At 37.4% G+C, this 47,239-nt stretch carries 45 protein-coding genes, 2 tRNA genes, 1 rRNA gene and 1 riboswitch; of the genes, 43 read left to right on the top strand and 5 right to left on the bottom strand.

Features of this window, described 5'->3' with window-relative positions; translation table 11 throughout:
• The first annotated feature begins 170 nt into the window (after positions 1 to 170).
• The 7 genes from rrf (at position 171) to tsaD (ending at position 3,640) form a co-directional block, all read left to right on the top strand.
• Positions 171 to 287: ribosomal RNA gene (gene rrf / locus PZE06_RS17835) — 5S ribosomal RNA — on the top strand.
• A gap of 124 nt (positions 288 to 411) precedes the next feature.
• Positions 412 to 485, top strand: a tRNA-Met gene (locus PZE06_RS17830).
• 105 nt (positions 486 to 590) lie between these two features.
• Positions 591 to 667: transfer RNA gene (locus PZE06_RS17825), tRNA-Asp, on the top strand.
• A gap of 328 nt (positions 668 to 995) precedes the next feature.
• Complete coding sequence (gene tsaE / locus PZE06_RS17820; protein WP_150917226.1) at positions 996 to 1,451, top strand: tRNA (adenosine(37)-N6)-threonylcarbamoyltransferase complex ATPase subunit type 1 TsaE; 456 nt, start codon at positions 996 to 998, stop codon at positions 1,449 to 1,451.
• Entirely contained in the window at positions 1,448 to 2,155 is a 708-nt protein-coding gene (gene tsaB, locus PZE06_RS17815) for a tRNA (adenosine(37)-N6)-threonylcarbamoyltransferase complex dimerization subunit type 1 TsaB (RefSeq protein WP_150917224.1), read from the top strand. Before tsaE ends, tsaB begins: the two co-directional genes overlap by 4 nt.
• Before the next feature lie 13 nt (positions 2,156 to 2,168).
• Complete coding sequence (gene rimI, locus PZE06_RS17810; RefSeq protein ID WP_150917222.1) at positions 2,169 to 2,618, top strand: ribosomal protein S18-alanine N-acetyltransferase; 450 nt, start codon at positions 2,169 to 2,171, stop codon at positions 2,616 to 2,618.
• Positions 2,618 to 3,640: a tRNA (adenosine(37)-N6)-threonylcarbamoyltransferase complex transferase subunit TsaD gene (tsaD, locus tag PZE06_RS17805; RefSeq protein ID WP_150917220.1), complete on the top strand. Its 1,023-nt coding sequence runs from the start codon at positions 2,618 to 2,620 to the stop codon at positions 3,638 to 3,640. Before rimI ends, tsaD begins: the two co-directional genes overlap by 1 nt.
• A 209-nt stretch (positions 3,641 to 3,849) precedes the next feature.
• Here tsaD and PZE06_RS17800 read toward each other — a convergent pair whose 3' ends face one another.
• Positions 3,850 to 5,772: an ABC-F family ATP-binding cassette domain-containing protein gene (locus PZE06_RS17800; RefSeq protein ID WP_150917218.1), complete on the bottom strand. Its 1,923-nt coding sequence runs from the start codon at positions 5,770 to 5,772 to the stop codon at positions 3,850 to 3,852.
• 197 nt (positions 5,773 to 5,969) lie between these two features.
• On the opposite strand from PZE06_RS17800, the gene moaC reads away from it, so the two are divergent.
• Positions 5,970 to 6,464: a cyclic pyranopterin monophosphate synthase MoaC gene (gene moaC, locus PZE06_RS17795; protein WP_150917216.1), complete on the top strand. Its 495-nt coding sequence runs from the start codon at positions 5,970 to 5,972 to the stop codon at positions 6,462 to 6,464.
• Between the two features lie 46 nt (positions 6,465 to 6,510).
• Positions 6,511 to 7,164 (top strand): redox-sensing transcriptional repressor Rex, encoded by a 654-nt coding sequence (locus tag PZE06_RS17790; protein WP_150917214.1) that lies wholly within the window; start codon positions 6,511 to 6,513, stop codon positions 7,162 to 7,164.
• A gap of 57 nt (positions 7,165 to 7,221) precedes the next feature.
• Here the strand turns inward: PZE06_RS17790 and PZE06_RS17785 are convergent, their stop codons facing one another.
• Together PZE06_RS17785 and PZE06_RS17780 are read right to left on the bottom strand one after the other, a co-directional pair.
• Positions 7,222 to 7,431 (bottom strand): YdiK family protein, encoded by a 210-nt coding sequence (locus tag PZE06_RS17785; protein WP_095312965.1) that lies wholly within the window; start codon positions 7,429 to 7,431, stop codon positions 7,222 to 7,224.
• Positions 7,428 to 8,165, bottom strand: a complete 738-nt coding sequence (locus PZE06_RS17780) for a CPBP family intramembrane glutamic endopeptidase (RefSeq protein ID WP_150917212.1) — start codon at positions 8,163 to 8,165, stop codon at positions 7,428 to 7,430. Before PZE06_RS17780 ends, PZE06_RS17785 begins: the two co-directional genes overlap by 4 nt.
• 339 nt (positions 8,166 to 8,504) lie before the next feature.
• On the opposite strand from PZE06_RS17780, the gene groES reads away from it, so the two are divergent.
• The 20 genes from groES to PZE06_RS17685 all read left to right on the top strand — a co-directional run bounded on the left by groES (position 8,505) and on the right by PZE06_RS17685 (position 28,531).
• Positions 8,505 to 8,792 carry a co-chaperone GroES gene (gene groES / locus PZE06_RS17775; protein ID WP_095312961.1) on the top strand — a complete coding sequence of 96 codons (288 nt, stop codon included), beginning with the start codon at positions 8,505 to 8,507 and terminating at the stop codon, positions 8,790 to 8,792.
• A gap of 55 nt (positions 8,793 to 8,847) precedes the next feature.
• Positions 8,848 to 10,482, top strand: a complete 1,635-nt coding sequence (gene groL / locus PZE06_RS17770; RefSeq protein ID WP_095312959.1) for a chaperonin GroEL — start codon at positions 8,848 to 8,850, stop codon at positions 10,480 to 10,482.
• An 820-nt stretch (positions 10,483 to 11,302) separates the two neighbouring features.
• Positions 11,303 to 12,331: a siderophore ABC transporter substrate-binding protein gene (locus PZE06_RS17765; protein WP_150917210.1), complete on the top strand. Its 1,029-nt coding sequence runs from the start codon at positions 11,303 to 11,305 to the stop codon at positions 12,329 to 12,331.
• 19 nt (positions 12,332 to 12,350) lie between these two features.
• Complete coding sequence (locus PZE06_RS17760) at positions 12,351 to 13,367, top strand: ABC transporter permease (RefSeq protein WP_150917208.1); 1,017 nt, start codon at positions 12,351 to 12,353, stop codon at positions 13,365 to 13,367.
• Positions 13,364 to 14,425, top strand: a complete 1,062-nt coding sequence (locus PZE06_RS17755) for an iron chelate uptake ABC transporter family permease subunit (RefSeq protein ID WP_150917206.1) — start codon at positions 13,364 to 13,366, stop codon at positions 14,423 to 14,425. Before PZE06_RS17760 ends, PZE06_RS17755 begins: the two co-directional genes overlap by 4 nt.
• Entirely contained in the window at positions 14,422 to 15,174 is a 753-nt protein-coding gene (locus tag PZE06_RS17750) for an iron ABC transporter ATP-binding protein (RefSeq protein ID WP_150917204.1), read from the top strand. The genes PZE06_RS17755 and PZE06_RS17750 overlap by 4 nt, the downstream gene beginning before the upstream one ends.
• 207 nt (positions 15,175 to 15,381) lie before the next feature.
• Positions 15,382 to 16,086, top strand: coding sequence for a ferredoxin reductase domain-containing protein (locus tag PZE06_RS17745; RefSeq protein WP_150917202.1), 705 nt, complete (start codon positions 15,382 to 15,384; stop codon positions 16,084 to 16,086).
• A 288-nt stretch (positions 16,087 to 16,374) separates the two neighbouring features.
• Complete coding sequence (locus PZE06_RS17740) at positions 16,375 to 16,515, top strand: hypothetical protein (protein WP_170943635.1); 141 nt, start codon at positions 16,375 to 16,377, stop codon at positions 16,513 to 16,515.
• 13 nt (positions 16,516 to 16,528) lie between these two features.
• Positions 16,529 to 17,869, top strand: a complete 1,341-nt coding sequence (locus tag PZE06_RS17735; RefSeq protein WP_137744718.1) for a cytochrome ubiquinol oxidase subunit I — start codon at positions 16,529 to 16,531, stop codon at positions 17,867 to 17,869.
• 2 nt (positions 17,870 to 17,871) lie between these two features.
• On the top strand, positions 17,872 to 18,897 hold the full coding sequence (locus PZE06_RS17730) for a cytochrome d ubiquinol oxidase subunit II (protein ID WP_137744722.1): 1,026 nt from the start codon (positions 17,872 to 17,874) through the stop codon (positions 18,895 to 18,897).
• A 12-nt stretch (positions 18,898 to 18,909) separates the two neighbouring features.
• Complete coding sequence (gene cydS / locus PZE06_RS32115) at positions 18,910 to 19,017, top strand: cytochrome bd oxidase small subunit CydS family protein (RefSeq protein ID WP_377982158.1); 108 nt, start codon at positions 18,910 to 18,912, stop codon at positions 19,015 to 19,017.
• A 328-nt stretch (positions 19,018 to 19,345) separates the two neighbouring features.
• Positions 19,346 to 19,687, top strand: coding sequence for a PadR family transcriptional regulator (locus PZE06_RS17725; RefSeq protein ID WP_095312948.1), 342 nt, complete (start codon positions 19,346 to 19,348; stop codon positions 19,685 to 19,687).
• Positions 19,684 to 20,196 carry a DUF1700 domain-containing protein gene (locus PZE06_RS17720; protein WP_095312946.1) on the top strand — a complete coding sequence of 171 codons (513 nt, stop codon included), beginning with the start codon at positions 19,684 to 19,686 and terminating at the stop codon, positions 20,194 to 20,196. The genes PZE06_RS17725 and PZE06_RS17720 overlap by 4 nt, the downstream gene beginning before the upstream one ends.
• 8 nt (positions 20,197 to 20,204) lie before the next feature.
• Positions 20,205 to 21,716, top strand: a complete 1,512-nt coding sequence (locus PZE06_RS17715) for a serine hydrolase domain-containing protein (RefSeq protein ID WP_150917200.1) — start codon at positions 20,205 to 20,207, stop codon at positions 21,714 to 21,716.
• A gap of 314 nt (positions 21,717 to 22,030) precedes the next feature.
• Positions 22,031 to 22,573, top strand: coding sequence for a restriction endonuclease (locus tag PZE06_RS17710; protein ID WP_225310723.1), 543 nt, complete (start codon positions 22,031 to 22,033; stop codon positions 22,571 to 22,573).
• A 440-nt stretch (positions 22,574 to 23,013) separates the two neighbouring features.
• Entirely contained in the window at positions 23,014 to 23,712 is a 699-nt protein-coding gene (locus PZE06_RS17705) for a response regulator transcription factor (RefSeq protein WP_150917198.1), read from the top strand.
• Position 23,713: 1 nt separating this feature from the next.
• On the top strand, positions 23,714 to 24,649 hold the full coding sequence (locus tag PZE06_RS17700) for a sensor histidine kinase (RefSeq protein ID WP_150917196.1): 936 nt from the start codon (positions 23,714 to 23,716) through the stop codon (positions 24,647 to 24,649).
• Positions 24,650 to 24,805: 156 nt separating this feature from the next.
• Positions 24,806 to 25,729, top strand: coding sequence for an ABC transporter ATP-binding protein (locus PZE06_RS17695; RefSeq protein WP_150917194.1), 924 nt, complete (start codon positions 24,806 to 24,808; stop codon positions 25,727 to 25,729).
• The gene (locus tag PZE06_RS17690) at positions 25,722 to 26,414 is read left to right on the top strand and encodes an ABC transporter permease (protein ID WP_191963270.1); all 693 of its coding nucleotides are present in this window, start codon (positions 25,722 to 25,724) and stop codon (positions 26,412 to 26,414) included. Before PZE06_RS17695 ends, PZE06_RS17690 begins: the two co-directional genes overlap by 8 nt.
• Before the next feature lie 377 nt (positions 26,415 to 26,791).
• Positions 26,792 to 28,531, top strand: coding sequence for a methyl-accepting chemotaxis protein (locus tag PZE06_RS17685; protein ID WP_191963271.1), 1,740 nt, complete (start codon positions 26,792 to 26,794; stop codon positions 28,529 to 28,531).
• A 133-nt stretch (positions 28,532 to 28,664) separates the two neighbouring features.
• On the opposite strand, the gene PZE06_RS17680 is transcribed toward PZE06_RS17685, so the two are convergent.
• Both PZE06_RS17680 and PZE06_RS17675 read right to left on the bottom strand, forming a co-directional pair.
• Positions 28,665 to 29,480 carry a hypothetical protein gene (locus PZE06_RS17680; protein WP_137744709.1) on the bottom strand — a complete coding sequence of 272 codons (816 nt, stop codon included), beginning with the start codon at positions 29,478 to 29,480 and terminating at the stop codon, positions 28,665 to 28,667.
• Positions 29,477 to 29,995, bottom strand: a complete 519-nt coding sequence (locus tag PZE06_RS17675) for an RNA polymerase sigma factor (RefSeq protein ID WP_137744708.1) — start codon at positions 29,993 to 29,995, stop codon at positions 29,477 to 29,479. Before PZE06_RS17675 ends, PZE06_RS17680 begins: the two co-directional genes overlap by 4 nt.
• 397 nt (positions 29,996 to 30,392) lie before the next feature.
• On the opposite strand from PZE06_RS17675, the gene PZE06_RS17670 reads away from it, so the two are divergent.
• The 14 genes from PZE06_RS17670 (at position 30,393) to PZE06_RS17605 (ending at position 47,120) form a co-directional block, all read left to right on the top strand.
• Positions 30,393 to 31,052: an OmpA family protein gene (locus PZE06_RS17670; protein WP_095312928.1), complete on the top strand. Its 660-nt coding sequence runs from the start codon at positions 30,393 to 30,395 to the stop codon at positions 31,050 to 31,052.
• A 606-nt stretch (positions 31,053 to 31,658) separates the two neighbouring features.
• Positions 31,659 to 32,945 (top strand): ABC transporter substrate-binding protein, encoded by a 1,287-nt coding sequence (locus PZE06_RS17665; RefSeq protein ID WP_095312993.1) that lies wholly within the window; start codon positions 31,659 to 31,661, stop codon positions 32,943 to 32,945.
• Between the two features lie 285 nt (positions 32,946 to 33,230).
• On the top strand, positions 33,231 to 34,187 hold the full coding sequence (locus tag PZE06_RS17660) for a carbohydrate ABC transporter permease (protein ID WP_095312991.1): 957 nt from the start codon (positions 33,231 to 33,233) through the stop codon (positions 34,185 to 34,187).
• Positions 34,180 to 35,028, top strand: coding sequence for a carbohydrate ABC transporter permease (locus PZE06_RS17655; RefSeq protein WP_150917188.1), 849 nt, complete (start codon positions 34,180 to 34,182; stop codon positions 35,026 to 35,028). Before PZE06_RS17660 ends, PZE06_RS17655 begins: the two co-directional genes overlap by 8 nt.
• A gap of 93 nt (positions 35,029 to 35,121) precedes the next feature.
• Entirely contained in the window at positions 35,122 to 36,138 is a 1,017-nt protein-coding gene (locus tag PZE06_RS17650) for a LacI family DNA-binding transcriptional regulator (RefSeq protein ID WP_095312924.1), read from the top strand.
• A 73-nt stretch (positions 36,139 to 36,211) separates the two neighbouring features.
• Complete coding sequence (locus PZE06_RS17645) at positions 36,212 to 37,123, top strand: ROK family protein (protein WP_095312922.1); 912 nt, start codon at positions 36,212 to 36,214, stop codon at positions 37,121 to 37,123.
• Positions 37,124 to 37,163: 40 nt separating this feature from the next.
• A complete protein-coding gene (locus PZE06_RS17640) occupies positions 37,164 to 38,597 on the top strand; it encodes a glycoside hydrolase family 1 protein (RefSeq protein ID WP_095312920.1) in 1,434 nt (477 codons plus the stop codon).
• A 234-nt stretch (positions 38,598 to 38,831) separates the two neighbouring features.
• Complete coding sequence (locus PZE06_RS17635; RefSeq protein ID WP_095312918.1) at positions 38,832 to 39,956, top strand: 3D domain-containing protein; 1,125 nt, start codon at positions 38,832 to 38,834, stop codon at positions 39,954 to 39,956.
• Between the two features lie 197 nt (positions 39,957 to 40,153).
• A riboswitch (adenosylcobalamin (AdoCbl) riboswitch) is annotated at positions 40,154 to 40,304 on the top strand.
• Positions 40,305 to 40,783: 479 nt separating this feature from the next.
• The gene (locus tag PZE06_RS17630; RefSeq protein WP_150917186.1) at positions 40,784 to 42,832 is read left to right on the top strand and encodes a methyl-accepting chemotaxis protein; all 2,049 of its coding nucleotides are present in this window, start codon (positions 40,784 to 40,786) and stop codon (positions 42,830 to 42,832) included.
• 529 nt (positions 42,833 to 43,361) lie between these two features.
• Positions 43,362 to 44,501 carry a 1-propanol dehydrogenase PduQ gene (locus tag PZE06_RS17625; RefSeq protein WP_150917184.1) on the top strand — a complete coding sequence of 380 codons (1,140 nt, stop codon included), beginning with the start codon at positions 43,362 to 43,364 and terminating at the stop codon, positions 44,499 to 44,501.
• A gap of 216 nt (positions 44,502 to 44,717) precedes the next feature.
• Positions 44,718 to 45,062, top strand: coding sequence for a BMC domain-containing protein (locus PZE06_RS17620; RefSeq protein ID WP_095312990.1), 345 nt, complete (start codon positions 44,718 to 44,720; stop codon positions 45,060 to 45,062).
• A gap of 9 nt (positions 45,063 to 45,071) precedes the next feature.
• Complete coding sequence (locus PZE06_RS17615; protein ID WP_095312988.1) at positions 45,072 to 45,509, top strand: EutP/PduV family microcompartment system protein; 438 nt, start codon at positions 45,072 to 45,074, stop codon at positions 45,507 to 45,509.
• A gap of 26 nt (positions 45,510 to 45,535) precedes the next feature.
• Complete coding sequence (locus PZE06_RS17610) at positions 45,536 to 46,108, top strand: ANTAR domain-containing response regulator (protein WP_150917182.1); 573 nt, start codon at positions 45,536 to 45,538, stop codon at positions 46,106 to 46,108.
• The gene (locus PZE06_RS17605; protein ID WP_150917180.1) at positions 46,101 to 47,120 is read left to right on the top strand and encodes a histidine kinase N-terminal domain-containing protein; all 1,020 of its coding nucleotides are present in this window, start codon (positions 46,101 to 46,103) and stop codon (positions 47,118 to 47,120) included. Before PZE06_RS17610 ends, PZE06_RS17605 begins: the two co-directional genes overlap by 8 nt.
• Positions 47,121 to 47,239 lie beyond the last annotated feature (119 nt).

Here is a 47,239-nt window from a genome sequence, read left to right as displayed (position 1 = left end):
GACATGTGGAGCTGACTGATACTAATCGTTCGAGGACTTAACCAAATAAAAGTGGAAAAAATCCGCTTGATAAGATTCTCTGTAATTTCTCTTCTTCATCCATTATCTAGTTTTGAAGGTACAAAGCTTTTTGCGTAAGCAACTAAGTTTCATCACCTTTAATCCAATAGTCCGGTGGCGATAGCGAGAAGGTCACACCCGTTCCCATACCGAACACGGAAGTTAAGCTTCTCAGCGCCGATGGTAGTTAGGGGCTGTCCCCTTGTGAGAGTAGGACGCTGCCGGGCAAAACATCTTAATTAAAGAATTGCGAATCATACCGATTAGGCGTCTTCTTAGAAGTACTAACTGAAATCGGAACAGTCCTTTACCATGCTAGAAGCATAAGCTATTCTAGCTTAATATTATTATCGCGGGGTGGAGCAGTCTGGTAGCTCGTCGGGCTCATAACCCGAAGGTCGCAGGTTCAAATCCTGCCTCCGCAATCGACTTTTCAATTAAGTAAGACTTGAAGAAGTAAGGAAAGCTATTTTCTCCTACGTCCAAAAAGACAAAGGAAAGCTATTTTCTCCTAACGTCGAAAAAGCTTAGGTCCGGTAGTTCAGTTGGTTAGAATGCCTGCCTGTCACGCAGGAGGTCGCGGGTTCGAGTCCCGTCCGGACCGCCATTTATGAGTGTAAAACGAAACTTAGTTTCGTTTTTTTTTATGCGCATACGCATGTTTTTGCTCATTCTTGTGGTTTAAGGTAAACTACAGATAGAGGAAAGGTACTTATTATGCAAGTACTTAAAAACATCCTTAGGAGCAGAAGTCCTAAGGTTTTTTCATATCTGTTGTATTTGTGATCAGCACTGTTATTTACAATTGAATTCAGTTCATGTATTTGAGAAAGTAAGATATTTTAATGCGATGTTCAAACAACATATAAAATTTAGTGCGATAATATAAAAACAAAGATATTTATATTTTAAATAGATTTAGGTGATAAATGAATATGAATGAATATACCATTACTTCGAAAAATCCTGCGGAAACAATGGAGTTGGCAAAACGTTTAGCTGCTCTATTAAAGCCCCAGGATGTCATTACCTTAGAAGGGGATTTAGGTGCGGGTAAAACCACTTTTACAAAGGGATTAGCTGAAGGGTTGCACATTAAGAAAACGGTCAATAGTCCAACATTTACAATTATTAAAGAGTATAATGGAGATCTTCCACTGTATCATATGGATGTTTATCGATTAGAGGATTCTGATGAAGATTTAGGCTTTGATGAATATTTTGAAGGTGATGGCGTGACCGTCGTCGAATGGGCCCATCTAATTGAAGAGCAGCTCCCAAAAGAAAAGTTAATGATTCGTTTAAGGCATGGGGTCAATGATACAAGGTTAATCACGTTGATGCCACAGGGTGCCCGTTATGAGGAATTATGTAAGGAGTTAGGAATATGAAGGTTTTAGCCATTGATACATCGAATTACGCTTTAGGAATTGCCGTCATCGATGAAGAGAAGGTAATTGGAGAATATATAACGAATGTAAAGAAGAATCATTCCATTCGTGTGATGCCTTCAATTGAAACATTATTAAGAGATTGCGATCTTACTGCAAAAGATATTAACAAAATTGTGGTTGCCCAAGGCCCCGGCTCCTATACAGGTGTAAGAATAGGTGTGACAATTGCAAAGACGTTAGCTTGGACATTAAATATTCCACTCGTTGGAGTGTCTAGCTTAGAAATACTAGCAGCCGCTGTTGGAAGATACTTTTCGGGAGCGGTCTCACCTCTTTTTGATGGGAGACGTGGACAAATTTATACAGGTCTGTATCAATATAAAAAAGGAAAGTTAGAAACGGTAGAAGGCGACCAAATTCTTCAATCGCGAGACTGGGCGGAGCAGTTGTGTTCTTCTTCAGAACCAATTCTTTTTGTAGGGAATGACCTGCCTTTGCATCAAGGTGTAATTGCAGAAATAATGGGGGAGAAGGCTCAATTTGCTGAAATTACCGAGCAAAATCCACGGCCTGCAGAGCTAGCCTTTCTCGGTATGGATAGAAATGGCGTTGATATTCATTCCTTTGTCCCGAACTATATTCGACTGGCAGAAGCGGAAGCTAAATGGATCGAAGCGAACAAAGCAAAGAACTCTAACTAAGGAAGAGAGAGAAATGACTAAACAACTGACATTTCGTGAGATGGAAGAGAAGGATATCGATCAAATTGTGTTCATAGAAAATGAGTCCTTTACCAGTCCTTGGAGCCGAGAATCGTTTGTAAATGAATTAACGAAAAATCGATTTGCATTATATACGGTTTTAGAGGATGAGGATGGAGTTTTTGGATACTGTGGGGTATGGATTATTGTTGATGAGGCACATATTACCAATATTGCGGTACTGCCGAAGTATCGCGGTAAAAAATTAGGGGAAGCTCTATTAAAAAAAGTAATGGAGATTGCGAAGGAAAAGGGTGCGAAGACAATGACATTAGAAGTAAGAGTGTCCAATCATATTGCCCAATCTCTCTATCGCAAACTTGGCTTTCAAAATGGAGGAATCCGAAAAAGCTATTATACCGATAATCATGAAGATGCATTAGTAATGTGGGTGAATTTGTAATGAAAAAAGAACAATATATTATGGGAATTGAGACAAGCTGTGATGAGACCGCTGTAGCGATTATAAAAAATGGTCGAGAAATCATCGCGAATGTCGTTGCGTCACAAATTGACAGCCATAAGCGCTTTGGGGGAGTTGTTCCTGAAATTGCATCGAGGCACCATGTTGAACAATTGACGATTGTATTGGAAGAGGCGCTAACAAAGGCTAATTTAGAGTTTAAGGACATGGATGCAATTGCTGTAACAGAAGGGCCTGGACTTGTTGGGGCATTGCTAATTGGTGTTAATGCTGCGAAGGCTTTAGCGTTTGCACATGGAATACCGTTAGTTCCCGTACATCATATTGCTGGTCATATATATGCTAACCGAATTGTGGCAGAAATGAAATTTCCGCTATTAGCACTAGTGGTCTCTGGTGGACATACTGAACTAGTATATATGAAGGAGCATGGCCATTTTGAAGTAATTGGGGAAACAAGGGATGACGCTGCTGGAGAAGCTTATGATAAGGTTGCAAGAACGCTAAACCTCCCATATCCAGGTGGGCCACATATTGATAAAATGGCACAGGCTGGAGAGGCGACGATTCCATTGCCGAGAGCATGGCTGGAAGAGGATTCGTATGATTTTAGTTTCAGCGGATTAAAATCGGCAGTTATCAACACTGTCCACAATGCTGAACAACGTGGAGAGAAGCTAATTCCTGAAAATCTAGCCGCTAGCTTTCAAGAAAGTGTCATTGATGTGTTAGTTACGAAAACATTAAAAGCAACAAGGGAATATAATGTTAAACAAGTATTGTTGGCTGGAGGCGTTGCAGCGAATAAAGGGCTTAGAACAAGGTTAGAAGCAACGTTTTCCACAGAAAAAGTGGAACTTGTGATTCCGCCTTTGTACTTGTGCACAGATAATGCAGCTATGATTGCTGCAGCAGGAAGTATTTTTTATGCTAAAGGGCAACGTGCAAAGCTTGATTTAAATGCTAATCCAGGGTTAGATATTACGAGTCACAACCAATAAATACGATAGTGAGAATAGCCCGAGTAATCGGGTTATTTTTGTGGATAAGACCTTATTCCTTGTGGAAAATGTGGATAAATAGATGATTTTTTGTGGATAATGTGGAAAAGTTTGTGGAAGGCATTAATATAAAGGTTTGAAATGTGGACAATTATGTGGAAAATAAAAACCGGGATAGTGTTGCTATCCCGGTGCTTCATTTCTGAAAATTATTCTGCCAATTCAGTCCATTCTTCAAGGAGGTGCTCTAACTGTTCTTTTGCCTGCTCTGTTTCAGTCGTAAGGTTTAAGACTCTCTCGTGATCTTGAAAAATGTCGGGCTCACACAACAATTGTTCATTTTTTTCAATCTTTCCTTCGAGCTCCTCAATCAGCTGTTCAATCTCTTCAATTCTTCTTTTTCGTTGCCGTTCTATTTTTTTGGCTTCCTTATCCTGTTGATAACTTGTCTTTTCTTGCTTTATTTGTCGATCGGCTGTTGATATCATTTTTTGTTCCAATGCTTTTAACTCTTCAAACTCGAGTTTTTTCTCGACAAAATAATCATAGTCACCGAGAAATTCGGTTGCGGAATGGGGGCTAAGCTCCAATACTTTTGTCGCAATCCGATTAATAAAATAGCGATCGTGTGATACAAATAAAATGGTTCCAGGGTAATCAATTAAAGAGTTTTCCAATACTTCTTTGCTGTCTAAATCAAGATGGTTTGTCGGTTCATCTAAAATAAGAAAATTAGCCTTTTTCATCATTAGTTTGGCTAAAGCTAGTCGCGCTTTTTCACCACCACTTAAAGTTGAGACAGTTTTTAATACATCATCTCCAGAGAAAAGAAAATTCCCTAATACTGTGCGAATATCCTTTTCGTTCATTAAAGGATAGTCGTCCCACAATTCATTTAAAACCCTTTTATTGGATGTTAATTCAGCCTGCTCCTGATCATAATAGCCGATAGTTACGTTTGAACCAAAGTGAATATCACCAGCCAGTTGGGGTAATCGACCGATAATTGTTTTTAATAGAGTGGATTTGCCAATTCCATTTGGGCCAACAAGGGCAATACTGTCTCCCCTTGTGAGGCGAAAGGAGAGCCCTTCACTAATTTTTTCACTGTCGTAACCGATTGCTAAAGAGTCTACTTTTAATACGTCATTTCCACTTTGTCTTTCGATGTCAAAGCCAAATGAGGCTGATTTTTCATCACCAAGAGGCCTGTCCAACACTTGCATTCGTTCTAATTGTTTTCTGCGACTCTGCGCCCTTTTAGTTGTGGAAGCGCGTGCTAAGTTACGTTGGATAAAGTCTTGAAGTTTAGCGATTTCTTCCTGCTGTTTCTCATATTGTTTCATCTCGCGCTCGTAGTTCAATGCCTTTTGTTCTAGATAGGCACTATAATTCCCTGTATATCTTGTGATGTTTAAACGCGAAATTTCATACACTTGGTTCACGACTTTATCTAAGAAGTAGCGATCATGGGAAACGATAAGAATAGCACCAGAATAGCCCTGTAAGTAGTTTTCCAACCATGAAAGAGTATCGATATCAAGATGGTTTGTCGGTTCGTCAAGAATTAAAATATCAGGCTTCGTTAACAATAGCTTTCCTAAGGCAAGTCTTGTTTTTTGCCCGCCGCTCAAACTCGAAATCTTTGTTGAGTAATCAATAGAATGGAAATTTAATCCATGCAAAACAGAGCGAATATCTGCTTCGTATTGATAGCCGCCGTTTTCTTTGTAGGATACTTGCAGTTGATCATACTCTTTTAAGATTTTTTCATACTCTGTTGAATGATTAAAGACAGCCGGATCAGCCATTTTTTCTTCTAATTGTCTCAGCGATCGTTCCTGTAATTTTAAATGCTGGAATACCGTCAACATTTCATCCCAAATGGAATAATTCGATTCCAGTCCGGTTGTTTGCGCTAAATATCCAATCTCGACACCCTTCGGTTTAATAATCTCGCCACTTTCATAAGACAGCTGTCCAGCGATAATTTTTAGGAGTGTCGATTTTCCAGCGCCATTTCGTCCAACGAGTGCAATCCGATCCTTTGTTTGTACCTCTAGTTTTATATTCGTTAAGATGGGGTCAGCCCCATATGATTTTGATAGTTGATTTACTTGTAATAGTATCATTGGTTTCACCTCAATATGTCTAGGAATAGTGTAACGTAGAACCTTAAGAACAGCAATTAAAGAAGATTTTTCCTGGCATTCTTCATTATGAAGAGATACGTTTTTTCCTCATAAAAGAGAAATTTATTGTGAAGATAATAACAATATTTTCACAAAGATCACAAAATAGTGTATCATTTGAAGTGAGGTGTTTGATAATGGCAGAGTTTACCCATTTTAATGAAGAAGGCAGAGCAAAAATGGTTGATGTTAGCGATAAGAAGGAAACCGTAAGAACGGCAATTGCTAACTCTAGTATTACAGTAAATAAACAAATTTACGAGCAAATTACCCAGCAGCAAAATAAAAAAGGGGATGTACTTGCAGTTGCTCAAGTAGCAGGTATTATGGCTTGTAAGAAAACAGCGGATATTATACCAATGTGTCATCCACTTCCATTGACAGGAGTGAATATTTCATTCAAGTGGGCAATAAAGGATGAGAATTATGAGTTAAAAATTGCTGCATCTGTTAAGACAAAAGGAAATACGGGAGTAGAAATGGAAGCGTTAACAGCAGCTTCGGTTTGTGCGCTCACAGTGTATGATATGTGTAAGGCAGTTGATAAAGGCATGGTTATTGGTCAAACGTATTTAGTGGAAAAGACTGGTGGTAAAAACGGCGATTTTAAAAGGGAAGAAGAAGTAAAATAAGGTTTAACTCGTTAAAAAAGGACTATATAGGGGTGGGGGAAATAAAATGAGTAACGATACAGTGAAAATACCTCAAGCAACGGCAAAGAGACTACCGTTATATTATCGCTTTTTAAAGAATTTACATTCTTCAGGAAAACAGAGGGTTTCCTCTGCTGAGCTAAGTGAAGCGGTGAAGGTAGATTCAGCAACAATCCGGAGAGATTTCTCCTATTTCGGTGCTTTAGGAAAAAAAGGCTATGGTTATAATGTTAATTATTTGCTAACCTTTTTTCGTAAGACCCTTGATCAAGATGAGTTAACAAAAGTTGCGTTGATTGGTGTCGGAAATCTAGGTACTGCGCTGCTTCATTATAATTTCTTGAAAAATAATAATACAAAAATTGCTGTTGGCTTTGATGTTGAAGAGGCGAAGATCGGTACAACGATCGGGGATGTTCCTATTCATCATATGGACGAGCTTGAAAAAATAATTACAGAAATGGGCATTACAGTAGCAATTTTAACGGTACCAGCTCCATTTGCCCAAACGATTACAGACCGACTCGTAGCAGCTAATGTTAAGGGAATCCTTAATTTTACACCAGCAAGACTAACTGTACCAGCGACAACAAGAGTTCACCATATTGATCTGGCTGTGGAGCTTCAATCATTGGTGTATTTCCTTAAGCATTATGGAGTAGATGAGGAAGAGGAATAATTTTATGACAAAAGGCATGAACTCGGTATAACTAAGTTCATGCCTTTTTTATGCTGTTTATTTTTTATCTTTTTGAATGGCTTTTACTTTGAAGTGAAAGAGAACCATTCGAATCCCACTTCCGAAATCAAAGGTAGCTAAAATGACGAATAAATAGGTGAAAATTCCCCATTCGCCATTACGCTGTACATCCTGGACGGCAAAATAGGTAAATAAAAGTCCAAGAACAATATAAAGGATACCTGAGAACAAAGGTGTTCGTATCATAGAAAAAGACCTCCAATGAATCTCTGAATAGATTCTGCTTCTCGTAGCATTCGTTCAATATCTTCTTTAAAAACAGATTGCACGAGAACAACAAAGGTGTTCATGGCAACATGAGCGATGATTGGAACAATAATTCGTTTTGTTTTAATATAGAGAAAAGCAAAGGTAAAGCCCATTGCCGAGTACAGCAATAAATGTTCGATTTCTGCATGGGCTAAGGCAAAAATAACAGAGCTTATTATGGCTGAGAGAAAAAAGTTCAGCCGCTTATAAAGTGAGCCGAAAATAATTTTACGAAAAACGATTTCTTCCAGAATGGGTCCAATAACAGAACTGACAATGACAACAACTGGAAAGGATTCAATCAAAGAGAGGATTTGCTGTGTATTTTCAGAGCCCATATCTATTCCTAACCAACTTTCAATATTGGCAGCTAACCCTTGAGCAAATAACGCGAGAAATACGCCAGCGATCGCCCAAACAATTGAGGCTGAAACAGAAGCAGTCTCTCGATCCAAGCTTGGTTGCTTCATTTCTTTACGCAAAAGGAATAAAGTCGCGAGCAAGGCTACGGAAAAGCTGAAGACAATCCAAATAACGACAGCGTAGACAGCCATCTCCTCTATACTATATCCAATTAACACGCCGCCAAATGTTAAAGCTGGCACTCCTAAAAAAGTTGAAAGTTGCATCGTAATGTAAATGATTAAAATGTACCAATATTCCTTTTTCAAATTATGATTCCCCTTTTAAACATAACTAATGATGCACTAAAACCATTCTACTAATAAAATTGCTAAACGTACAAATAGTTGCCTTAAAATATTTGTCGATGGATATTTTTTCAAAAGTAGTACATACTTTGAAAGGTTATATGCAAGAAAGAGCCGGCAGGAAATGAGGCGCAGTACGATCTAAAAATTCATGTAAAAATTTGTGTTAATTTTTTTAAAAAATCGTGCATGATACTTGCAAAAAAAAAGAGAATTCATTAATATATTAATTGTGTTAGCACTCAAAGTGTGCGAGTGCTAATAAATATTACATAATATTTATTGAGGAGGTTGTTTCACTTGTTAAAGCCATTAGGTGATCGCATTGTTATTGAGCTTGTTGAAACGGAAGAAAAAACTGCAAGCGGTATCGTTTTACCAGATTCAGCTAAAGAAAAGCCTCAAGAAGGAAAAATTGTAGCTGTTGGTACTGGTCGTGTACTAGACAACGGTGAGCGTGTAGCTCTTGAAGTTTCAGTAGGTGATCGCATTATCTTCTCAAAATACTCTGGTACAGAAGTGAAGTATCAAGGTCAAGAGTATTTAATTTTACGTGAAAATGACATCTTAGCTGTTGTCGGCGAATAAGATTTTAAAATTATGGCTGTTTTAATATAAACATTATTTAAGGAGGTTTTTTCAAATGGCAAAAGAGATTAAATTCAGTGAAGATGCTCGCCGCGCGATGCTACGTGGTGTAGATGCTCTTGCAGATGCAGTGAAAGTAACCCTTGGACCAAAAGGTCGTAACGTGGTTCTTGAGAAAAAATACGGATCTCCGTTAATTACAAATGACGGTGTAACCATTGCAAAAGAAATCGAATTAGAAGATGCTTTTGAAAACATGGGAGCAAAGCTAGTTGCTGAAGTTGCAAGCAAGACGAATGATGTTGCTGGGGACGGAACAACTACAGCTACAGTACTTGCACAAGCGATGATTCGTGAAGGCTTAAAGAACGTAACTGCGGGTGCTAACCCAATGGTTATCCGTAAAGGTATTGAAAAGGCTGTTGCTACTGCAGTTGAAGAATTAAATGCTATTTCTAAGCCAGTTGAAAACAAAGAAGCAATCGCTCAAGTTGCTGCGATTTCTGCTGCTGACGAAGAAGTAGGGAAACTAATCGCAGAAGCAATGGAGCGCGTTGGTAACGATGGCGTTATCACAATTGAAGAGTCTAAAGGATTTACGACAGAACTTGATGTAGTAGAAGGTATGCAATTCGATCGTGGATATGCATCTCCATACATGGTAACAGACTCAGACAAAATGGAAGCAGTTCTAGAAAATCCATATATCTTAATTACTGATAAGAAAATCAGCAACATCCAAGAAATTTTACCAGTGCTTGAGCAAGTAGTTCAACAAGGCAAGCCATTATTATTAATTGCTGAAGATGTTGAAGGTGAAGCTCTTCCAACATTAGTATTGAATAAGCTACGTGGTACATTCAATGCTGTAGCGGTAAAAGCTCCAGGATTTGGTGACCGTCGTAAAGCAATGCTTGAAGATATCGCTATCCTAACTGGTGGTTCTGTCATCACAGAGGATCTAGGATTAGAGCTTAAATCTACAACAATTGAGCATCTTGGACGTGCAGCTAAAGTTGTCGTTACAAAAGAAAATACAACAATCGTGGAAGGTGCTGGAGATTCAGCGCAAATCTCTTCACGCGTTGCACAAATCCGTGCTCAAATGGAAGAAACAACTTCTGAATTTGACCGTGAAAAATTACAAGAGCGTCTTGCTAAATTAGCTGGTGGAGTAGCAGTTGTTAAAGTGGGTGCTGCAACAGAAACTGAGCTTAAAGAGCGCAAGCTTCGCATTGAAGATGCATTAAACTCAACTCGCGCTGCAGTTGAAGAAGGTATTGTATCTGGTGGTGGCGTTGCCCTACTTAATGTATACAATAAAGTCGCTGCTATTCAAGCAGAAGGCGATGAGCAAACAGGTGTTAACATCGTCCTTCGTGCCATCGAAGAACCAGTTCGCACAATCGCTGCAAACGCTGGTCTTGAAGGATCTGTCGTTGTTGAGCGCTTAAAGCACGAAGAAATCGGAGTTGGCTTCAACGCTGCAACAAACGAATGGGTAAACATGATCGACGCTGGTATCGTGGACCCAACGAAAGTTACTCGTTCTGCACTTCAAAACGCAGGTTCAGTCGCTGCTATGTTCTTAACAACAGAAGCAGTTGTCGCTGACAAGCCAGAAGAAAACGCTGGCGGCGCTGCAATGCCTGACATGGGCGGCATGGGTGGAATGGGCGGCATGATGTAATAACGAAAAGCGGAAACGGCTTGTTCAGCCCCGACAAGCATATGACGATCTAGGAAAGAAGGCGCTCTTTGCCTTCATTCCTAGAGTGGCTTATGACCTCGAGGGGCTAGCCGTTGCAGCTAGACATTATGTCACCAAACCCTGATATATAAGGATTTTATGTAAGATAAGAGTGAAAAGTTAACATTTTGCTAACATTGAGGTTTTTAACGGAGGCTTCTCATTAGTTCATTGAACTTTTGAGAGGCTTCTTTTTTTATTTTTGGGGATATTTTCGCTTCTTCCTTTTATGTTCGGGTAGAACTTGTAGAAAATTGCTCTCTGGTCTTAAACCGTATGGCTATTACTAAGATGTGGACATTGTTGATTCGCAGGATTTCTTAACTGTCTATTAGCGAGGAAGTTGATGTCTATGAAAGTGAAATAAATAGACGCATGTATTCCTCCCTTTTCATTAGGTACGATTGACTACAAACAAAATAGGCGGGGGCGTTCTTAAATAAAAATATACTTGTTATTATAAATATTCTCATAAATGATATTGACAATCATTATCAATTAGAAGTAAGATAATAGTTGTGTGATAGTAATGATAATCATTATCAATTATAAAGGGATAATTGAAATGATTATTTGAAAAGTTGGAGCTGGCTTGACAGCGATAATTATTATCTTGTTTTATGTTGTAGATATGCCTGTGTTTTATAGAGATAAAGAGTATTTTATGAGGGCATAAAAAAGAACAAAGATAGTCAATTTATCAGTTCAATAGGCTCTGAATTTTAAAAATTTATAATACATAAGGAAAGAGGTAAGAGAGATGGGGAAGTTTAAATTAACTGTCATTATGGCCATTTTTATTTTGATGTTGGCGGCATGTTCAAGTGCGGATAATGCAAATAGTGAACCTGAGGATAATGAACCTGAAGCAAGTGAGCAAGAAGAGGAGGCAACCGAACCTGCAACAGTTGAAATCACTGATGCACACGGAACGGTTACGGTTCCTGTAAATCCCAAGAATGTAGTAGCTTTGGATAATAGAACGTTTGAAACGTTGGCTGATTGGAATATTGAGTTAGCTGCTGTACCAAAAGCGGTAATGACCTCGGATTCACCGTATGTATTAGATGAAAACGTTCAAGATATTGGGAATCACCGTGAGCCAAACCTTGAAATAATAGCGGCTGTAGACCCTGAGCTTGTTTTCGTAGGTCAAAGGTTTTCCGGATATTATGAAGATATAAAAAAATTAGTGCCAAATGCTGCTGTTATTGATCTAAATGTTGACGTTTCTGAGGAAGCCAGTGCGCCTGGAGAAAATTTAGTAAATGGATTTAAAGAAACTACCCTTAATTTGGGGAAAATTTTTGATAAAAATGAAGAGGCTGAACAATTGATAGCTAGTTTTGAGCAGGCGATTGAAAAAGCTAAGTCTGCGTATAATGGCAGCGATAGAGTGATGAGTGTTATCGTTTCAGGTGGAAATATAAACTTTTCAGCTCCGCACACTGGACGTGTTTGGGGTCCGTTATTTGAAATTTTTGGATGGATTCCAGCTTTAGAAGTTGAGAATACGACTACAGATCACCAGGGTGATGAGATTTCAGTTGAGGCGATTGCACAAAGTAATCCTGATTGGCTCTTCGTCTTAGACCGTGATGCTCCAATATCCGGTGAAACAGATAAAGTCCCTGCTCAGGATGTAATCGACAATTCACCTGCTCTTCAAAACACAACGGCTGTTACTGAAGGACAAATTATTTATGCACCAATGGATACTTATTTAAATGAATCAGTGCAAACTTTTATAGAGTTATTTGAAAACATGGCTAATACTTTAGCTAAGTAGTGTGAAGGAGTTTAACGCAGTGCCTAAAAATATCATCACCGGGATTGAGAGATTTTCTCAATCCCGGTTTTATAACCACAATAAGATTTGGACAAAACCCTTTATATTAGCCATTATCATTGTCATTGGTTTAGGTGTTATTTCGCTGTTTACTGGAGTTTATGATATAGCTGGGCAAGAAGATGGAATGGAAATGTTTTTTATCACTCGTGTCCCAAGAACAGTTGCACTTATGCTTACTGGAGCCGCCATGGCAATGGCAGGACTCGTTATGCAGCTAATTACACAGAACCGTTTAGTTGAACCTACCACAACGGGTACGATGGAGTGGGCAGGTTTGGGACTCCTTGTTATTTATTTATTTGTTCCAGGACCCTCTTTAGTACTTAGAATGACTGGTGCAATCATTTTTTCTTTTGTAGGAACGATGATTTTCTTTTTATTCTTAAGAAGGGTTAGACTTCGTTCCTCTTTAATTGTTCCGATTATTGGTCTGATGCTAGGGGCAGTTATTTCTGCTGTTTCCACCTTTTTAGGACTCTTTTTCCAAATGACACAAGTAATTGAAGGATGGTTTGTTGGTTCTTTTGCCTCTGTTCAAGCCGGAAGATATGAGTATTTATGGATTATTGTCATCGTTACAATTCTTATTTTTATTTATGCGAATAGGTTAACTTTAGCTGGTCTGGGGGAAGATGTTGCCACAAGTCTTGGAGTCAATTATAATACGCTCCTTCTTTTGGCTAATGGCCTTATTGCAGTTGCAGTTGGTATTGTTGCAGCAGTAATTGGGAACTTGCCATTTCTAGGTTTAATTGTTCCCAATATTATTTCCATGATTAGGGGAGACGATCTTAAAAGTAATCTGCCTTGGGTATGTGTGAGCGGAATGGGGACGATTACTCTTTGTGACATCATTTCTCGAACCATTATTATGCCTTTTGAAGTGCCGGTCTCTTTAATCCTTGGCACAGTAGGCTCAGTCGTATTTATTACGATTTTAATGAGACAAAGGAAATCAAGGAGGCTAAGATGAACGCGTTGGAGTATAGAAAGAAAGAGAATGTTAAGCTCGATATTAGCCTTCATAATGAAAGTAGAACTGCTAGAGCTTTTCGTACGAAGAAAGATGAAAAACGATATTGGTTTCTGCTCATTTCATTAATTGCTCTTGGTCTTCTTTTTTCCTACGGACTTTTAGTGTATAACAATCCGGTTCCGATCGATTCACCTTCTTTTATTCCCGTTGTTGAAAGAAGAATCGGAGCTGTCGTTGCCATGCTTATTGCAGCAGTTTGCCATAGCTTATCGACTGTTGCGTTTCAATCGATTACGAATAATCGAATTATCACTCCTTCACTTTTAGGCTTCGAATCACTTTACTCAGCTATTCATACGAGTACAATGTTTTTATTTGGAGCTAGTGCAATGGTGAGCTTCAGTGGGATTGGGCCATTTTTTCTTCAAGTTAGTCTTATGGTTTTAATGAGTTTGCTCCTTTATGGATGGCTGCTCTCGGGGAAATATGGGAATTTACAGCTTGTGCTCTTAGTTGGAATTATTATCGGAACTGGGTTGAATACGGTGTCGGCTTTTATGAGAAAACTTCTTGCGCCATCTGAGTTTGACCTATTGCAGACAAGATTGATTGGTTCTATCAATAATGCGGATGCTGAATATTTTCCAATTGTTATTCCGATGGTCACCGCTGTTGCCTTATTGCTTTTTGTTTTTTCTAAGAAATTAAATATATTGTCACTTGGTAAAGATGTCTCTACTACTTTTGGCGTTAAATACCAATCTAATATTATTTATGCACTTGTATTAGTTGCTGTTTTGATGTCCATTTCAACGGCTGTAGTGGGCCCTCTTACTTTCTTTGGATTTTTAGTTGCTATTTTGAGTTATCAAGCGGCGCCAACTTATGACCATCGATATATTTTTCCAATGGCTCTTGCTATAGGGTTCTTTGTCTTAACAGCTGCCTACTTTTTCATGTACCATGTAATCAATCTTCAAGCTGTTTCCGTATTTATTGAACTGTTTGGCGGAATCCTATTTCTAATTGTAATTTTAAGGAAGAGGTCTCTATGATAAAAATTGATAATGCTAGAAAGATGTATACGGATGAAGTAAAGATTGGACCATTAAATATTGAAATACCAAAGGCTGGGTTTACTTCTTTAATTGGACCCAATGGTGCTGGAAAGTCTACGACTCTTTTGATGATTGGAAGACTTTTAAACATGGATGAAGGTCAAATTATGATTTCTAGTATGGATGTATCTTCTTCAAAATCAAATGACTTAGCGAAAATCGTCACTATTTTGCGACAAGAAAATCATTTTGTAACGAGGCTTACGGTTAGACAACTAGCTGGATTTGGACGATTTCCATATTCAAAGGGGAGATTGACGAGCGAAGACGAAGAAATTATTTCTAAATATATCGATTTTTTAGACTTAACAGATTTGGAAGATCGATATTTAGATGAGCTATCAGGCGGTCAAAGACAAAGAGCATATGTTGCAATGGTTTTGTGCCAAGAGACAGAATATGTACTATTGGATGAGCCTCTGAACAATCTCGATGTTGCTCGTTCTGTTCAAATGATGGAGTATTTAAGACATGTTGTGAATGATTTCGGAAGAACTATTCTGACTGTTATGCATGATATAAATTTTGCAGCTAAATATTCTGATCGAATTTGTGCTATGAAAGATGGGCAAATTGCGGCATTTGGAACAGTAGAAGAGATTATGGACTCAGAACTTTTGACAGACATTTTTGAAACGAAAATAGAAATTATTGAGGGTCCGTATGGGCCGATAGCTGTATATTAGTCACTAAGTTTTAAAAATTTCATATAGTCAAGAAATCTAATAGATCATTAGCCCAAATTATAACCGCCATTCTATTTGCGGTGTTTAGAAGAAGGAATATTCAATTTCCTATTAGGTGCATTTTCTTAAGAGCTATAGTTTCAATCCATTTATTTTTTATATCTATATTAGATGGTAAGGCAGTTTATCATGGAGGGAGGATATATAATGAAAGTATATTGGACAAAAATAAATAAGATTATTGAAGAAACGCCGGAAGTTCGAACGTACCTGCTCGCCTGTCCGCAAGACTTTACATGGGAAGAAGGTTCTCACACTCACTTTGCACTAGAGGGGTTTAATGCTGGAGATAAACCAAACCGCAGTTTGATTCGCCATATGTCAATCTCCACTTTACCCTATGAAGAAGCGATTGGCATCACAACTCGTATTAGAGAGCAATGCTCTGAGTTTAAAACGATATTAAAGAATCTTAAAGTCGGAGATGAAGTTGCCATATTTAAAACGCATTCAAATGTACCACTGAAAAGAGAAGGGAAAAATGTTTACTTATTGTCATCTGGTGTAGGTCTGGCCACTTTCAGATCAATTGTACTTGAATATTTTAGACGAGCAGACAACGTGAGTCGTGTTCATTCTTTAAACATCCGTTCAGCAAAAGAGTTCTTATTTACAGATGTTTTTGTATCAGCACCTGATCAGAAGTTTACATCACAGTTTGTCGATAATCGTCACGACTACTATGAAGAAGTGAAGAATCTTGCTGCAGACAATGATGGTCTTTACTATGTTGTTGGCAGTAATGAATTTATCGTACAGAATCTTGATGTTCTGCGTGTGAAGGGGATCAAGGCGGGACAGATTATACTCGATAAGCATGAGCAACAATTGGCAGAGTTTTTATCATTTTAATGGAATGGAGGGTTAAGGTAAGAATACGAGAATATGGCCATTTTCTATTGACGGATTGCTGTACACTTAATTAAATATCATAAGAAACTTACATTACTTTGCTGTATCTCGCTTTCTAATTTAATGATCGACAAATCTACTAGTAATAGAAAATTTCATTCCTCTAGAAAAAACACGGATTGCTCTTAAACAGGAGTAATCCGTGTTTTTTTTATTATTGAGGGGTAAAATATGGAAACTCGCACATAATAATATCGTTATAACAATAGAAGGTTAGGATGAATGACGATGAAACAAATGAAAAAACACACACAACCTAGAAAAAGCAATGCCATGTATCAAAGACATGAAAGGAAACTAGTATGGCTAACCTTTATTGTGGCGGCAATTATGCTTTTATCTATTATTGGCAGAGTTGTAGGCGGATAAAGGAGGGAATGGATTGATTAATGAGGAGGCAGTTTACTACAGTAGGATCCTGACAGAAACTACATTATCATTTCATATTATATATGCAACCTTAGGGGTAGGCGTACCTCTAATGATCATGATTGCCCACTGGGTAGGTATAAAGAAAAATGACGAACATTATATATTGCTTGCTCGAAGGTGGACAAGAGGGTTTATTATAACGGTTGCTGTGGGGGTGGTTACAGGTACAGCAATTGGATTACAGCTTTCTTTATTATGGCCGAATTTCATGGAGTTGGCGGGAAATGTAATCGCTCTACCATTATTTATGGAGACGTTTGCGTTCTTTTTTGAAGCGATTTTTCTAGGCATATATTTGTATACTTGGGATCGGTTTGAAAATCAACGAAAGCATTTATTACTATTAATTCCTGTTGCAATCGGAGCATCCTTTTCTGCCGTATTTATTACTATTGTAAATGCATTTATGAATGCCCCGCAAGGATTTGATTTAATAAATGGAGAGCTGGCAAATGTCAATCCAATCATGGCGATGTTTAATCCAGCGATGCCTACTAAAGTATCCCATGTCGTGGGTACAGCCTTTATGACTTCAGCCTTTGTACTTGCTTCTATTGCGGCATTTCGTTTGCTAAGAGGTTCGAACCATATTTATCACAAAAAGGCACTCCTTTTAACCATGAAGATTGGATTAATCTTTTCTCTGACTTCTTTAATTGTTGGGGATTTGTCTGGAAAATATTTGGCAGAATATCAACCTGAAAAGCTTGCAGCGGCAGAATGGCATTTTGAAACGAGTGAAAGTGCTGAACTGATTCTACTCGGATTTATGAATGAAGATGAAGAAATTAAGTATGCAATAAAAATTCCGTATGCATTGAGTATTCTAGCTCATGGATCACCGACAGCAGAAGTGATAGGTTTGGATCAGTTTGCTGAGGAAGATATACCTCCATTGTATATCCATTATCTCTTCAATATTATGGTTGTAATAGGGATGATGATGATAGGGGTGTCCCTGTTATTCCTTATTGGCAAAGCTAAAGGGTGGTCTATTGTTGAGTCAAAGCCGTACCGGTGGTTAATCGTTTTGGGCGGACCACTAGCAATTATAGCTATCGAAGCGGGTTGGTGGTTAGCAGAAGTAGGGAGACAACCGTGGATTCTCCGCGGAATCATGCGTACAGCAGAAGGAGCTACTACGAGTAATCATGTAAATCTTATGTTGCTTTTATTCTGTGGTCTCTACTTAATTCTAGGTGTGGGCTCAGTAGTTGTTTTGGTTAGAATGTTTCGGATGAATCCAGTGGAAAGAGAATTGATGGATAGAAAAGGGGAAGTGCATAGATGAATCTGAACCTAGAAATTATTGGGATTATTGTTCTCTGGACATTTCTATTCGGCTATATTATTGTAGCCTCCATTGATTTTGGCGCTGGTTTCTTTAATGCATATGGAATCTTTACCAATAAGCAACATATTCTTACGAAAATTATTCAGAGATATTTATCCCCTGTTTGGGAGGTAACCAACGTATTTTTAGTTTTTTTCTTTGTTGGAATTGTCGGTTTTTTTCCAAAAACCGCCTACTATTATGGAACGACTTTATTGGTACCTGTTAGTATTGCTGTTATCTTATTGGGGATACGCGGTTCGTATTATGCGTTTGAGACATATGGAGCACGTTCACATAAGGGATATGCTTTCATGTATGGTTTGTCAGGTTTATTATTACCAGCAGCACTTTCGATTGTCTTAACAATTTCAGAGGGCGGCTTCATTTTTATTGAAAATGGGAACCCGGTTCTTGATTATATGGCCTTATTTATGAGTCCGCTTACATGGAGTATTGTTGTGTTGAGCCTATCAGCTGTATTGTATATTTCTGCTGTGTTTTTAACCTGGTATGCAGATAAAGCAAATGATACACCTGCGACTGAATTGCTCCGCCGTTATGCATTAATTTGGGCATTGCCTACCATCATTACAGCAGGAGGAATTATTTACGAGTTAAGATTTCATAATGCGGATCATTATGAGGAGATTTTATCGTTTTGGTGGATGTTTTTAATTTCAGCTTTATTATTCATAGGAACAGTATGGCTGCTCTGGAGACGGAAAAATTATGGTATAGCCTTTAGCTTGCTGATTGGCCAATTTGCATTTGCGTTTTATGGTTATGGGATATCTCATTACCCATACTTACTTTACCCACATCTAACGATATATGATAGCTTTACGAATGAGGCTATGGCTTTGGCTCTTATTATTGCATTTATTGCAGGTCTAGCCTTACTCATCCCTTCCCTGTATTTATTATTGAAGCTATTTTTATTTAATAAGGATTATGTTAGAGGAAACTCAGAGCATAAGCATTGAGGGGGTTATAGGATGGATGCATTTTTAGTCTTTGTCGCACCGTTTTTAGTGATTGGAACAGGGATAGCGGTGTCGTTCTGGTGGGTACAAAAGGATGGGGTTATCCGAAAGGAAGAATGAAAAACGATGTTTTGCGGCATGCATTTTGGACACTGTGAAGGCAGTGCGTGATTTGAACTTGCTGACTATAATTTAAACGTGTTTTATGCTTTTTTAGGGTGTGTCTTTGGAATATTTAACTTAATACTTGTTGAAATATAAAAAGCAGACGGTTTAGAAGTGCGATCATTCATTTCTAGTGGACCTTCCGCTTTTTTTATGTCTAGGACTATTTGGAAGTGCATATTTCAGTGATTTGTTTGAGCAACGATATTTTCTATTGGAGAAATTGAATATCTTTTTCAGATATATACTTGAAAGAAGTATATATCTTTGTTAAATTTATGATATGGATAGAACGAGTTTAATTAAAGGTCATTTAGAGATGTGTGTGTTATCTATTTTGTCAAAGGAAAAAAGCTATGGTTATGAAATTATGAAGGAGCTGGAAGAGCACAATTTAAAATTGAAAGGAGTAGGGAGCATTTATCCCATTCTGACTAAGCTTAAAGATCAGGAGTTGGTTAATACGTACCGCGAAATGACAGATAACGGGAAGGTTAGAGTTTATTATGAGATCAATGAAAAAGGGATAGTGCATCTTCAGAACAAAATCAATGAGTGGTTGGAATTACAACAAGATATAAAATCCCTTCTGCAAACTGGCTCGAAAGGAGATTATTTGAAATGACAATGAAATTGAGCATGGCAGAACAACAATTTTTAGATGAGGTTTTGGAGGAGTTAAAGCAATATCAAATAAGTTCAAAGAATAGAAGGAACATCAAACAACAGCTTTTAGAACATATTCAGGAATCCCGTGAACATGGGGAAGATTGCATAAAGGAGTTAGGAGATCCAGCAACATTAGTCAAAGATTTTTTAGAGCTCAATGGAATAGATCTTTATTCTGAAAATAAACAGCTACGAAAATTAAAAGATAGGAAAGGAATACTATTTGTTATCGGATTCTTTACATTAATCATAACCTATCTTGGCTCCCAGCTAATACTATCGATGTTTTTAACTGAATCCTTTAACCCACAGACGACTAACAGTTCATTTAATTATAATATCTTTTATCAAATTTCGGATAACTCATGGTGGAATTCCATGTTAATGATTATCAGTATTTCAACGTCTTGTTTAGTATCCTTGGTTGTTATAAAACTTCTTGTGCGAAAATTAAGCATTAGATGAAGAAGACAATGAAAATCTTAGCATCTAAATTAAAATTTACATTAGTATGTTTCGTATTCGTTTTGCTGATTTTATTTTTACCAATCTCACAAATCTCCGCAGAACAACACCTCAAGAGCGCACTTGACAGCTATGTCGAGACCTTTTTAGAAGAACATCGCATTCCAGGAGCTTCTATTGCTCTTGTTCATGAAAGTAGGACCGTTTATCTCAAGGCTTGGGGGATAACTGGAGAATCGAAAGAAATAGTAACAACTGAAACTCCCTTTACGATTGGATCGATAAGTAAATCCTTAACCGGCTTAGCCATTATGAGATTAATTGAAGAAGGCACCATTCGTTTAGATGATCCGGTTCAAAAGTATCTGCCATGGTTTACCCTTAAAGACAATCAAGCTGCATCCCAAATAACGCTCAAACATTTATTAACACAAACCAGTGGGATAAGTACATATTCTGGCTTATCCATCTCAGATAGAGAAGCTAAAGATTTGAATGCAATAAGGGAAAATGTAGAAAGGCTATCGAAGGTTAAGTTGACCGCCGCACCTGGGGAAAAACATCAATACAGTAATGCGAATTTTTTAATTCTAGGGGCTCTCATTGAAGAAGTTACAAATCAAACCTATTCGGAGTACATGGAGGAACAAGTTTTTTCGCCGTTAGGAATGAACGATGCGGCTGCTGATTATAGCACAGCATTAAAAAAGGGCTATGCTGCGGGTTACCAGTCATGGTTAGGAATCCCTCGAAATAGCGCAGTTACCTATGATAATGGAGGCGCACCATATGGATACTTAACCACAAGTGCAAGAGACATGGTTCAGTACATTAAATGGCTTAGTCAGCACGAGAGTAATCATAATTTTTTAAGTGAAGAGACTATGAACCTATATATGAATCCTTATGTTCAAACTGGTGAACATCGTTTTTATGGTCTTGGTGTCAGAATCTCTAACCCAGATACTGAGGAAGAGATGATATGGCATTCAGGTTCAACTCCTGATTCTCATGCAGAAGTATTCTTTATACCCGCAACGGGTTGGGGAGGAGTAATACTTACGAATAAGAATCATATTTTTGAAGAAAAGGGGCTTATCTACTTAAAACAAGGGATTATCAACATATTAAATGGAGATGAGCCGGTGGATATACCTCGATCTAGTCCTATTGTTCAAGTTATTTTGATAGGGATTATTTCTTTACTCCTTGTACTTTCCATTTATTTGCTTGTAAGAATTCAATCAAGGAAAACTGGTAAAAGTAATAGTTGGCGTATCACTGGTATGCTACAATTAGCTGTCTCTATTGCTATCATTCCGGTACTAGTCTATAGTACGGGAGCTCCATGGCATACGATCAAAGTATTTGCTGCTGATGTTGCATTATTAACTAAAATAATTGTTATTTTGATGGCTTTGAACGGCGTATTATCAATCTATATTTCATCTAAAGATTTAAGGAAGACCATAAAAAGAACTGGCTTGCGCAATCCCGTAAAAACGGTATATCGCAGCTAAAGATATTACCGCATTTTTGCACTCATGGTTAACATTAATACGTTTAGCAGACTGCGAGCGGTATGATGTAATTACGGTTTTATATATGATTTTCTTTTCTTGTCTTCGTTTTATAAAAAACACGGCAACCTATGACATAAAAATTTTCTATAGAGAAGGTCTTTCATCAGTTAGCTAAACTGTTGGGAGGCCTTTTCTTTGTCATTTTAATAAAAACTATTTCGGATAGTCTAAATATTGAGCAGAATAGTTTGGTATAATATAGTTGTTAATTTTTGGTTTATATTAAAATAGATTGATAGGAGCACAGTGATATGGAGCTGGATTTCTTTGAGGCATTTAAAATGGGATTAGACCTACTTTGGTCTATCATCACAGCTGAACCTTTATTAACTTTAGGATTGATAGTATTTTTGGGTGGTTCCCTTATACTTGCATTGATCGTTAATGTGCTGAGGGAACGAAAACTGAGAAAGTCAGGTATTTTAGAGGTTGATAAAATGTCAGGCAGGAAGTTCGAAGAATTTCTTCAAGCATTGTTAAAGTCTAAAGGTTATTATGTACAACTAACACCAGCAAGTGGAGATTATGGTGCAGACCTTATTTTATCCTCTAAAGATAAGAAAATTATTGTCCAAGCTAAACGATATAAGAAGAATGTTGGCGTAAAAGCTGTACAAGAAATAGCCTCTGCAAAGAATCATTACAGGGCTGATGAGTGCTGGGTAATTACGAATAGTTTTTTTACTGAACAGGCTAAAAAGCTAGCTTCCTCAAACGAGGTAAGGTTGATTGATCGCAAGCATTTAATGACTTGGATGCTACAGCAAACTAAAGAAGATAAAGGGGTTATCTAATATTTTATAAGGGGTTAGGAAACTTTCTATTACTTAAAAAGATTGTTTTTAAAAAAATAAGTAAATACGATGTCCAGCATGGCGATCTTAAGAAAAGAGAAGAAAGCATGATGAAATGGTTAGTGAAGAATGGGTTTTAATTCTTCATAATAAGAGGATGAAAAACCGTTGTGATATATGGCAACGGTTTTTTCGTATCTTAAAAGACACAGAAAGCACCCTTAAAATGATTCTAGCGAAAGAAATATTAACGGTACATAGACTTTTTGCATTAAAGCAAGAAGTCTTGTTTTTTATGAGTGGTCGCTCTTTCATGATTTGTGGTTGTTCGCACGGCTGAACCATTCATCATGACCTACCCCATTTTAAAGAGATTTGCAAAAATAGTAAAAAGTATGAAATGATAATCTTATTAAGGTTTTTGATAGGGGAGATCGATGATGTCACATTCAATACTGCTGGTTGAAGATGATTTAGAAATTAGTGAGATGGTAAAGACGCAATTGGGGAAGGAAGGATTCAAGGTCGTTCAAGCGTTTGATGGTGAGTCTGCTCTTCAATACTTTTCTGCTGAAGGCTTTGATTTAATTTTGCTAGATCTCATGTTGCCCAAAATGAATGGAATGGATTTTTTACAGTTCGTAAGGGAGCAAAGTGTGATTCCTGTCTTAATTATGTCGGCAAAAGATAGTGAGGTGGATAAAGCGATAGGGCTTGGGTTAGGTGCTGATGATTATATTGCGAAGCCTTTTTCGATGATTGAATTGACAGCAAGAGTAAAGGCTGCTATACGCCGCGCCAATAACTACTCCAAAGCTGTTGAGAAAGATGTGACAGCTATTATGAACATCGGTGGCCTAACGATAGACCTAGAAAATTTTTCAGTAAAAAAAGACAATCGGGAAATTAAGTTGACTGCGAAGGAGTTTCTAATTTTAAAAATGTTTATCAGTTCACCAAATCGCGTCTTTACAAAGGAGCAAATCTATCAATCTGTCTGGAATGATGACTATTATAAGGATGAGAATGTCATTAATGTACATATGAGGCGGCTACGAGAAAAGATTGAAGATGACCCTTCAAATCCGAAGTACATTAAAACGATTTGGGGCATTGGATATAAGCTTGGAGAAATTTAATATGAATATTATAGTAGGTTCCATTATTTTTATTTTACTTACAATCGTTTTCCTACAGGTGAAAATGGCTCAAAAAAAACAAGCAGACCTTCAATATGTCCAGAAGAAACTAAAGCAAATCCTTACAGAAAAAACGAATGAGAAGTTGATTTTACAAACGGATGATGCCAATTTGAAGCTTTTGCTGATTGAAATCAATCATTTATTGGAACATAATCAAAAGGTTGTGGCCCAATATAATAAAACGGAGATAGCGATGCGCAAAATGCTGTCAAATATTTCGCACGATCTAAAGACGCCTTTGACTGTTGTGTTAGGCAGTATTGAGATGGTGCTGGAAGATGCAAACCTATCCGAAGCTGAAAGAAGAGCTCAGCTTGAAAAAGTTTATCGTAAATCGCAGGAAGTGTTAGAGTTAATGAACAAGTTTTTTGATTTAGCAAAATTAGAGTCTGGTGATCGGAACCTGTCTATTAGCCGTCTTGATATAAATGAACTTTGCAGAAATAATATATTATCATTTTATAATATTTTAACAGCAAAAGGGTTTCAAGTAGATGTTTCTATACCTGAACAACCTCTATACATTTTTGCTAATGAAGTTGCCATGAACAGAATCCTACAAAATCTAATTTCAAATGCCATTCGATATGGAAGTGATGGAAACATCATTGGTATTGAAGTTCGAGATGATGAGGAGTCTATTTTTATTGACGTCTGGGATCAAGGAAAAGGCATTCAAGCAAGTCATAAAGATCAAGTATTTGAAAGATTGTATACACTTGAGGACTCTCGGAATAAACAGTATCAAGGAAGCGGCTTAGGGCTGACTATTACCAAAAGATTAGTAGAAGAAATGGGAGGAGAAATAACACTCTCCAGTATTCCATTTGAAAAGACGAAATTCACGATTAAACTTAGACGAGTTAAATACTAATTTCAACTTTTGTATTGATTTTTGCTTTTTCGTTTTACACGAAATGAAGTTGCTTGATTAAAAAGTTAAATTCTTAAGAAATGCGTAAGAATTGATTAATAAAAATGAAAGTTCTCCTCGGTATGATGAAGAGAAGAAATAGAGAGGAGTTTTTTGATGACATACATTTTACAGACCCATCACTTAACCAAAACATTTCAAGGGAAGGAAGTCATCTCAAATGTCAATATGAGGGTGAAAAAGGGCGAAATATATGGGTTTCTTGGCCCAAATGGAGCAGGGAAAACGACAGTTATGAGAATGTTGATGAATTTAATAAAACCCACGAGTGGCGAAATTAATATGTTTGGTCAGCGAGTAACAAATCAGTCCTATGAGTTGTTGAAACGAATTGGTTGTATTATTGAGTATCCTGTCTTTTACGATAAACTTACCGCAAAAGAAAATTTAGATTTACACTGCGAGTATATGGGCTATTATGATAAAAAAGCCATTGATGAGGCGTTAGATTTAGTAAATTTGCATAATGTTGACGATAAGGCAGTAAAAGATTTTTCTCTCGGAATGAAACAAAGGTTAGGAATTGCTAGAGCTATTATTACTAAGCCTGAATTGCTCATATTGGATGAGCCTATAAACGGGCTTGATCCAGTGGGAATCAAGGAGTTAAGGAACCTATTCCAATTGCTTTCAAAGGAGTACGGGATCACGCTGCTGATATCCAGTCATATTCTTGGAGAAATAGAATTGATGGCAGATACAGTTGGGGTTATTAGTGAAGGGCGTTTAGTTGAAGAAGTATCGATGGAAAGCATTAGAAACAAAAATACGAACTATATTGAAATTCGTACAAATGATAGTAAAAAAGCTGCTCTCGTTCTTGAGAATTCTTTGAACATCTCAAACTATAAAATTATCGATCCATCGATGATTAGAATATATGAAACAGAGGTATCACAACATGAAGTATCAAAATCATTGATTTTGCAAGACGTTTCCATTCATTCGATCAATGTTAAAAATCATTCTTTAGAAGATTACTTTTTAACGTTAATTAATGGGGGCGGAAAAATTGCTTAATTTAATTCGTTTGGAAATGAAAAAACATAAAATGGTTGCCTATGTCAAAGCCGCGTTTATTGCAAACATCATGATGATCGTATTAGCGTGTATTTTACCTATTATAGATAGTATCGAAGGAGATTCTTACTTTGTAGATTATAAAACGATGTTGATAGCGATCGACACAATGGTAAGGGGAACGTTTATTGTGTTTTCTGGGGTGCTCATTGCAAGGTTGATCATTGACGAATATAAAAACAAAACGATGCACCTCTTGTTCATGTATCCTATAAAGCGACATAAGATTATGTTAGCCAAACTTATTTTAATTTCAAGCTTCACCTTTATAGCGATTGTGATATCTAATTTTATTGTTAGTGCTGCCTTTTACGGAATAAATTCATTCGCTCATTTTATCACAGATACAATCACGATGAAGATTATTGTGGAGCAAGCGGTAAAAGTACTGTTTACAGCATTATTTTCTGCAGGGCTAGGATTAATTCCCTTATATTTTGGAATGATGAAAAAGTCTGTATCGACAACCATTGTAACATCGGTTTTATTAGTTGGTGTAGTCGGATCTGACATCAATGGATTTTCATTATTTAATGTGATTGCAATTCCTGTCACTCTCGCAGCGATCGGATTCATGATTGCTTATATGTCTTTTAAAAATATAGAAAAAGTTGATGTTAACTAAATAAAATGGTGTCAAGAATAATCCCCCTTCTGAAAATAGAAGGGGGATTTTTTATAAGTAAAATTTGAAAAAAAGTGGGAAGTGTTAGCCTAACCTTAAAAATGCTCCTATGTTACCGTGTAATTTACCGTTCATGAAAAAATAACGACCGTTCATGAACAAATTCCAAAATGAAAGGGAAATTATGCTAGACTACAATTTAAATATAGCAACTGGAAAGAAAAGGCTAAAAAATTTATCGTCTGATGTAAGCGGTTGCTGTCGTTGGGGAATATCACTGAAAACAGGATGATGTAAATATTTTCAGATTGAGCAAACTGCTTTTCTAATATATGGATTTGGATTTAATCAACTATCGTAGAAAGAGGATGGAGATTGTGAAAAAGTCGATTGCATATCGTATATTGTTTATCCTAATATTTTTAACCGTTCTTATTGCCTTAAATACGACATTAAGTGGCGTAACAAACACACAAGTAAAACTATCTGCAGATATCATGGTGGAATCTTTTCTTAAATTGGAAAAAGAGCAGGTTAAATTAGCAAAAGAGGTGGGGCAGATTGATTTATCTATACAAACCTATATTTTAGGGGGAGACAAAGGGGAAGGAGCAGAAGCGATTTTAACTCATACAGAACAGGCAAAAATCAGTCTAAATGAGATTGAAAGTATAGCGGATGAACTCTCGGAAAAAGCAATGAATCGTTTACTTCACGATGCATATATACCATACATGGAGGACATGGGAGGTTTCCTTCAACAGGCAGCGATGATGGCAGAACATATTCAAAAAGGTGATGCAGCTGCAGCTGATGAAAGCTATAATGCTTTAGAAACATTCTCTGTCGCTGTGGCAGAGTCGGAAGCTCATTTTCAGACGGTCCTAAATGAACGTATCGCTCATGAAAACTCTTTGATTCATTCAAGAATAACTCGATCTACTGTCATTGTTTGGTCAATGGCGGCGATCTTTATTATCACAGTTGCTGTTACTTTTTGGTTATCGTTGAAAACGATCATTACTCCTCTGAAAAATGCTCACACAAACCTTAGCAATATCATCGCAAAACTGGAGAACAATGAAGGGGATCTAACGGTTCGATTAGAAAGCAAGTCAGAGGATGAAGTGGGTCAAATTATAACAGGGATTAATCGTTTTTTAGAGACTTTACAAAATGTGATCATTGCAATCAAAACGAGTTCTAATGAAATTAATAAGTCCACGAAAAATATTAGTGTGCAAATAGGGCAAAGCCAGGATGCCACCTCTAATATTTCTGCCAGCTTAAATGAGCTATCGGCAGGGATGGAAGAAGTGAGTAGCATGATACAGAACATAGATGCTGGAGCACAAGAAGTTCTGTCAGAAGCCAATGTCCTAGCTGATCATGCAGAGTCAAACTCCAATCAGGTTGTTGAGATCGTCGAGCGTGCCGATGAGATTCTCGTCCAGTCCAATCAGAGTAAATTAGAGATGGAAACGGTTGTAGAGGAAATTAAGCAGGCAATGGATACAGCGATTAAGAATAGCCAATCTGTAGAGAGAATTAAGCAGCTTACTGCAGATATTTTAACGATATCATCACAAACCGATTTATTAGCGCTTAATGCATCTATTGAAGCATCAAAAGCAGGTGAGGCCGGAAAAGGCTTTGCAGTAGTAGCAGAAGAGGTGCGGAAATTATCAGAGAGTACAAAGAAATCTGCAACAGATATCCAAAATACGAGTGCATTGGTTACGACCTCAGTAGCTGATCTTGTTCAAAATGCTAATAAGATCATGTCTTACATAACGAAAAAAGTGTTGGACGACTATGATGTTTTTGTGGAACAGGCAAAAACATACAAGGTGGATGTGGATATGATCAACGAAATGCTCGTTCATTTAACAAAAGCCTCCGGAGATTTAAGAAAGATATCTACAGATATGGCTTATGGCATTCAAGGAATTACCGCTGCTGTTGAGGAAAGTACAGAAGCAATGATTCTATCTAATGAGAATACAGCGAATTTATTAAGCTCTATTTCCGTTATTTCCGATGAGGTTGCGAAAAATCGTGAAATCGTAATGGATTTAGACAATCAAGTTAACAGCTTTAAAAAGGTTGAGAAATAATAATAAATAGGGTTAAGGATGTAACAAATAACCGTGAATACCGAGAGGAATGATTCTCGGTATTCACGGTTAACATTTGACATTGAACCCTTTTAACAAACAGTGTTCTCTATTTTTACAAAATTCACTTTAGTTAAGGTGTCCATTCTGCACTAATAATCGCGACGAGTTCCCAATTTGAAGCATTATTAGGTTCAAATACTAGAAATACACTTTTCCAATCTTCATACACGGGTTCTTTGTAAAACTCGACGATTTTTGCTTTAGGGAATTTTGCTTGAATGCGTTCGTTCAAGTCGCTGCGCTGTGTTTCCGAGTCAAACATTTTATTATCAGAGTTAAGGAAAGTATCTGGTTTTAAGTACCTATCCATGTAACCTGTCGGCGTATATTTAAGCTCCATATTGGCGTCACCATAGCCCCAAAAATACTCCGTGTTATCTTCTAAAAGTGCAGGAACTTCATCTTTTTCAAAAACAGCGGAAAACTGTTCGATGTAGTCATAGAGGGATAAGAACAGCCCTTTTTCTGAATGGACGAAACTTGATAATAAATCCATATCTCGGTTGCGAAGGGCATCGTATATTTCTGTTGCTTTTTCTTCAACGGATACCTGCTCTTCTTCAGTAATCTCCGAATTTTTTTCGTCCTGCTCTTGCAGATTTTCCCGTTCATTCGCGTTAGGTGTTTGAGTTTGTTCTCCTATTTGCTCTCCATGATTCATCACAAAGCTTAAACCTAATATACTAATTAAAACAATTGCCGCTGCTGATGCAACTCCTATTTGTAACCTTTTCATGAGCGGATGTCTCCCTTCCGGTTGTTGGACCTCTACATCGTTTAGGGCATTCATGATATGCTGATGCATACGGTCTTGTTTTGATTTACTCATGCTATGAGTGGGTAATTTACTAAGCTTATCCTCTAAATTATTTTGGTTATTTTTCATTTGAGGTCCTCCTCACTGATTTGCTGCCGCAATGCCTTTATGGCGCGGTGATAATTTGTGCGTACCTCTGTTTCCTTACAATTTAATATTTGCGCTGTCTCCCGTACGGATAATCCTTGAATACCCCTTAGGATCATCACCTCTCGAAATTTCCTCTTCAATCTAGAGATGGAGAGATAAAGCTCTTTCTGTTCCTCATTTTTTAAAAGGATATGCTCCGGATTAGCGCTTGTTTGCTGCTCCCAAAAGCGCTCATCGAATGTTGTACTGTTTTTGCTAATCTTTGTCTCTTTTTTTCTGGCTTCGTCTATCGCTGTATTTCGGGCAATGGTGAAGAGCCAAGTTTTGGGTGAAGATTGATTCTTGTAAGAGTGAAGACCGCGCCCAGCTTTTATAAAAACCTCTTGCACTAAATCCTCTACATCTGTTGTACAGGTGTAGTAAACCAAAAAGTTGTAGACATCATTGCTGTATAGGTAAAACCATTCTGAAATAGTCTCTCTAACATTTGTCATAAAGTAAGGGTCCCCTTATAATTGAATTCACCTTATTAGACGGGTGAAATATTAATTTGTGTCAAAGATTTTTAGAATGGTCATTATGGAGAATTGATGGCAGAGTTTTAATTTTTATAGCAGCTTTTGCTAAGTGGATGCTGCTCGCTTGTCAATGAAAGGTTGAGTCAAAGTTAACTGGAGCAAATGCAAAAGGCATGATAGAAGTTATATAAGGAGCCACTGCCCAATCGTCCCTCCTGTCTTCGTTCATCAAACTTTTCTCCCATTCTCTTATAATTAAATTTGTTCACTACCATAACTTCCTTCCTGTTTTGGGTGAATATTTAATTTTATTTTAGAAAATAAAGTAAAATTAAAATAGCAAAGCTTTTATGATTAAGGAGGAATAATAAACGTGAAATTATTCAATTTTATTTTTTTGCTTGTTTTTACTGTTTTCTTGATCACAGGCTGCAGTGAGAAAAACCAAGAAACAGCTAAAAATAATGAAGGTTCTAATAATGTGAACGAAATTGCGGAGGATGAAGAGGACTCACAATTTAAGCCAGGCACATTCGAGCCGGGTAATTTTGAGCCAGGCAACTTCGAACCGGGCACGTTTGAACCAGGCGATTTTGAGCCGGGCACGTTCAAACCGGGAACGTTTTCTCCGGGTAATTTTGATGAAAATGTAACGATTTCGGTAGAAGAGAGTGAAATCGTAATTGAAGTTCCGAGCAATCTATTATTTGATTTTGACAAAAGTGAATTAAAATCGGATGTCATTGAAACGCTTGATCAGTTAAGTGAGGAGCTTAATATGTATGAAGGTGCCAATGTCTGGATAAATGGTCATACTGATAGTCAAGGAGACGAAATATATAATCAAAAGTTGTCGGAAGAGAGAGCACGAGAAGTGCAAAGCTATTTAGAGAAAAAAGTAAATTTGGAAACAATAAGCATTGAAACAAAAGGGTTGGGCCAGACAATGCCGATTGCATCGAATGAGACGGAAGAGGGAAGAGAGAAAAACCGCAGAGTGGAGATTGTAGTAGAACCTTTGCAGAAAAAATAATGGCTTTTCAAGTCTAAAAAATTAGTTTGACAAGTCCTCTTCTTCAATAATCGTTGAGATAGCATCGATATCACGGGTATCGGTGGAGATGTTTGAAGAAGTAATCGAAATTAGTGATGAAGAATTACATACGATTCAAAAACTGGTTTAGAAGCAAGGACACTTTTAGAGTTAAAGAATAATGTCAGCAAACTTCTCTTAGGGAGTAAGTCAATAAAGTAAATCGAGGGGCTTCTCGCAGGTAATTAATTAGGTGAGAGGCTTCTTTTGGGATAACAAGGAAACCGGTTTCTAAAATAATAAAAAAATGTAAAAAATCTTTTTAAAAATGATGATTATCAAGGTAATTAAGAGATTTAAAGATGTTGAATTGTTTATTTTCAAATAATTTATGTTAATTTATTTAATTTTAAGGGTTGATTTTTAAATAATATGCCATTATTATGGAAATGTAAGCGATTACTTGTTGAGTTTTGGTCTTTTACGAAACCGGTTTCCTAAAATGTGATGGTTTTATATTGGAGGTGTTCATTTCTTTAACAAATCTTTACAGGATAAAAACTATAAAAATATTAAATTGTTTAAGGGGGCATAAACTTGAAAAGTATGAAGAAAATGGCCATATTTGGAATCTCGTCACTGCTGGCGCTGTCTCTAGCAGCTTGTAGCGGAAACAATAAGGATGCAACAAGTGATCCTAAGGATAGTGATGAAGAAATTACGTTGGATTTCTGGACTTTTGGTGCGACTGGGTATGAAGAATTGGCAAAGGAATATGAGAAGGAAAATACGAACATAAAAATTAAAGTAAAATCATCTGAAACAGCCGATCATCATGATGCATTGTTTACTGCATTATCGGCTGGAAGTGGCGCACCAGATATTGCGATGCTAGAGATTGATCAATTTGACCGTTTTAAGGTTGCTCAAGATCGATTCGAGAATTTATATGATCTCGGCGCAAACGATGTGAAGGATCAGTATTTGGATTGGAAATGGAAGAGTGGAGAAAATACGGAAGGTGACTTCTTATTTGGTTTGCCAACAGATATTGGACCGAAAGCATTGTACTATCGTACCGATTTATTTGAAGAAGCCGGTTTGCCAACTGATCCAGAAGAGGTAGCTACTCTCATTAATTCTCCAGAAGAATTCGAGAAAGCCGGTTTACAGGTGAAAGAAAAAACTGGAAAGCCCTTTGTTGATAGTATCGAAATGGCGTTCAGAGCGTACTTAGATGCTGCAGGAACAGCGTATTTAACTCCTGATAATGAATTGAATTTAGGAGCTGACAGTGAGGTTAAAAAAGCATACGACTATGCGGTTCGTTTAAATGATCTCGGAATTGTAGGAAAATTTGAAATGTGGAGTCCGGAGTGGGCTAACGCGGTTAATAATGGTGAGTTTGCGGCAGAGCTTGGTGCAGGCTGGTTAAAAGGTTGGATGGAAGGAAATGCCCCTGATGCTGCTGGGAAGTGGAATGTTGCGACATTGCCAACTGAATTTGCTGCAAACTGGGGTGGCTCTTATATTGCTGTTCCAAAGGAAACGAAACATGCACAAGCAGCTTATGACTTTATTGAATGGCTTGTTTCACCGGAAAATCAATTAAAGTCATTCCAAAGCCATGGATTATTCCCATCGGCCCAATCGGTATATGATATGGACGAATTCAAGTCAAATGCAGATGAATTTTTCGGCGGGCAAGCAACAGCGCCTGTATTTGCTGAAGCTGCACAAGACATTGCAGGCATTCCATATAAAGGTGAAAAGTACTTCCCGATTCATAACGAAATTTTGAATGCTCTTAAGAACGTTCAAAATGAAGGAGCAGATCCAGAAAAAGAATGGGAAGCTGCTGTGAAGCGCGCTCAAGATTTATTAAATCGATAATTTACTAGAATGATAGCGGTCGGCTTACAGATGCAAGCCTTTGAAAAAAGCTTGAGACGTAAGCCGACCATCTTTACATTGACAACTTCACAACTGGAAGGACTGTCCTATGTTGAAATAGAAAGGCTTTTTTCGTAATGGTTGCTCTAGCATCGAGGCGGCGAAAAGTGCCGTACCTAAATAATATGCAGGTGTAAATGTTTGCTTTCTATCATAGAAAAAAGTCGGACGTTTACAAAAAACGATATTCATTACGAAAACAGCGAAGAGAAAAGAGGCGTGAAAATGAACTCGATTAGTAAGAAAGCAACTATATTTAAAAGAAAGAAATACAGGTCAGAAGAGAAAAAGGACATGATTTCTGGATATTTATATATAGCGCCTTTCTTCATTATTTTTACACTTATTGGTCTATATCCGGCCCTTTTTAGCATTTTCTTGGCCTTCCAGAAATGGAACGGTTTAAGTCCAATGACATTTAACGGGTTGGCTAATTTTCAAACCGTATTAACGGATCCCCTATTTTGGAAGTCGGTTTACAATACGATTATCATGGGGATACTGGGCACTGCTCCGCAATTAGTGGTTGGTCTAGTCCTCGCTTATTTATTGAATATGGCTTTTCTTAAGTTTAAAAGTTTTTTCCGTGTCACCATTTTTATGCCTTATCTAACTTCAATGGTTGCGGTCGCGCTCATTTTTAGTGTGCTGTTCAGTAATCATGAATCCTCCTTGGCCAATTTCGTGTTGACCAACTTCTTTGGACTTGATCCAATCGCATGGAAAGCATCGGAATGGGGAACAAAAATTGCCATTTCAATTATGGTTTTCTGGCGCTGGGTCGGGTATAACACGATTATCTATCTGGCGGGAATTCAAAGCATTCCCAATGATTTATACGAGGCAGCGACAGTTGATGGAGCCAATAAATTTCAGCAACTTTTTTATATTACGATCCCAATGCTAAAGCCTTTTATCATCTTAACGGTATTTACTTCAACGGTCGGAGCAATGCAATTATTCTCTGAGCCAACTGTGTTTTTAGGTAGGGATGCCTTTACAAGGGACGAAGCAATGACGATTGTTATGTACTTATATCGAGATGCATTTCGATTGCAGTCCTTTGGTACTGCGTCAGCAACCGCCATTATTTTATTGGTCATCATCACCGTGTTTGCTGTTTTCAATCTTAAGTTAACACAAGGATTTGGAAGGAAAAAGAGAGGTGGGGCAGATGAGTAAACAACACAATCAAAGACGTAAAAAATTCTCCATCGGCCGAATATTCGTCTATTTATTTTTAACGCTCGCTGCCCTTGTTTCGCTATTTCCTTTTTATTGGATGTTTGTGATGGCGACAAGGCCGAGCGCCGCTTATAACTCGATTCCACCAACTCTTACACCGGGAAATATGATGGTTGAAAACTTTAAAAAGGTGCTGAATCAAATTGACTTCTTTGGCGGAATGTGGAATTCTTTTATTCTCTGTGCTGTGGTGACCATTGTCGTTCTATTCATTAGTTCATTAGCTGGTTTTGCGTTTGCCAAGTTTAAATTCCCAGGCAAAAATGCTCTTTTTGTAGCAATTTTAGTTACGATGATTATCCCTCCGCAGCTAGGGCTCATTCCGCAATATTTCTTAATTTCTAATGCGGGTCTTTTGGATACATTACCAGGAGTAATGATTCTATTCTTTTTAAATCCTTTAGGAATTTTTCTCATGAGGCAATATATAGCTGAGGGTGTTCCAGATGAATTAATTGAAGCGGCGAAATTGGATGGGTGCTCCAATTTTAAAATTTACTGGCGCATTGTCTTGCCGATTATCTTACCGGCATTTGCTACTTTAGGAATTATCGTTTTCACTGCTGTTTGGGGAGAATTCTTATGGCAGTTCACCATTTTAAGGGATCCAGAAATGTATACGATTCAGGTAGCGTTGGCTCAGTTGAGCAATACCAATAATATTGATTTTGGCATGATTTTATCTGGTGTTTTCTGGGCAACTGTTCCATTACTAGTTATTTTCTTGCTGTTTAACCGCTTATTTATATCTAGTATTACGGAAGGGTCTGTAAAATAACCAATTTTTCCTACCCTGCTATTGTTTCATTTTCAAACTCCCTGTAATCTAACATTAAGAGAGAATTTAGATGGAAATAGAAGGGATAACATAATGAGTTTAACGATAGATGATATTGCAAAAATGGCAGGAGTATCACGTTCAACGGTTTCAAAAGTGATAAATAACTATGGCGGAATCAGTGAAAAAACAAAGAAAAAGGTCATGACCGTTATTACTGAAATGGGATATGCACCAAATTTTTCTGCACGTTCACTGGCAACAAAGAAGTCAAATCTCATTGGTCTTATCTACGCTGGTAAGATCAATGTAGATATGACCCATCCGTATTTCAATGAAGTTATTTCGACCTTTAAAAAAAATATTGGTCTGTTAGGTTATGATTTGTTAATGTTTTCCAATGAACATTTTCAAGGCAGCTATTTAGCAAGATGTAAGCATTTTAATTTGGACGGCTGTTTAATCATTGCTGGTGAAGAAGTAGAGAGTGCGACATATGAGCTCGCAGAAAGCGGTTTTCCTTGTATTGGGATTGATATCGAATTAACCGGACCAAGAGCAAGTTATGTCATGACAGATAATGTCAATTTATCGAGAAAAGTGGTAGAGCATTTCTATTTGAATTCCATTAGAAAAATTGGCTATATTGGTGGAATGCGTGAATCCGTTATTTCCAATCTTAGATTGAAAGGATTCACCGATGCTATGAATCAGTTTGGCCTGGAAGTTCATGAGGAATGGATTCAATATGGGGATTTCCAAGAAGAGAGCGGTTATGTCTCCATGAAGAACATGCTCAAGTTAAAGAATTATCCAGAAGCTATTTTTGCTGCATCCGACTTAATGGCATTGGGTGCGTTAAGGGCTATTGAAGAAGCTGATCTTCAAACACCAAGAGATATCCGAATTGTTGGATGTGATGATATTGCTGCTTGCCGATACAGCGCCCCAAAACTGACTACAGTTAAACAGGATAAAGAGAAAATCGGTAAATTATCAGCTTATATGTTGAATGATTTGATTGAAGGACAATCAAAATTAAAGCCTGTGTTTACTGACTCTGAACTCATCGTTAGGGAATCATGCGGCACGAATAAAACCTTCTGGTAATTGGTTCAAAGCTTCAAACCTTTTAATTATACATTAACAACAAGATTTGTATGGGGTGATAGGAGGTTTTTTGGTGGACTATTTTGCAGTTTTTGATGTGGGAGGTTCTGCAATAAAATACTCTCTAATGGATGAGACAGGCGCATTTTTAGAGAAATCTTCTGTTGCTACTCCGAAGGACGGGCTTGATTCCTTTCTTGATATTATCGATTCCACGGTTAAAAATTTTCAAAAAAACCATGAAATAAGCGGCATTGCTTTAAGCATGCCTGGAGCAGTAGATGTGGATTCGGGCTTTATTAAAGGAATTACAGCCATTGAATATATTCATGGACCCAATATAAAAGAAATGATTCAAGAACGGACACAGCTCCGTGTTGAGCTAGAAAATGATGCAAATTGCGCAGGGTTAGCTGAAGGGTGGATTGGCGCTGCAAAGGGGATTAAGGATTATATTTGCATTATCATCGGCACTGGCATTGGAGGAGCGCTTGTCCTCGATCAAAAAATTCGCCATGGTAAAAACCTGTTCGGCGGGGAATTTGGATACATGTTGCTTGAAGATTATTTAAACCAGCCAATCGGGGAGTCGTGGAGTGCGTTAGCTGCAACAGGAGGGCTGATTATCCAAGTTGCGAAGCGAAAAGGCCTGGAACCTGCTGCTCTTGATGGGCGAAAAATATTTAAGATGGCGGATGAAGGCGATCAGGAAGTGCAGGATGAAATAGAGAAATTTATGAAGCGCCTGGCTGTAGGTATTTATAATTTACAGTATATTATTGACCCGGAAAAAATTTTAATCGGTGGTGCGATTAGCAAACGTGAAGGGCTTATTGAGCAAATTAATGAAAAGTTAAAACTTATGAAACCGAATCATGAGTGCTTGGATATTCACGTTGAACCATGCCGATTTGGAAATGACTCCAATTTAATTGGAGCTCTATATCATTTTTTGCGAAGAACAGCGAATCTTTCTAACCAGTAAAATGTGAACGATCAAAATTTAAGCACGGGGGTGTTAGAAATTGATACATGAAAGACTAAAACCATTTCCGCATGAATTTTTATGGGGTTCGGCATCTGCTGCTTATCAAGTAGAGGGAGCATGGGATGAAGACGGAAAAGGGCCATCCAATTGGGATCAATTCGTCCGTATTCCCGGAAAAACGTTTAAAGGGACAACAGGTGATATCGCTGTGGACCATTACCATCGATATAAAGAAGATGTGCGTCTCATGGCAGAGATGGGATTAAAAGCGTATCGCTTTTCTGTTGCTTGGACACGAATCTATCCTCAAGGTAAAGGGGATATAAATGAAAAAGGCTTGTATTTTTACAGTAACTTAATAGATGAGCTTATTAAAAATAAGATCGAACCTATATTAACACTCTATCATTGGGATTTGCCGCAAGCATTGCAGGATGAATATGGCGGTTGGGAATCGCGGGAAATTATTCAGGATTTCACAAACTATGCGATTACTTTATTTGAGCATTTTGGCGACCGAGTAAAGTATTGGGTGAGTCTAAACGAGCAAAATATTTTTACTAGTTTTGGATATAGAACAGCTCTGCATCCTCCAGGGGTAAAAAATGAAAAGCTTTTTTATCAGGTGAATCATCATGCCAATCTAGCAAATGCTAGTGCTATTAAAGAATTTCGAAAGTATGTACCAAATGGCAAGATCGGGCCGAGCTTTGCCTATTCACCCTCTTACCCAGCTTCTTCAAAACCAGATGATATTCTTTCTGCGGAAAATGCTGAGGAACTAAATGCCCATTGGTGGATGGATGTGTATGCGTGGGGCACCTATCCACAAGTTGCGTGGAAGTATTTAGAGGAGAAAGGTTTAACACCATCTGTTGAAGACGGGGATTTCGAATTACTCAAGGATGGGAAACCGGATTTCATGGGAGTAAACTATTATCAAACGACAACTTTTGAACAGAATCCGCTTGATGGTATTGCCGAAGGAAAATTGAATACAACCGGAAAAAAAGGTTCCTCTCAAGATACCGGGGTACCCGGCCTTTTTAAAACAGTTAAAAACGCCCATTTAGAAAGGACGAATTGGGACTGGAATATTGATCCGACTGGTCTCAGGATTGCTTTGAGACGGATTGCCAATCGCTATAAATTGCCAATTTTAATTAGCGAGAACGGCTTAGGTGAATACGATAAGCTGGAAGAGGGTCTCGTCAAGGATGATTATCGGATCAATTACTTGCAAGTACACATAAAAGCCGTTCAGGAAGCTATTTCCGACGGAGTCAATGTCCTTGGCTACTGTACATGGTCGTTTACTGATCTTCTAAGCTGGTTGAACGGCTTTCAAAAACGATATGGTTTTGTTTATGTGAATCAACATGAAGAAGGGGAACACGATCTCCGCCGCATTAAAAAGGACAGTTTTTTTTGGTATAAAGAAGTGATTGAAACGAATGGGCGCAAGCTATAATGATTGAAAAGCGCTTTTGCGAAAGGATTTAAAGTAAACTTTATGGATTGTTAATATTTAAATGGTGCCTCGCGAAAATGGTATGAATTTTTGCGGGGCTTTTTTTGCAAGAATAAGTGTCGTAAACATTCAAATTTAATATTTGCAACGATTTGTATCGCTATTTTAATATAATTGTAATCAAAATACCCCTGCTCCTATGTTATAAATAATGTATTAGGAAGGGGTTGTCTTATGCATTCCTTAAAAAGGGGAGCCATCGCTCTAACAAGTGTAGTTTTATTTTCAACAAGTATTGTGGCAAATGCAGAAACAAGTCAAGGAATGATCACTTCTAGTCAAAACAAACTTCAGCAAAATGCTGAAAAGATAAATGAAAAAAAAGTTGAAAAGCAGGAAATAGCGGCTGAACTGCAAAATGTTCAAAAAGAGTTGAAAGCCATCGAGACGGAAATCGTAAAGACGACTGAAACGATCAATGCTCTTGAAGAAAAAATAAATAAAACGAAACAAATAATTGAAGATAAAAAAGAAGAAATCATTGTGCTTCAGGATAAGGTACATACCCGTAAAGAAGTAATGGAAGATCGGCTGGTTTCTTTGCAGCATAATGATCAGGTGAATGCGATTGTAGCCATTCTACTCAATGCTGAGAGTATTACTGATTTATTTGAACGGGTGTCAGCAGTTACGACGATCCTGGGAGCGGATAAAGATTTGCTAGAACAACAGAGAGCGGATCTTGCAAAGATTGAAGAAGAAAAAATAGCGATTGATCAACAAGAAGAAAAATTGGAAAAACAATATACCGAATTAGCTGCTAGTCAAACAACCTTGGATAACAGTTTGCAGAAAAGACAACAAGAATTGGCTGCTGTTCAAGCAAAATATGATGCGGTGAATAACGAGATCCATCTCGCGGAAAAAGAGAAGGAACTTTTTCAAAAACAATTAACTCAAGCTCAAAACAAGTTAAAACAAGAACGTCAAAATGCAGTTAAGACAGCTAATGTCGTTAATCAAAATAAAACACAGGCTAAAAGTAGGGCGCCAAAGGAAAATAGCACCGTTAAAAATACCATGTATGTCACCGCTACTGCCTATAGTCATGAAAGTTCAAAAACAGGATTAACGTATATGGGGTATAATATTAGAAAGAATCCAAATATGAAATTAATCGCTGTAGACCCTTCTGTTATTCCACTCGGTTCCAAAGTATGGGTGGAAGGCTATGGTGAAGCGATCGCAGGTGATACGGGAGGTGCCATTAAGGGTCATAAAATTGACGTATTAATGCCAAACGATGCTCAAGCAATAAGATGGGGACGAAAAGTAGTTAAAATTTCTATATTAAATTAGTAAACGACGAGGGCGTTTTAAGAAAAAGCGCCCTCGTCGTTTAGTTTATATGACCGTTTGATTAACTGTTCATTTTTCAACCAGGAGCGGCAATGATGTATGGGTGTAAATGGAGGAGGAAAAAACTTATGAATGATTTGCGAAAAACGGATCATTATAGATGAATTTTATGGATGAATTTGTTAGTATAAAAATATAAACAAAAATATAACGGTTTCAGGTAAAGGAAGTTGGTGAAAGTCCAACACGGTCCCGCCACTGTGAAAGGTTTAGCCTTAAGTCAGGTCATTTATCTGAAGATCGTGTAGAAAAAACAAAATGATCTCGAGGTAGGATCTTTTTGTTAACGGCGTAGTGAAAAGAACCTCACTATGCCTTTTTGTTTAAAATCACAATGTTGTGGTTTGTATGAAGTGAAGATGCTTCCAGCTGTCAAATTATTGACAGAAAAAGGGCCCTTATTGTAAAGTTGAGTTAGGCACAATGGCGTGTAAACAAAGCAAAGAAGCTTTATGGAAAGAAATTCTTTCTATTAAAGCTTCTTTTTTTTATTTTCACGCAATTGCAAATTATCATTTACCTTTAGTTGCAGACTAAAAGGCATAGGTCTATTTGCCTGTTTAATATGATGGTAAATTTAGACCGAAATAGTGCATAGGGGGCCAAACTATTAAACCGTCTATCACAATTGGAGAACTCAAAGTTCAGCCGAAAAGAAGGTGGTAATATAAGGGGATTGGCAAGCCTAATGAAAACTCCATGATTTTAAGTTAAAAAGAAACATCGATTAAAGAAGATGAAATGACTTTTAGAAAGTGGGGAAAATAGTGAAATTCAAAAGTGTGAAAATGCGTACTCTATCATTAATTCTGCCGTTATTATTACTCATATTAGGGGCAATAATTGTTTTTTCTTATATCAGTTCAAAAAATATACTGGAGCAGCAAATTGAAGAGCGCATGAATAATCAACTGGAGAGTATTACAGAGACAATTGGAAAAAGCTTGGTAGCACATAGTAAAATACCAGAGTTAATCGCGAGACAAGTTGAAATATCCCCAAAGGATTACTCTTTAAACACCTATGAAGAAATGTTATTAAATGCTATTCCGTCAAATGATTCAACGTTCGGTGGTGGAATATTTTTTGAGCCGTTCAAATATAAAAATGACGTTGAGCATTTCTCAGCATTTGCTTATTGGGAAGAGGGTTCTATAAAAACAACTCAGGAGTACAGTGATCCAGCGTTCAATTATACGGCGCAGGATTGGTACACGATTGTCAAGGATACTGATCAAAGTGTTGTATTTACAAGTCCATATTTAGATACGAATGTTGATGTATCAATGGTTACAGCAAGTGCTCCATTTTATGATGATCAGGATAACTTCATGGGAGTGGCTACAGGCGACATTGATTTAAGTGAAATCCAAAAAATGATTCGTGATACGAAAGTAGAGGAAACCGGTTACTCCTTTTTAATAGATAAGAATGGGACATATATAGCAGATCTTGAAGCTGAAAAGGCAATGCAAGTAAACATACAAGACGATCCGAACACAGCGCTTGCAAAATTAGGCAATCAAATAGTTGAGAACGACGATGGAATTCTCCATTTTAAAGATCAGACAGGAGATTATTCACTGTTTTTTAAAAAAGAACCGCTTACAGATTGGACAATCGGCCTTGTCGTTCCAGATAAAGAATTATACGCTTCTTTGTCTTCATTATTTAGAAATTTAATGATTGTAAGTTTAATAGGAGTGGCGCTCGTAGTTGTCATTATTCTGTTTTATAGTAGATGGATTGTAAAAAATATAAACGATGTAAACGGAATGGCCGAAAAAATTGCAGATGGAGATTTGAGTTATACATTAACGACGAATAGTCAGGATGAGTTTGGTCAAATGGCAGCGCATTTAAATCGAATGAAAGATAATTTGGCCGAAATTATTCAAAAAGTTAGTTTACAGTCCCAGCAGGTTGCTGCTACTTCTGAGCAGTTATCTGCCAGCGCTGAGGAGTCAAGCAAAGCTACTGAGCAAATTACGTTGGCTGTTCAGGATGTAGCAACAGGATCTGAACAACAAGTTGAAAATACAACGATTTCAACCAATCGGGCGAATGAAATATCAAATGTCATTGAGGAGGCCCTGGATGCAACTGCCACAATTACAAAATTAATAACGGAAACAAATAAAAAGGCGAATGCGGGGAGTGAGGTGGTCGCCAATACATTAAAACAAATCGACTTTGTTCATCAAGCGACCACTGAAACAGCAAGCAGTGTAGATAGATTGGGAGAAAAATCAAACCAGGTAACTCAAATCGTTGATATGATTTCAAATATTGCGGAGCAAACCAATTTACTGGCGTTAAATGCTTCAATTGAAGCAGCAAGAGCTGGTGAACATGGCCAAGGTTTTTCAGTGGTTGCAAATGAAGTGAAAAAACTAGCCGAGCAATCGAGTGATGCAACGAAAGAGATTTTCAACATTATACAAGAAATAAAAAATGAGACAGAAAGAACCGTCTCCGCTATGAATGATAATAAACAATCCGTTCAGGATAGCATAGAACTTGTTTATAAAACAGGAGACACTTTTAAAGAAATTGTTCAAATGATCGTGAATGTTGTTAATAATTCAAAGGAAGTTTCAGCGATTTTGAATGAAGTCCAAGCGAGCACTCAAAATATGGTTCCTGAGATTAAAGCGGTATCAGATATTGCCAAACAATCAGCGGAAAATATTCAGAATGTAGCGGCAGCATCGGAAGAGCAGAACGCTTCAATGGAGGATATCACCGCTTCCGCCTCGGTATTAAGCAGCATGGCCCAAGAATTACAAGAAGCGATAAGCAAATTCCGAGTATAATGTTAAAGCGACAAGCTTCTTAAAACAACAATGATAACATACATGCAGATGGAATCGTTACGAATTTGTGATAAGCTTTGACAAAAATAAATCTTAGTAGTAATCTTGAACTGAACACAATGACGTGTAGAAAAAAGCAGAGAAGCTTTATAGATAAGATGAGTTCATCTTTCTGTAAGGCTTCTCTTTTTTTGTTTGGCTTTGTTATATGTTGGTGTTGCTCTTTACTCATAATGAAAGTCGTGTGAAGCTTTGGTTCCCAGAACATGAGCCCAAAATCGCTCTACTTACAATATCGTTTAACAAGTTTAGAAAAGAAGGTTTACTTCCCATTATTGTATTTACCTCAAGCACAAGCAGGGAGGACCCGAGCAAACTTTTGGGATAAGTCAAGAAAGGGTCTTATTTATTGAAGAATGACGAAGGAATTTGCGAAAAATCTCAGCCCTAGCAGGTATCATTTGTACTTGAATCGTTTTGAAGATGCCCTGCGTGTTTTTCATTTGATGATTAGAAAGGAGAGACAGAAGTGAAGGAATTTTATTTACCAACGAAAATATTTATGGGAGACGATGCTCTCGATCGCCTAGAGCAACTAACAAATGAAAATATTTTTTTAATCACAGATCCTTTTATCGAAAAGTCTGGGATGTTGGATGAAGTGTTAGCTCGTATGAAAGGTAGGAACAATGATTTTGAGGTTTTTAGCGAGATCGTACCCGATCCACCAATCGAGACCGTAGTTTCCGGAGTGAAGGTAATCGAGGAATTAAACCCTGGTGTTATTATCGCCTTCGGAGGCGGTTCCACAATTGATGCTGCAAAGGCCATCAAGGATTTCGCGATAAAACTATCGATTCTAAAAACAGAGCCAAAGCTAATTGCGATTCCGACAACAAGCGGTACAGGGACAGAAGTAACATCATTTTCTGTCATTACTGACCAAGAGAAACAGTTGAAATATCCTATTGTTTCTGATTCATTATTACCGCAAGAGGCAATACTTGCTCCTAATTTAGTGAAATCAGTTCCTCCTGCTATAACAGCAGATACAGGGATGGATGTTTTAACCCATGGTATCGAGGCTTATGTCTCCATCAATGCTACTGATTTTTCAGATGCCTTTGCGGAAAAAGCAATTCAATTAATCTTTGAGTATTTACCAAGGGCATATAAAAATGGTGACGATCTTGAAGCAAGGGAGAAAGTGCATCACGCCTCATGTTTAGCGGGGATCGCCTTTAATATTGCCGGACTTGGTATTAATCATAGCATTGCCCATGCTAGTGGAGCGCATTTTCATATTCCCCATGGTAGAATGAATTCGCTCCTCTTAACAACTGTTATCGATTTTAATGCTGATATACAGGATTTTTCAAATCATCATTATAGTCATGCTGCGAAAAAATATGCAAAACTAGCAAAAATACTGGGTCTCTCCTCTACAAATTGTAGAATCGGCGTCAAGAATCTAAATCAATATATACGCCATTTGCAAAAAGAGCTCGATATGCCCACATCACTTCGGCAATGTGGTGTAACTTACGAACAAGTGGTTAAAGAGAAAAGAGTGATTAGTGAAGCGGCATTAGTCGACGCTTGTACGAAAACGAATTGTAAAATTCCATCCATAGAAGATTTAGAAACAATTATTGAAACCATTAAATAAATTCATCAATAATTCACAAAAATTTGATTGACAACGTTTCCAGCTTTGATAAAATAATTAGAGAAGGCACAAGGTAGTGCTGATTAAACTTCGAGGGCAAAGGGGCTTTTGAAAAAAGTTATGTTTAACTTTTTCAAAGGCTCCTTTTTTCAATCCAATGAATTTCAGATACTTAATTTATTGGACAAAATCAAATAGAAGAACGGATGGATGAACATGGAAGAAAGGGCAAGGGTTATACAGGAATATGTTCCTGGGAAACAAGTCACTTTAGCCCATATTATTGCAAATCCCACTCCAGATTTGAAAAAAAAGTTAGGTCTTAATAATCAAAGTATGAATGCGATTGGAATTCTAACGATCACACCTAGTGAAGCTTCTATTATTGCTGCTGATATTGCGACAAAATCAGGTAACGTTGAGATTGGTTTTGTCGATCGCTTCAGTGGCTCCGTTGTCATTACGGGAGATGTATCTTCAATTGAACATGCATTAAAAGAGGTCATAAGTGGACTAGCCGAGATTTTAAAATTCTCAATCCCAACCATCACAAGGACTTAATGCTTTATGATGAAAAAGATTATTTTCATAGGCAAAACAGGTAGTGGGAAAACAACGCTATGTCAGAAGTTACATGGTGAAAACATTGAATACAAAAAGACACAGGCTATTGTTCCTTTTGAGTATGCGATTGATACCCCAGGAGAGTACATTGAGAATCGCTTTTATTATAAAGCGTTAATCGTCTCTGCGGCTGACGCTGATTTTATTGGGCTTGTGCACGATTGTACGGAAGAGTATAACTATTTTCCTCCATCGTTTGGTTCCGTTTTTCCGAAGCCTGTAATAGGAATCATTACAAAAATTGATTTAGCAAAAAGTAAAGAGGATATTCTCCTTTCTGAAAAGTATTTAAAATTGGCAGGGGCAGATCGGATATTCCCTATTTCCATATCTTTAGAAGAAGGAATGAAAGAATTAAAAGATTATTTGCAAGGAACCATTTAAATAATTTTTGATTAAGGAGAAGCGATATGAAAAGTCAAATTGTAATAGTCGATGATGAACCTATTACAAGAATGGATATTCGTGATTTGTTATGTGAAGCAGGCTTCGATGTTGTAGGCGAGGCTTCAGATGGCTTTGAAGCAATTGACGTATGCAGAAATTATGAACCTGATTTAGTTATCATCGATATAAAAATGCCTATATTAGATGGGCTAAAAGCTAGTAAAATTATTAAACATGATAAGCTTGCTGGCGGTATTTTACTGCTTAGTGCCTTTAATGATCTTGACTATATTCAGCAGGCCAAAGATGTTGGAGCATTAGGATATTTAGTAAAGCCATTGGATGAAAAATCGTTTATTCCAACGGTTGAGGTGGCAATTGCCAGAGGTCAAGAAATCAATAAATTAGGCAATGATTATGAGAAAATATCAAAAAAGCTTGAAGATCGAAAAGTTGTTGATATGGCGAAAGGCTTGCTAATGAAGGATAAAAAAATATCGGAAGATGAAGCTTATCATATGCTGAGGCAATTGAGTATGAATCGCCGTTGTTCAATGGGAGAAATTGCTCGAACAATTGTGATTATGTATGAATAGAAAAACAAACATACCCTTTCTATGTCAAAAATATAGCAGTCTAACGAAAGAAGATATTAATAAAATAATAGAGGTTGCCGATTCTATTGATGTAGTTGGTGATTCTTTAGACTGCGATATTTTTATCGACATACCCTCACGGCAAAAAGACGGTGCAATCGTTGTCTATCATGTTAAGCCAAGAATAAAATCTATCTATAAACACTCTCCTACTGGGCAAAGGGCTGAAATTGGCAATGAACCTGGAGTGTGGCAAACGTTGCAAACGGGAAAAGTGTCAAAGAATATTAAAGCGAAAACTCAAGAAGGACGTTACATAACACAAAATATTTACCCGATCTTTAACCGTGAAAAGGTCATTGGCACATTAATTATGGAAAGAGACATAAGTTACAATATTACGCATTTCAGCATGAACCATAAGGCCAATCATGATATATCATCCACATTAATTTTAATAAAAAATTTAAACGATTACTTGGATGATGCTATTCTCGTTTTTGATCATAGAGGAAAACTTCTGACAAAAAATGTGAAAGCAGATATCCTTTTTCATGGACTAGGATTTACTGATGAAAATGAAGGAAAACATTTTAACGAGCTAAGGCTCATTGATATGACATTTGAACAATATTTACAAGCGGATAACACTCAGCATGAGATAAAAATCGGAAATTTTTATTTTCTAATGAAAAAAGTAATGGTACCTAATGGTGAAAGGAAATTAGCGATTATTTTGCAAGACATTACTCAGTTAAAGGATAAAGATGCTGAAATTTCAATGAAGACAGTAGCAATTCGAGAAATTCATCATCGAATAAAGAATAATTTACAAACCATTGCCTCCATGCTTCGGCTGCAGTCTAGGAGAAGTGAAAGTGAAGAGGCAAAAAAAATTTTAAAGGACAGTCTTAATCGAATCCTATCAATTGCGGCAACACACGAATTATTGTCGAAACAATTGAGCGACGAGATCAATTTAATAGAGGTCATCGATTTTGTTCAAAGATAAGAAAGTATAAAAATTTAAGGTCTACCGCAGTCATTAGGGCTGTGGTATTTTTTATTTATGGACAGAAATATTCTAAAAGAGATCTTTTTTGATCATCATCAACATTGGGAAGCCTTTAA

It is taken from the genome of Robertmurraya sp. DFI.2.37 (genome assembly GCF_029211245.1).
GTDB classification, from domain to species: Bacteria; Bacillota; Bacilli; order Bacillales; family Cytobacillaceae; genus Robertmurraya; species Robertmurraya methanolica_A.
Note: the sequence above shows the minus strand (reverse complement) of the source record. Positions and strands in the feature narration are given on the sequence as shown.

Bases quoted from the DNA above. Each gene is read 5' to 3' on its own strand.
- tsaE (WP_150917226.1), top strand. From the start codon at position 996: ATGAATGAATATACCATTACTTCGAAAAATCCTGCGGAAACAATGGAG.
- PZE06_RS17800 (WP_150917218.1), bottom strand. From the start codon at position 5,772: ATGATACTATTACAAGTAAATCAACTATCAAAATCATATGGGGCTGAC.
- PZE06_RS17710 (WP_225310723.1), top strand. From the start codon at position 22,031: ATGGAGCTGGATTTCTTTGAGGCATTTAAAATGGGATTAGACCTACTT.
- PZE06_RS17720 (WP_095312946.1), top strand. From the start codon at position 19,684: ATGACAATGAAATTGAGCATGGCAGAACAACAATTTTTAGATGAGGTT.
- tsaD (WP_150917220.1), top strand. From the start codon at position 2,618: ATGAAAAAAGAACAATATATTATGGGAATTGAGACAAGCTGTGATGAG.
- PZE06_RS17785 (WP_095312965.1), bottom strand. From the start codon at position 7,431: ATGATACGAACACCTTTGTTCTCAGGTATCCTTTATATTGTTCTTGGA.
- PZE06_RS17675 (WP_137744708.1), bottom strand. From the start codon at position 29,995: ATGACAAATGTTAGAGAGACTATTTCAGAATGGTTTTACCTATACAGC.
- PZE06_RS17665 (WP_095312993.1), top strand. From the start codon at position 31,659: ATGAAGAAAATGGCCATATTTGGAATCTCGTCACTGCTGGCGCTGTCT.
- PZE06_RS17725 (WP_095312948.1), top strand. From the start codon at position 19,346: ATGGATAGAACGAGTTTAATTAAAGGTCATTTAGAGATGTGTGTGTTA.
- PZE06_RS17650 (WP_095312924.1), top strand. From the start codon at position 35,122: ATGAGTTTAACGATAGATGATATTGCAAAAATGGCAGGAGTATCACGT.
- PZE06_RS17620 (WP_095312990.1), top strand. From the start codon at position 44,718: ATGGAAGAAAGGGCAAGGGTTATACAGGAATATGTTCCTGGGAAACAA.
- PZE06_RS17610 (WP_150917182.1), top strand. From the start codon at position 45,536: ATGAAAAGTCAAATTGTAATAGTCGATGATGAACCTATTACAAGAATG.
- cydS (WP_377982158.1), top strand. From the start codon at position 18,910: ATGGATGCATTTTTAGTCTTTGTCGCACCGTTTTTAGTGATTGGAACA.
- PZE06_RS17715 (WP_150917200.1), top strand. From the start codon at position 20,205: ATGAAAATCTTAGCATCTAAATTAAAATTTACATTAGTATGTTTCGTA.
- PZE06_RS17765 (WP_150917210.1), top strand. From the start codon at position 11,303: ATGGGGAAGTTTAAATTAACTGTCATTATGGCCATTTTTATTTTGATG.
- PZE06_RS17750 (WP_150917204.1), top strand. From the start codon at position 14,422: ATGATAAAAATTGATAATGCTAGAAAGATGTATACGGATGAAGTAAAG.
- groL (WP_095312959.1), top strand. From the start codon at position 8,848: ATGGCAAAAGAGATTAAATTCAGTGAAGATGCTCGCCGCGCGATGCTA.
- rimI (WP_150917222.1), top strand. From the start codon at position 2,169: ATGACTAAACAACTGACATTTCGTGAGATGGAAGAGAAGGATATCGAT.
- PZE06_RS17745 (WP_150917202.1), top strand. From the start codon at position 15,382: ATGAAAGTATATTGGACAAAAATAAATAAGATTATTGAAGAAACGCCG.
- tsaB (WP_150917224.1), top strand. From the start codon at position 1,448: ATGAAGGTTTTAGCCATTGATACATCGAATTACGCTTTAGGAATTGCC.
- PZE06_RS17615 (WP_095312988.1), top strand. From the start codon at position 45,072: ATGAAAAAGATTATTTTCATAGGCAAAACAGGTAGTGGGAAAACAACG.
- PZE06_RS17605 (WP_150917180.1), top strand. From the start codon at position 46,101: ATGAATAGAAAAACAAACATACCCTTTCTATGTCAAAAATATAGCAGT.
- PZE06_RS17755 (WP_150917206.1), top strand. From the start codon at position 13,364: ATGAACGCGTTGGAGTATAGAAAGAAAGAGAATGTTAAGCTCGATATT.
- moaC (WP_150917216.1), top strand. From the start codon at position 5,970: ATGGCAGAGTTTACCCATTTTAATGAAGAAGGCAGAGCAAAAATGGTT.
- PZE06_RS17740 (WP_170943635.1), top strand. From the start codon at position 16,375: ATGAAACAAATGAAAAAACACACACAACCTAGAAAAAGCAATGCCATG.
- PZE06_RS17790 (WP_150917214.1), top strand. From the start codon at position 6,511: ATGAGTAACGATACAGTGAAAATACCTCAAGCAACGGCAAAGAGACTA.
- PZE06_RS17655 (WP_150917188.1), top strand. From the start codon at position 34,180: ATGAGTAAACAACACAATCAAAGACGTAAAAAATTCTCCATCGGCCGA.
- PZE06_RS17635 (WP_095312918.1), top strand. From the start codon at position 38,832: ATGCATTCCTTAAAAAGGGGAGCCATCGCTCTAACAAGTGTAGTTTTA.
- PZE06_RS17660 (WP_095312991.1), top strand. From the start codon at position 33,231: ATGAACTCGATTAGTAAGAAAGCAACTATATTTAAAAGAAAGAAATAC.
- PZE06_RS17700 (WP_150917196.1), top strand. From the start codon at position 23,714: ATGAATATTATAGTAGGTTCCATTATTTTTATTTTACTTACAATCGTT.
- PZE06_RS17695 (WP_150917194.1), top strand. From the start codon at position 24,806: ATGACATACATTTTACAGACCCATCACTTAACCAAAACATTTCAAGGG.
- PZE06_RS17705 (WP_150917198.1), top strand. From the start codon at position 23,014: ATGTCACATTCAATACTGCTGGTTGAAGATGATTTAGAAATTAGTGAG.
- PZE06_RS17680 (WP_137744709.1), bottom strand. From the start codon at position 29,480: ATGAAAAATAACCAAAATAATTTAGAGGATAAGCTTAGTAAATTACCC.